Annotated in this window: 51 protein-coding genes, 4 tRNA genes and 3 pseudogenes (1 of these 58 running past the window's edge); 44 read left to right on the plus strand and 14 right to left on the minus strand. The window is 70.2% G+C overall.

Annotation, left to right across the window (positions count from 1 at the left end; all coding sequences use genetic code 11):
* The 12 genes and pseudogenes from AB0D45_RS13300 to AB0D45_RS13355 all read left to right on the plus strand — a co-directional run.
* Window positions 1-523: pseudogene (locus AB0D45_RS13300) on the plus strand (NADH-quinone oxidoreductase subunit C); the annotation flags it as partial.
* Complete coding sequence (locus AB0D45_RS13305; protein WP_362458047.1) at window positions 520-1,488, plus strand: complex I subunit 1 family protein; 969 nt, start codon at window positions 520-522, stop codon at window positions 1,486-1,488. The pseudogene AB0D45_RS13300 and the gene AB0D45_RS13305, both read left to right, overlap by 4 nt.
* The gene (locus AB0D45_RS13310) at window positions 1,488-2,102 is read left to right on the plus strand and encodes an NADH-quinone oxidoreductase subunit I (RefSeq protein WP_362458050.1); all 615 of its coding nucleotides are present in this window, start codon (window positions 1,488-1,490) and stop codon (window positions 2,100-2,102) included. Before AB0D45_RS13305 ends, AB0D45_RS13310 begins: the two co-directional genes overlap by 1 nt.
* A complete protein-coding gene (locus AB0D45_RS13315; RefSeq protein ID WP_362458053.1) occupies window positions 2,102-2,734 on the plus strand; it encodes an NADH-quinone oxidoreductase subunit J in 633 nt (210 codons plus the stop codon). The genes AB0D45_RS13310 and AB0D45_RS13315 overlap by 1 nt, the downstream gene beginning before the upstream one ends.
* Window positions 2,734-3,093 (plus strand): NADH-quinone oxidoreductase subunit NuoK, encoded by a 360-nt coding sequence (nuoK, locus tag AB0D45_RS13320; protein ID WP_362458056.1) that lies wholly within the window; start codon window positions 2,734-2,736, stop codon window positions 3,091-3,093. Before AB0D45_RS13315 ends, nuoK begins: the two co-directional genes overlap by 1 nt.
* Entirely contained in the window at window positions 3,090-5,093 is a 2,004-nt protein-coding gene (locus tag AB0D45_RS13325) for an NADH-quinone oxidoreductase subunit L (RefSeq protein WP_362458059.1), read from the plus strand. The genes nuoK and AB0D45_RS13325 overlap by 4 nt, the downstream gene beginning before the upstream one ends.
* 38 nt (window positions 5,094-5,131) lie before the next feature.
* Entirely contained in the window at window positions 5,132-6,685 is a 1,554-nt protein-coding gene (locus tag AB0D45_RS13330; protein ID WP_362458191.1) for an NADH-quinone oxidoreductase subunit M, read from the plus strand.
* A complete protein-coding gene (locus AB0D45_RS13335) occupies window positions 6,682-8,214 on the plus strand; it encodes an NADH-quinone oxidoreductase subunit N (protein WP_362458062.1) in 1,533 nt (510 codons plus the stop codon). Before AB0D45_RS13330 ends, AB0D45_RS13335 begins: the two co-directional genes overlap by 4 nt.
* A 201-nt stretch (window positions 8,215-8,415) precedes the next feature.
* A complete protein-coding gene (htpX, locus tag AB0D45_RS13340; protein WP_362458065.1) occupies window positions 8,416-9,279 on the plus strand; it encodes a zinc metalloprotease HtpX in 864 nt (287 codons plus the stop codon).
* Entirely contained in the window at window positions 9,276-9,668 is a 393-nt protein-coding gene (locus AB0D45_RS13345; protein ID WP_361606154.1) for a YccF domain-containing protein, read from the plus strand. Before htpX ends, AB0D45_RS13345 begins: the two co-directional genes overlap by 4 nt.
* An 8-nt stretch (window positions 9,669-9,676) precedes the next feature.
* Window positions 9,677-10,750 (plus strand): hypothetical protein, encoded by a 1,074-nt coding sequence (locus tag AB0D45_RS13350; RefSeq protein ID WP_362458068.1) that lies wholly within the window; start codon window positions 9,677-9,679, stop codon window positions 10,748-10,750.
* A 50-nt stretch (window positions 10,751-10,800) separates the two neighbouring features.
* Window positions 10,801-11,316, plus strand: coding sequence for an SMI1/KNR4 family protein (locus tag AB0D45_RS13355; RefSeq protein ID WP_362458071.1), 516 nt, complete (start codon window positions 10,801-10,803; stop codon window positions 11,314-11,316).
* Here AB0D45_RS13355 and AB0D45_RS13360 read toward each other — a convergent pair.
* From AB0D45_RS13360 to AB0D45_RS13370, 3 genes and pseudogenes are all read right to left on the minus strand, one after another.
* Window positions 11,300-12,535, minus strand: a complete 1,236-nt coding sequence (locus AB0D45_RS13360; protein WP_362458074.1) for an APC family permease — start codon at window positions 12,533-12,535, stop codon at window positions 11,300-11,302. The two genes, AB0D45_RS13355 and AB0D45_RS13360, sit on opposite strands and share 17 nt — an antisense overlap.
* A gap of 82 nt (window positions 12,536-12,617) precedes the next feature.
* Window positions 12,618-12,740, minus strand: a pseudogene (locus AB0D45_RS13365) (SulP family inorganic anion transporter); the annotation flags it as partial.
* A 123-nt stretch (window positions 12,741-12,863) separates the two neighbouring features.
* Window positions 12,864-13,352, minus strand: a complete 489-nt coding sequence (locus AB0D45_RS13370; RefSeq protein WP_030298135.1) for a YajQ family cyclic di-GMP-binding protein — start codon at window positions 13,350-13,352, stop codon at window positions 12,864-12,866.
* 203 nt (window positions 13,353-13,555) lie between these two features.
* On the opposite strand from AB0D45_RS13370, the gene AB0D45_RS13375 reads away from it, so the two are divergent.
* Window positions 13,556-13,637, plus strand: a tRNA-Tyr gene (locus AB0D45_RS13375).
* 95 nt (window positions 13,638-13,732) lie between these two features.
* Here the strand turns inward: AB0D45_RS13375 and AB0D45_RS13380 are convergent.
* Window positions 13,733-14,242, minus strand: a complete 510-nt coding sequence (locus tag AB0D45_RS13380; RefSeq protein ID WP_362458077.1) for a hypothetical protein — start codon at window positions 14,240-14,242, stop codon at window positions 13,733-13,735.
* A 105-nt stretch (window positions 14,243-14,347) separates the two neighbouring features.
* Between AB0D45_RS13380 and AB0D45_RS13385 the strand changes: the two genes are divergently transcribed.
* Window positions 14,348-14,788 (plus strand): DUF3574 domain-containing protein, encoded by a 441-nt coding sequence (locus tag AB0D45_RS13385; protein WP_362458080.1) that lies wholly within the window; start codon window positions 14,348-14,350, stop codon window positions 14,786-14,788.
* A gap of 39 nt (window positions 14,789-14,827) precedes the next feature.
* Here AB0D45_RS13385 and AB0D45_RS13390 read toward each other — a convergent pair whose 3' ends face one another.
* On the minus strand, window positions 14,828-15,484 hold the full coding sequence (locus AB0D45_RS13390) for an SDR family oxidoreductase (protein ID WP_362458083.1): 657 nt from the start codon (window positions 15,482-15,484) through the stop codon (window positions 14,828-14,830).
* A 55-nt stretch (window positions 15,485-15,539) separates the two neighbouring features.
* Complete coding sequence (locus AB0D45_RS13395; protein WP_362458086.1) at window positions 15,540-16,817, minus strand: amidohydrolase family protein; 1,278 nt, start codon at window positions 16,815-16,817, stop codon at window positions 15,540-15,542.
* Window positions 16,818-17,123: 306 nt separating this feature from the next.
* Between AB0D45_RS13395 and AB0D45_RS13400 the strand changes: the two genes are divergently transcribed.
* The 10 genes from AB0D45_RS13400 to AB0D45_RS13445 all read left to right on the plus strand — a co-directional run bounded on the left by AB0D45_RS13400 (window position 17,124) and on the right by AB0D45_RS13445 (window position 23,770).
* Window positions 17,124-17,196 (plus strand) — tRNA-Thr (locus tag AB0D45_RS13400).
* A 48-nt stretch (window positions 17,197-17,244) separates the two neighbouring features.
* Window positions 17,245-17,317 (plus strand) — tRNA-Met (locus AB0D45_RS13405).
* A gap of 88 nt (window positions 17,318-17,405) precedes the next feature.
* Complete coding sequence (gene rpmG, locus AB0D45_RS13410) at window positions 17,406-17,570, plus strand: 50S ribosomal protein L33 (protein WP_003956487.1); 165 nt, start codon at window positions 17,406-17,408, stop codon at window positions 17,568-17,570.
* 204 nt (window positions 17,571-17,774) lie between these two features.
* Window positions 17,775-18,227: a MaoC family dehydratase N-terminal domain-containing protein gene (locus AB0D45_RS13415; protein ID WP_362458089.1), complete on the plus strand. Its 453-nt coding sequence runs from the start codon at window positions 17,775-17,777 to the stop codon at window positions 18,225-18,227.
* A 1-nt stretch (window position 18,228) separates the two neighbouring features.
* Window positions 18,229-18,657 carry a MaoC family dehydratase gene (locus tag AB0D45_RS13420; protein ID WP_361606043.1) on the plus strand — a complete coding sequence of 143 codons (429 nt, stop codon included), beginning with the start codon at window positions 18,229-18,231 and terminating at the stop codon, window positions 18,655-18,657.
* A gap of 973 nt (window positions 18,658-19,630) precedes the next feature.
* The gene (locus AB0D45_RS13425; protein ID WP_362458092.1) at window positions 19,631-20,215 is read left to right on the plus strand and encodes a TetR/AcrR family transcriptional regulator; all 585 of its coding nucleotides are present in this window, start codon (window positions 19,631-19,633) and stop codon (window positions 20,213-20,215) included.
* Window positions 20,216-20,342: 127 nt separating this feature from the next.
* Window positions 20,343-21,785, plus strand: coding sequence for a DHA2 family efflux MFS transporter permease subunit (locus tag AB0D45_RS13430; RefSeq protein WP_362458095.1), 1,443 nt, complete (start codon window positions 20,343-20,345; stop codon window positions 21,783-21,785).
* A gap of 31 nt (window positions 21,786-21,816) precedes the next feature.
* A complete protein-coding gene (locus tag AB0D45_RS13435) occupies window positions 21,817-22,215 on the plus strand; it encodes a DUF3291 domain-containing protein (RefSeq protein ID WP_362458098.1) in 399 nt (132 codons plus the stop codon).
* Window positions 22,216-23,316 (plus strand): UDP-N-acetylmuramate dehydrogenase, encoded by a 1,101-nt coding sequence (locus AB0D45_RS13440; protein WP_362458100.1) that lies wholly within the window; start codon window positions 22,216-22,218, stop codon window positions 23,314-23,316. It abuts the gene before it with no gap.
* Window position 23,317: 1 nt separating this feature from the next.
* Entirely contained in the window at window positions 23,318-23,770 is a 453-nt protein-coding gene (locus AB0D45_RS13445) for a hypothetical protein (protein WP_362458103.1), read from the plus strand.
* Here the strand turns inward: AB0D45_RS13445 and AB0D45_RS13450 are convergent.
* Together AB0D45_RS13450 and AB0D45_RS13455 are read right to left on the minus strand one after the other, a co-directional pair.
* Window positions 23,724-24,743, minus strand: a complete 1,020-nt coding sequence (locus AB0D45_RS13450; protein ID WP_362458105.1) for an adenosine deaminase — start codon at window positions 24,741-24,743, stop codon at window positions 23,724-23,726. The genes AB0D45_RS13445 and AB0D45_RS13450 overlap by 47 nt on opposite strands.
* Before the next feature lie 227 nt (window positions 24,744-24,970).
* Window positions 24,971-26,197 (minus strand): pyridoxal phosphate-dependent aminotransferase, encoded by a 1,227-nt coding sequence (locus tag AB0D45_RS13455; protein WP_361606064.1) that lies wholly within the window; start codon window positions 26,195-26,197, stop codon window positions 24,971-24,973.
* Between the two features lie 192 nt (window positions 26,198-26,389).
* Between AB0D45_RS13455 and AB0D45_RS13460 the strand changes: the two genes are divergently transcribed.
* From AB0D45_RS13460 to AB0D45_RS13500, 9 genes are all read left to right on the plus strand, one after another.
* Window positions 26,390-26,462 (plus strand) — tRNA-Trp (locus AB0D45_RS13460).
* Between the two features lie 105 nt (window positions 26,463-26,567).
* Window positions 26,568-26,849 (plus strand): preprotein translocase subunit SecE, encoded by a 282-nt coding sequence (gene secE, locus AB0D45_RS13465; RefSeq protein ID WP_361606085.1) that lies wholly within the window; start codon window positions 26,568-26,570, stop codon window positions 26,847-26,849.
* Window positions 26,850-26,932: 83 nt separating this feature from the next.
* Complete coding sequence (nusG, locus tag AB0D45_RS13470) at window positions 26,933-27,874, plus strand: transcription termination/antitermination protein NusG (protein ID WP_361606067.1); 942 nt, start codon at window positions 26,933-26,935, stop codon at window positions 27,872-27,874.
* Between the two features lie 167 nt (window positions 27,875-28,041).
* Window positions 28,042-28,476 carry a 50S ribosomal protein L11 gene (gene rplK, locus AB0D45_RS13475; protein ID WP_361606070.1) on the plus strand — a complete coding sequence of 145 codons (435 nt, stop codon included), beginning with the start codon at window positions 28,042-28,044 and terminating at the stop codon, window positions 28,474-28,476.
* A gap of 87 nt (window positions 28,477-28,563) precedes the next feature.
* Window positions 28,564-29,292 (plus strand): 50S ribosomal protein L1, encoded by a 729-nt coding sequence (gene rplA, locus AB0D45_RS13480; RefSeq protein ID WP_361606073.1) that lies wholly within the window; start codon window positions 28,564-28,566, stop codon window positions 29,290-29,292.
* Window positions 29,293-29,791: 499 nt separating this feature from the next.
* Window positions 29,792-30,322 (plus strand): 50S ribosomal protein L10, encoded by a 531-nt coding sequence (gene rplJ, locus AB0D45_RS13485; RefSeq protein WP_361606076.1) that lies wholly within the window; start codon window positions 29,792-29,794, stop codon window positions 30,320-30,322.
* Between the two features lie 111 nt (window positions 30,323-30,433).
* Complete coding sequence (rplL, locus tag AB0D45_RS13490; protein WP_361606079.1) at window positions 30,434-30,820, plus strand: 50S ribosomal protein L7/L12; 387 nt, start codon at window positions 30,434-30,436, stop codon at window positions 30,818-30,820.
* Window positions 30,821-31,380: 560 nt separating this feature from the next.
* Window positions 31,381-34,863 (plus strand): DNA-directed RNA polymerase subunit beta, encoded by a 3,483-nt coding sequence (rpoB, locus tag AB0D45_RS13495; protein ID WP_361606082.1) that lies wholly within the window; start codon window positions 31,381-31,383, stop codon window positions 34,861-34,863.
* Window positions 34,864-34,961: 98 nt separating this feature from the next.
* The gene (locus tag AB0D45_RS13500) at window positions 34,962-38,861 is read left to right on the plus strand and encodes a DNA-directed RNA polymerase subunit beta' (protein WP_362458112.1); all 3,900 of its coding nucleotides are present in this window, start codon (window positions 34,962-34,964) and stop codon (window positions 38,859-38,861) included.
* A 60-nt stretch (window positions 38,862-38,921) separates the two neighbouring features.
* On the opposite strand, the gene AB0D45_RS13505 is transcribed toward AB0D45_RS13500, so the two are convergent.
* From AB0D45_RS13505 to AB0D45_RS13530, 6 genes are all read right to left on the minus strand, one after another.
* Window positions 38,922-39,959, minus strand: coding sequence for a M48 family metalloprotease (locus AB0D45_RS13505; protein ID WP_362458115.1), 1,038 nt, complete (start codon window positions 39,957-39,959; stop codon window positions 38,922-38,924).
* Window positions 39,956-40,903 carry a hypothetical protein gene (locus tag AB0D45_RS13510; RefSeq protein ID WP_361606951.1) on the minus strand — a complete coding sequence of 316 codons (948 nt, stop codon included), beginning with the start codon at window positions 40,901-40,903 and terminating at the stop codon, window positions 39,956-39,958. The genes AB0D45_RS13505 and AB0D45_RS13510 overlap by 4 nt, the downstream gene beginning before the upstream one ends.
* 16 nt (window positions 40,904-40,919) lie before the next feature.
* Window positions 40,920-43,052 carry a hypothetical protein gene (locus tag AB0D45_RS13515; protein WP_362458118.1) on the minus strand — a complete coding sequence of 711 codons (2,133 nt, stop codon included), beginning with the start codon at window positions 43,050-43,052 and terminating at the stop codon, window positions 40,920-40,922.
* A complete protein-coding gene (locus AB0D45_RS13520) occupies window positions 43,049-43,843 on the minus strand; it encodes a hypothetical protein (RefSeq protein WP_362458121.1) in 795 nt (264 codons plus the stop codon). The genes AB0D45_RS13515 and AB0D45_RS13520 overlap by 4 nt, the downstream gene beginning before the upstream one ends.
* Before the next feature lie 127 nt (window positions 43,844-43,970).
* The gene (locus AB0D45_RS13525) at window positions 43,971-44,684 is read right to left on the minus strand and encodes a Crp/Fnr family transcriptional regulator (protein WP_361606942.1); all 714 of its coding nucleotides are present in this window, start codon (window positions 44,682-44,684) and stop codon (window positions 43,971-43,973) included.
* Window positions 44,685-44,745: 61 nt separating this feature from the next.
* The gene (locus tag AB0D45_RS13530; protein ID WP_362458124.1) at window positions 44,746-47,229 is read right to left on the minus strand and encodes a YfhO family protein; all 2,484 of its coding nucleotides are present in this window, start codon (window positions 47,227-47,229) and stop codon (window positions 44,746-44,748) included.
* Between the two features lie 402 nt (window positions 47,230-47,631).
* On the opposite strand from AB0D45_RS13530, the gene rpsL reads away from it, so the two are divergent.
* The 11 genes and pseudogenes from rpsL to rpsS form a co-directional block, all read left to right on the plus strand.
* Window positions 47,632-48,003 (plus strand): 30S ribosomal protein S12, encoded by a 372-nt coding sequence (rpsL, locus tag AB0D45_RS13535; RefSeq protein WP_007265893.1) that lies wholly within the window; start codon window positions 47,632-47,634, stop codon window positions 48,001-48,003.
* A 2-nt stretch (window positions 48,004-48,005) separates the two neighbouring features.
* Complete coding sequence (gene rpsG / locus AB0D45_RS13540) at window positions 48,006-48,476, plus strand: 30S ribosomal protein S7 (protein WP_007265894.1); 471 nt, start codon at window positions 48,006-48,008, stop codon at window positions 48,474-48,476.
* A 39-nt stretch (window positions 48,477-48,515) separates the two neighbouring features.
* Complete coding sequence (gene fusA / locus AB0D45_RS13545) at window positions 48,516-50,648, plus strand: elongation factor G (protein ID WP_361606934.1); 2,133 nt, start codon at window positions 48,516-48,518, stop codon at window positions 50,646-50,648.
* Between the two features lie 150 nt (window positions 50,649-50,798).
* Window positions 50,799-51,992 carry an elongation factor Tu gene (tuf, locus tag AB0D45_RS13550; protein ID WP_361606931.1) on the plus strand — a complete coding sequence of 398 codons (1,194 nt, stop codon included), beginning with the start codon at window positions 50,799-50,801 and terminating at the stop codon, window positions 51,990-51,992.
* A gap of 176 nt (window positions 51,993-52,168) precedes the next feature.
* Complete coding sequence (locus AB0D45_RS13555; RefSeq protein ID WP_362458129.1) at window positions 52,169-53,356, plus strand: hypothetical protein; 1,188 nt, start codon at window positions 52,169-52,171, stop codon at window positions 53,354-53,356.
* Window positions 53,357-53,821: 465 nt separating this feature from the next.
* Window positions 53,822-54,130 carry a 30S ribosomal protein S10 gene (gene rpsJ, locus AB0D45_RS13560; protein WP_003948644.1) on the plus strand — a complete coding sequence of 103 codons (309 nt, stop codon included), beginning with the start codon at window positions 53,822-53,824 and terminating at the stop codon, window positions 54,128-54,130.
* Window positions 54,131-54,144: 14 nt separating this feature from the next.
* Window positions 54,145-54,789: a 50S ribosomal protein L3 gene (rplC, locus tag AB0D45_RS13565; RefSeq protein WP_007265899.1), complete on the plus strand. Its 645-nt coding sequence runs from the start codon at window positions 54,145-54,147 to the stop codon at window positions 54,787-54,789.
* A gap of 4 nt (window positions 54,790-54,793) precedes the next feature.
* The gene (gene rplD / locus AB0D45_RS13570) at window positions 54,794-55,444 is read left to right on the plus strand and encodes a 50S ribosomal protein L4 (protein ID WP_030959024.1); all 651 of its coding nucleotides are present in this window, start codon (window positions 54,794-54,796) and stop codon (window positions 55,442-55,444) included.
* A 20-nt stretch (window positions 55,445-55,464) separates the two neighbouring features.
* Window positions 55,465-55,767: pseudogene (rplW, locus tag AB0D45_RS13575) on the plus strand (50S ribosomal protein L23); the annotation flags it as partial.
* A gap of 39 nt (window positions 55,768-55,806) precedes the next feature.
* The gene (gene rplB / locus AB0D45_RS13580; RefSeq protein ID WP_030388860.1) at window positions 55,807-56,643 is read left to right on the plus strand and encodes a 50S ribosomal protein L2; all 837 of its coding nucleotides are present in this window, start codon (window positions 55,807-55,809) and stop codon (window positions 56,641-56,643) included.
* Between the two features lie 12 nt (window positions 56,644-56,655).
* On the plus strand, window positions 56,656-56,729 hold the 5' end (the start) of the coding sequence (gene rpsS / locus AB0D45_RS13585; RefSeq protein ID WP_008739713.1) for a 30S ribosomal protein S19. The gene runs 208 nt beyond the window's last position; 74 of the gene's 282 nt are visible here — the first part of the coding sequence; its start codon is at window positions 56,656-56,658; its stop codon lies off the right edge, out of view.

Raw genomic sequence — 56,729 nt, forward strand, 5'->3', positions numbered from 1 at the left:
GGCCCGCACCCCGCGGGGCGCGGCGGCCGGCGCCGGCCCGGCGCGCACTCCCCGCGAGGGCGCCCCGGTACGCCGCACCCGCTCGGTGACGGAGGGCTCCGCCAGCCAGGCCACCCCGGCCCCGGACACCGCCGGCGAGGGCGCCTCGGACACCCCGCGCCCGCCGCGCCGCACCCGCTCGGTGGCGGACGGCTCGGCCAGCCAGGCCACCCCGGCCCCGGACACCGCCGGCGAGGGCGCCCCGCAGGCCCCGCGCCCGCCGCGCCGCACCCGCTCGGTGGCGGACGGCTCGGCCAGCCAGGCCACCCCGGCCCCGGCCGACGCCCCTGACGCCCCGCGCCCGGTCACCCCGCCGGCGGCGAAACGCAGCGCGGACGCGCCCTGGCACGACCCGAAGCCCGCCTTCGAGGAGCCCCCGGCCGCCACCGCACCGCAGCCGGACCCCGGCCGCGAGCCCGAGCCGGAGCCCGACACCGACCCCAAGCCCGACCCCAGGCCCGACACCACCGGAGGCGACGCGTGAACGACGTCCTCGACGTCGCCCTGCGACTGATCGTCGTCTTCGCCGTCTTCCTCGTGCTGCCGCTCGTCATCGGGCAGACCGAGCACAAGGTGATGGCGCACATGCAGGGCCGCCTCGGCCCCATGTACGCGGGCGGCTTCCACGGCTGGGCCCAGCTCGTCGCCGACGGCGTGAAGTTCGCGCAGAAGGAGGACATCGTCCCGGCCAACGCCGACCGGCGGATCTTCCAGCTGGCCCCCGCCGTCGCGCTGCTGCCGTACCTCCTCGTCCTGCTCGCCATCCCCATCGGCCCGGGCAACGGCGCGGTCGGCCAGGTCATCGACGCGGGCCTCTTCTTCGCGCTCGCCGTGATGGGCGTCGGCGTGCTCGGCAGCCTCATGGGCGGCTGGGCCTCCGCCAACAAGTTCTCCCTGCTCGGCGGCCTGCGCACCGCGGCCCAGCTGCTCGCGTACGAGCTGCCCATGTTGCTGGCCGCCGCCTCGGTCGCCATGGCCGCAGGGACCGTGTCCCTGCAAGGCATCGTCGGCGCGTTCGAGTGGTGGTGGCTGCCCTGGCAGATCATCGGCGCGGTCGTCTTCTTCACCGCCGGCCTCGCCGAACTCCAGCGGCCCCCGTTCGACATGCCCGTCGCCGACTCCGAGATCATCTTCGGCGCCTACACCGAGTACACCGGCCTGCGCTTCGCGCTGTTCCTGCTCGCCGAGTACGCCGGCATCGTCGTCCTCTGCGCCCTCACCACCGTCCTCTTCCTCGGCGGCTGGCACGGCCCCTTCGGCGGTGACGACCTCGCCTGGTTCTGGACCCTGCTCAAGACCGCCCTCCTCGCCTTCGTCGTCATCTGGCTCCGGGTGAGCTACCCGCGCCTGCGCGAGGACCAGCTCCAGAAGCTCGCCTGGACCGTACTCATCCCCCTCGCGCTCGCCCAGATCGCGCTCACCGGCATCGTGAAGGTGGCGATCCAGTAATGCCCCCGATTCCCGGATCCGGCCTCGCCAAGGGCCTGGCCGTCACCCTGCGCACGATGACCAAGCGCGCGCACACCGCCCAGTACCCCGAGGTGCAGCCCGAGCTCCCGCCCCGCAGCCGCGGGGTCATCGGCCTGTTCGAGGAGAACTGCACGGTCTGCATGCTGTGCGCCCGCGAGTGCCCCGACTGGTGCATCTACATCGACTCCCACAAGGAGACGGTGCCGGCCGCCACGCCCGGCGGCCGCGAGCGCAGCCGCAACGTCCTCGACCGCTTCGCCATCGACTTCTCCCTCTGCATGTACTGCGGCATCTGCATCGAGGTGTGCCCCTTCGACGCCCTCTTCTGGTCGCCGGAGTTCGAGTACGCGGAGACCGACATCCACGAGCTCACCCACGAGCGCGACAAACTGCGCGAGTGGATGTGGACCGTGCCGGCCCCGCCCGCCCTCGACCCCGCGGCGGAGGAGCCCAAGGAGGTCGCGGCCGCCCGCAAGGCCGTGGAGAAGGCCGAAGCCGCCGCCGCAGCCGCCGCGGCGGCCGCCGCGGCGCAGGCCGGATCGGCCCCGCCCGCCGACGGCACCCCCGACACCCCGGCGGGAGGCACCGCCTGATGTACGCCGCCCACCTCGCAGCGGTCGCGGCCGCCGGCGCCCCCGCGCCCGCGCCCGGCCCCGGCTTCCTCTCGCCGACCGGCGTCGAGATCGCCTTCCTCCTCGTCGGCCTCGCCACCCTCGGCGCGGCCGTCATCACCGTCACCACCAAGCAGCTCGTGCACGCCGCCCTGTGGCTGGTCGTCGCGCTCGGCGGGATCGCCGTCGAGTACCTGCTGCTGACCGCCGAGTTCATCGCCTGGGTCCAGGTCCTGATCTACCTCGGCTCCGTGGTCGTCCTCCTCCTCTTCGGGCTGATGCTCACCAAGGCCCCCATCGGCCGTTCCCCGGACGCCGACTCCGGCAACCGCCCGGTGGCGCTCGCCGTCGCCGCGGCCGCCGGAGCCTCGCTCGTCTGGGTCGTCACCGACGCCTTCCGCACCACCTGGATCGACCTCGACGGACCCGCCCAGGGCTCCACCAAGGTCTCCGGGGAGATCCTCTTCCAGCACTGGGTGCTGCCCTTCGAGGCGCTCTCCGTGCTCCTCCTCGCCGCCCTGATCGGCGCCATCGTGCTCTCCCGCCGCAACACCCCCGCCGAGGAAGCCGCCGACGCCGCCGCCCGCGCGGGCCGCCAGGAGGAACAGCGCTGATGCACCTCGCCTACCCCGCGGTCCTCGCGGCCCTCCTCTTCGCCACCGGCCTCTACGGAGTGCTCGCCCGCCGCAACGCCATCCTGGTCCTGATGTCCGTCGAGCTCATGCTCAACGCCGTCAACCTCAACCTGGTGGCCTTCGACGTCTGGCTCCGCGACACCCTGCACGCAGGCCAGGCCCTCACCCTCTTCACGATCGCCATCGCCGCCGCCGAGATCGGCATCGGCCTCGCCATCGTGCTGATGGTGTACCGCAACCGGGGCACGTCGGACGTCGACAGGCTCCGTGACACCGCCGAGGGCCGCGACAGCGGCCGGCCCGACGACACCACTGCCCGGCCGGAGGTCGCCGCGTGAGCACCACGACCCTCGCGGTCCTCGTCCCCCTCCTCCCGTTCCTCGGCGCGGTCGCAGGTCTCCTCCTGGGCCGCTCGGCTCCCGGCTTCGTCAGGCCGCTCGCCGTGCTGCCCGCCCTGGCCGCGGCCGTCCTGGCCGTGCTCGTCGCCGTCCGCCAGGGAGGCGGACCGGCCATCGACACCGCGACCGAGCTGACCCCGACCGGCTCGGTGCCGATCGAGCTGTCACTCCACCTGGACGGCTTCGCCGTCCTGGTCGCCGCCCTCGTCGGGGTCGTCGCCACCTGCGTACAGCTCTACTCGACGGCGTACCTCCGCGAGGACCCGCGCTACCCCTCCTACGCCGCCCTGGTCTCCCTGTTCACCTCCGCCATGCTGCTCGTCGTCTACTCCGGCGACCTCATGGTGCTGCTGGTCGGCTGGGAGGTCATGGGCATCTGCTCGTACTTCCTCGTCGGCCACTACTGGGAGACCGAGGCGGCCCGCTCCGCCTCCCTCAAGGCCTTCCTCGTCACCAAGCTCGGCGACGTCCCCTTCCTCATCGGCCTGTTCGCGCTCGCCGCCGACGCCGGCTCCTTCCGGATCACCAAGATCCTCGGCACCGTCGCCGCGGGCGGACTCGACCACCCGACGCTCATCGCCCTGCTCCTGCTCGCCGGTGTCGCCGGCAAGTCCGCGCAGTTCCCGCTGCACACCTGGCTCCCGGACGCCATGGCCGGCCCCACCCCGGTCTCCGCGCTGATCCACGCCGCCACGATGGTCGCCGCCGGTGTCTACTTCATCGCCCGCCTCCTGCCCGTCTTCACGGCCTCGCGGGCCGCACTGGTGGTCATGGCCGTCATGGCCGCCGTCACGATGGTCGGCTCCGCCCTCGCCGCCCTCGCCCAGGACGACATCAAGCGCGTCCTGGCCTACTCCACGGTCGGCCAGCTCGGCTACATGACCGGGGCCCTGGCCGTCGGCGACCGCGGCGCCGCCGTCTTCCACCTCCTGTCCCACGGCGCCTTCAAGGCGCTCCTCTTCCTCGGCGCGGGCGTCATCATCCACGCCGCCGGAACGAACTCCCTGGCCGCCATGTCCCGTATGGACGGCCTGGCCAAGCGCATCCCCGACGCCTTCTGGACGATGACGGTCGCGCTGCTCGCGCTCGCCGCCATCCCGCCCTTCGCCGGCTTCTTCTCCAAGGAAGCCGTCCTCGTCGCCGCCGAGCACACCGCCGGCGGACACTCCGACCTCGTGCCCGGCGCGGCCGGCTGGATCGTCCTGACCGCCGGCCTGCTGACCGCCCTGCTCACCGCCGCCTACGCCACCCGGCTGTGGCTGATGGCCTTCCGCGGCCGGGGCGCCGCCGCCCCCGACCACGGCAGGGAACCCGTCGCCATGACCGGCGTGCTGTGGCTGCTGGCCGTCCCCTCCGTCGCCTTCGGCCTCGCCGCCGGCCCCCTCGCCGACTGGTTCGACGACAGGGAACTCACCCCGTCCGTGACCACCTCCGTCCTCGGCACGGGCGCCGCCCTGATCGGCGTGGTCCTCACGTACGCCCTCTGGCAGCGCGCCACCGCCCGCGCCGCCGCCGGGATCCGCAACGGATCCGCCGTGCCCGCCTCCGTCGCGGCCGCCGAATCCGCCGCCGAGACCCCCGAGGTGGCCGAGGTGACCCACGACCACCCCGCCGTCCCGGCCGCCCCCGCGGCCGACCCCGGCCGGGCCCTGCTCGGCCCGCTGCACCGCCACGCCGCCGACGGCTTCCACCTCGACGCCGTCTACGACCGGCTCTTCGTCCGCCCCACCCGGGCGGCCGCGGGCCTGGTGCGCTTCCTGGACCGCGAGGTCGTCGACACGTACGTCCGCGGCGCGGGCACCGGCCCCCGGCTGCTCGGCAGCCTCGTCCGCCGGGCCCAGACCGGCAACGTGCAGAGCTACCTGAGCGCCCTGCTCGCCGGCGCCGTGGTCCTGGCGATCGCCACCGCCGTCCTCGCCAACGTCAACGCCGGATCGTGAGCCGAGAGTCAGCCGTGATCGATATCAGCCCGTCCGTGATGCAGTTCCTTCTGGCGTTCACCGTGGCCGCACCGCTCCTCGGCGCCGTCGCGGCCCTCCTGCCGGCCCCGCCCGGACTCAAGGGCAAGAGCCCCGAACAGGCCGTGCTCCGCCACGGCGTCACCATCACCGCAGTCGTCCTCGCCGCAGCCGTCGCCCTCACCCTGGGCTTCGACCACGACGCCCCGTCCCGCTTCCAGGCGACGACGGACATCAGCTGGATCCAGGCGCTGAACATCCGGATCCACCTCGGCATCGACGGCATCTCGCTCCCCCTCCTCCTGATGACCGCGCTGCTGTTCTTCCTCTGCGCGGTGTACAGCTACTTCAAGCTCCCCGAAGGCCCCTCCGCCAAGGGCTTCGTCGCACTGCTCCTCGTACTCGAGTCCGGCACCCTCGCGACCTTCGCCGTACTCGACCTGATGCTCTTCTTCCTCGCCTTCGAGATGGTCCTCGTCCCGATGTACTTCCTCATCGCCCGCTGGGGCGGTGCTCAGCGGCAGGCGGCCGCCTGGAAGTTCATCCTCTACACGCTCCTCGGCTCCGTGGTCATGCTCCTCGGGCTGCTGCTGATCGGGCTGAACAGCGGCACTTTCGACATGGTGGCACTCGCCACTGACAACGGGCGCGGACTGAGCCACACCACCCAGCTCCTGGCCGTCCTCGCCATCGGCATCGGCCTCGCCGTGAAGACCCCGATGTGGCCGCTGCACACCTGGCTGCCCGACGCCCACACCGCCGCCCCCACCGTCGGCTCCGTCCTGCTCGCCGGCGTCATGCTGAAGATGGGCACCTACGGGTTCGTCCGCATCCTGCTGCCCGTCACCCCCGACGGCATGCACACCTTCGCCCCCTACCTCGGTGCCTTCGCCGCCGTCGGCATCGTCTACGGATCCCTCGCCTGCCTCGCACTGACCCGCAAGAACGGCAAGGGCGACCTCAAGCGCCTCATCGCGTACTCCTCCGTCGGGCACATGGGCTTCGTCCTCCTCGGCATCGCCACCATGACCCCCACCGGAGTCAACGGCGCGCTCTTCGCCAACATCGCCCACGGCCTCATCACCGGCCTCCTCTTCTTCCTCGTCGGCGCCCTCAAGGACCGCTACGGCAGCAGCGACCTCGACACCCTCGCCGGAGCCACCGGCGCCGCCCTCTACGGCCGCGCCCCCCACCTCGGCGCACTCCTCGCCTTCGCCGCCGTCGCCTCCCTCGGCCTGCCGGGCCTGGCCGGCTTCTGGGGCGAGATGCTGGCCCTGTTCGGGGCCTTCGACCCGGCCGAGGGCCTCTCCCGCCCGGCGTTCCTCACCTACATGGCCGTCGGCGCGTTCGGCACCCTGCTCACCGCCGCCTACCTGCTGATCGTCGTACGCCGCGTCTGCATGGGAGACCCGAAGGCCGGCCCCGAGACGACCCTCGCGGACGTCCAGCGCTACGAGTTCGCCGCCTGGACCCCGCTCGTCGCCCTCACCGTCCTCGCCGGCCTATGGCCGGCCCTCCTCCTCGGCCTCACCGACCCGGCCGTACAGAAGCTCCTCGCAGGAGGCAACGCATGACGGCCACGACGGTCCTCGCCGCCGACACCCCCAGCCTCGTCCAGTCCGTCGACTGGCTCGCGATCGCGCCCGTGATCATCACCGCCGCCGTCGCCCTGGCCGTCCTGGTCGCCGACCTCTTCGTCCCCGAGGGCCGCAAACCGCTCCTCGGCTGGATCTCGGTCGCCGGCCTGGCCGCCGCGACCGCCACCCTGCTGCCGCTGCGCGGCGGCGACCGCACCACCTTCTGCCTCACCACCGACCCGGCCGCGTGCAGCTACACCGCCGACCGCTTCACGCTCGTCGTGCAGTTCCTCGTGCTGGCCGGAGCCCTGGTCACCGCGCTGATGTCGGTCACCGTCGTCCGCGAGGCCCGCACCCCGGCCGGCGAGTACTGGTTCCTGCTGCTGTCCTCCGCCGCCGGCGCCGCCCTGCTGCCCGCCTCCCGCGACCTCGCCACCCTGATCGTCGCCCTCGAAGTGGCCTCGCTGCCCGCCTTCGCCCTCGTCGGCATGCGCCGCGGCGACCGGCTCTCCTCCGAGGCCGCCCTCAAGTTCTTCCTGTCCTCGGTCACCGCCACCGCCGTCTCCCTGATGGGCGTCAGCCTCGTCTACGCCGCCACCGGCTCCCTGCACCTCACCCAGGTCGCCGGCCGGCTCGAAGACGTACCCGGGCAGCTCGACACCCTCGCCATGGCAGGCGTCGCGCTCACCCTCGTCGGCTTCGCCTTCAAGACCGCCGCCGTCCCCTTCCACTTCTGGGTCCCCGACACCTACGTCGGCGCCCCGCTGCCCGTCGCCGGATACCTCTCCGTGATCGGCAAGGCCGTCGGCTTCACCGGCCTCGTCCTCGTCACCGTGATCGCCTTCCCGGCGTACTCCGACATCTGGGGGCCGGCCCTGGCCGTGCTCGCGGCGCTCACCATGACCCTCGGCAACGCCGCCGCCCTGCGCCAGTCCGCCGACCGCTCCCACAGCGCCGTACGGCTGCTCGCCTGGTCCTCCGTCGGCCAGGCCGGCTACCTGCTGGTCCCGATCGCCGCGGCCGCGTACTCCGACCGCCACCAGATCGGCTCCACCGTCGCCTACGCGCTGATGTACGCGGCCGTGAACCTCGGAGCCTTCGCCGTGGCCGCGCTGGTCGCCCGTACGAAGCCGTTGCACCGCATCAGCGACTACCGGGGCCTGTACGCGCAGCGTCCCGCCGCCGCCCTGTCGATGGCCTTCTTCCTGCTCTGCCTGGCGGGGCTGCCGCCGGGCATCATCGGGCTCTTCGCCAAGGTCGCCGTCTTCCGGTCGGCCGTCGACGCCGGCCTGGGCTGGCTCGCCGTGGTCATGGCGGTCAACGTCGTCATCGCCCTGTACTACTACCTGCGGTGGACCGCCCTGCTGTTCCGCACCCCGGAAGCCGCCGAGGGCGTACCCGCCCGTACGAAGGCCCCCTGGCCCGTCGCGGCCGCGATCGCACTCACCGCCATCACGGCCCTGGTCCTCTCCGGCGCCCCGCAGCTCGTCCTGCGCTTCGCCTCCGGCAGCCTCTTCCCGCTGTAGCCCTCCCGGCCGCCCGCCGCTCACCCGTACGGAGCAACGCCCGCTGCCGCCCCCGGCCCGCGCCCCGGGGGCGGCGGCGCCGCCGTGCCCTGGGAACCAGACGCCGCCACCTCGCGTTGACCAGAAAGGGAGGGTCCACTGGACCGAAGTCCCTCGGTTCCACGACGGGGCTCCCCTGCCGCACCACTTGGAGGGCGTACCGTGCACCGCCGGCACAACGGGCTGAAGACCGCCGTACTCCTCGGCGGGCTGTCCGCACTCATCATCCTCATCGGAAGCTTCTTCGGACGGAACGGCCTGATCATCGCCGTCCTCGTCGCCCTGGGGACGAACGCGTACGCGTACTGGAACAGCGACAAGCTGGCTCTACGCGCGATGCGCGCACGCCCCGTCAGCGAGTTCGAGGCCCCCGAGCTCTACCGCATGGTGCGCGAGCTCTCCACCTCCGCGCGCCAGCCCATGCCACGGCTCTACATCTCCCCGACCGAGGCCCCCAACGCCTTCGCCACCGGCCGCAACCCGCGCAACGCCGCCGTCTGCTGCACGGAGGGCATCCTCCGCATACTCGACGAACGCGAACTGCGCGGAGTCATCGGGCACGAGCTGAGCCACGTCTACAACCGCGACATCCTCATCTCGTCGGTCGCCGGAGCACTCGCCTCCGTGATCATGTTCCTGGTGAACTTCGCCTGGCTGATCCCGGTCGGCCGCTCGAACGACGACGAGGGACCAGGCCTCTTCGGCATGCTGCTCGTCATGCTCCTCGGCCCGCTGGCCGCCTCCGTGATCCAGCTCGCCATCAGCCGCTCGCGCGAGTACGAGGCCGACGCCTCCGGAGCGCAGCTCACCGGCGACCCGCTCGCCCTGGCCAGCGCCCTGCGCAAGCTCGACGCCGGCACCAAGCAGCTCCCGCTGCCCCCCGAACCCCGCCTGGAGACGGCGAGCCACATGATGATCGCCAACCCCTTCCGGCCCGGTCAGGGGCTCTCCAGGATGTTCTCGACGCACCCTCCGATGGCCGAGCGCATCGCCCGGCTCGAACAGATGGCAGGCCACAGCCAGTGAAGACAATCCTCAACGTCATTTGGCTCATACTCAGCGGGATCTGGCTGTTCCTCGGATACTGCGTGGCCGGCCTGATCCTCTGCGTCACCATCATCGGCATCCCCTTCGGCATCGCCGCCTTCCGCATCGCCGTCTACGCCCTCTGGCCCTTCGGCTACACCGCGGTCGAACGCCGCGACGCGGGCGCACCGTCCTGCGTCGGCAACGTCCTGTGGCTCCTCCTGGCCGGCTGGTGGCTGGCCCTCGGCCACATCGTCACGGGCCTCGCGCTCTGCGTCACGATCATCGGCATCCCGTTCGGCATCGCCAACTTCAAGATGGTCCCCCTCTCCCTGCTCCCGCTGGGCCGCGAAATCGTCCCGACCGACGCCCCCTTCGCCTCCCGGTGACGGCCGGCGTGCGCTTCGCCCTGTGGGGCGAGGACGAGGACCACGAGGAAGAGCAACTGTGGGCTTCGTGCGAGGAGGCGGAGGGCCTCTTCGCCGAACCGCCGGAGCCCGTACGGCGGCGTTACGAGCTGCGCGGATTCACCGCGGAGGCCGCACTCCCGGCCGCGCTCGGATTCCTCGTACTGCAACCGCTCCACGAGCACGGCCGGCCCGCCCGGGAGTGGTACCTGGAGGACGCCCGCGTCCTCGCCACCCGCGCCCGTGACGGGTCGCGGCAGGACGTGACCGTCGAGGCCGTCCGCCCGGACGACCAGCCGCCCCACCCGGCCGGAGCCCCCTCGGCAGCGGGCTTCAGCCTGTCCGACCACCAGGACCGGGTCCTGGGCCACTTCCGGGACCTCGCCGAGGTGCTGCCCGTCGAGGAGCCGCCGCCGCACTCCGTACGCCTGCTCGGGTGCGCGGTGCGCGGGCCGCTGCGGGAGGTGCTGGAAGGCCGGGAGGAGCGGCCGCTCGGCTACCGGCACCTGGACGCCCTGGACGCCGCCGGCGCGGTCCTCGCCCCGGTCGGATACCCGCACATCGTCGACTGGCAGCCCTCCCCGCGCGGCCCCGGCCTGTACGACCTGACCGTGCACATGGAGCCCCAGCCGCCCGTCGTCGCGGACATCTGGCCGCTGTGGCGGGACGGCACTCCGGCCGTCCCCAACCTGTGGGCGCGGTTCGACGACAGCGGCCGGGCCCTCTGGCTGGATCCGGCCCTGGCGCACCGCAGGGGCCCGGACCGGCCGGCCGGCGGCACCTACCACCTCGACGGGAGGCACGTCACCGACACCGAGGGCTTCTTCTGCGCACTCGGCGAGGCCGTCAACGGGCCGGGCGGGTACTTCGGGCGCTGCCTGAACGGTGTCTCGGACGCTCTGTGCGGCGGATTCGGAGCCACATGGCCGTTCACCCTCGTCTGGCACCACCACGAGGTGGCCCGCCGCTGTCTGGGCCTGCAGCCGCTGGTGAGAAGCCCGGCCACCTTCCCCGAACTCCTCGACTTCCTCCGGGAGAAGAGCATCGACGTCGTCCTCGCCTGAGTTGTCCACAGGCGAGGACGACTGTCGGCGGGGTACGCCACCATGAACACATGAACGAAACCGAGCAGTTGCTGGAGCAAGTCACCGAGCACGTACGAGACCCCGCGCGCCGACGCGGAAGGCGCCTGCCCGTGCCTTTGGCGCCGGCGGAGGCCGACCGCGCCGAGCAGATACTCGGCTTCGCCCTGCCGCCCCTCCTCGCCGCGCTCTACACCCGCGTCGGCGACGGCGGATTCGGTCCCGAAGGCGGACTGCTGCCGCTGCGTCAGGCCATTGCCGCGTACGAGTCGGGCCGAGCGTCCGACTGGGGCTGGCCCGAGGGTGTTCTGCCGATAGCGGACTTCGGCTGCGCCATGTACGCCTGCGTGGACTGCCGCTCCGAAACCGCCCAGGTCCTGCTCTTCGAACCGAATGTGGGGGAGCCCGCGCTCGCCTGGTACCTCCACTCGCCGAGCCTGGCGGGCTGGCTGCGCGACTGGCTCGACGGTGCGGGCTGGTTCCGCGACGACTGGGGGGACGACGACATGGACCCGATCCCGTGGCCCGAGTTCAGCTCCCGGACCTGAACCGGCCCCGAACCCCGTAGACCGCCGCGCCCAGCACCAGCACCGCCGCCCCCGCGACCGCCGCCGCGAAGGGCAGCGTGCAGGCCAGCACCACACAGCCGGACAGCCCCACCGCTGCCACGGCCCGGCCCTTGACACCTGAACCGAGAGTCCACGCTGAGGCGTTCGCGATCGCGTAGTAGACCAGCACTCCGAAGGAGGAGAAGCCGATCGCACCCCGCAGATCGGCGGTGGCCGCGATCACCGCCACGACCGCACCCACGGCCAGCTCCGCACGGTGCGGCACCTGATGCCGGGGATGTACGGCAGCCAGCGCGCGCGGCAGGTGGCCGTCCCGGGCCATCGCCAGGGCCGTGCGCGACACCCCGAGCACGAGGGCCAGCAGAGAGCCCAGCGCGGCCAGCGCCGCGCCCACCCGGACGACGGGGGACAGTCCGGGCCACCCGGCAGCGCGCACCGCGTCGGCCAGCGGGGCGGCCGACGCCGCCAGACCCGCGCTGCCGAGCACCGACAGGGCCGCCACCGCCACGGCGGCGTACACGAGCAGGGCGATCCCCAGCGCGAGCGGCACCGCGCGCGGGATCGTGCGCTGCGGATCACGCACCTCCTCGCCCAGGGTGGTGATCCGGGCGTAGCCCGCGAAGGCGAAGAACAGCAGGCCAGCCCCCTGCAACAGCCCGGCGGCGCCCCAGCCCCCGCCGGCCAGGGCCCCGGGATCCGCCGCGTCGGAGGTCAGGCACACCACGACGACCCCGGCCAGCACCGCCAATACCGCCGCCACGATCAGCCGGGCGATCCGGGCGGACTTCTGCACCCCGCCGTAGCCGGCGGCGGTCAGCGCCACCACCGCCGCGACGGCCACCGCGTGCTGCCGCCCGGGCCACACGTACGCGCCGACGGTCAGGGCCATCGCCGCGCAGGAAGCCGTCTTGCCGACCACGAACCCCCAGCCGGCCAGGTACCCCCAGAAGGGGCCGAGCCGCTCGCGCCCGTAGACGTAGGTCCCGCCGGAGGCCGGGTACCGGGCGGCCAGCCGGGCCGAGGAATGGGCGTTGCAGTACGCCACCAGGGCCGCCACAGCGAGGGCGGCGAGGAGCCCGCCGCCTGCGGCGCGTGCCGCCGGGGCGAGGGCGGCGAAGATGCCGGCGCCGACCATCGCGCCGAGTCCGACCACGACGGCGTCGGACACTCCCAGGCTGCGCTTCAGCTCGTTGTCCACGGGCGGAGGGTAACGGGGCAAGGTGACGCCCGGGGCGTTCCCTAGCCGACGCCCTCCCGGCCCGGCAGCGGCATGCGCTTGCGGCGATCAGCACGAGACCGATACCGGCCAGCGTCCCGTGAACCACGGCGACCGAGATCGCCCGGAACCACCGCCCGAGCCGCAGCACCCCCATGCCCAGCTGGAGCACCCCCGCGGCCAGCACCCTCCCTGCCGTGGCGCCCCATGACGAAGGGCACAACGCGGGCGGCCGCCGGTCAGGCCCGGCGATCGCCCCCGTTGTGCCCCACGGGTCCGCTCAGCGACGTATGCGCAGCTCAGCGGTGGTTCAGCGGTAGTTCACGAACTGGATCGCGAAGTCCAGGTCCTTGCCCTTGAGGAGCGCCTGGACGGCCTGGAGGTCGTCACGGCTCTTGGAGCTGACGCGCAGCTCCTCACCCTGGACCTGGGCCTTGACGCCCTTGGGGCCCTCGTCCCGGATGATCTTCGCGACCTTCTTGGCGTTCTCCTGGGAGATGCCCTCCTCGATCGACGCGAAGATCTTGTACTCCTTGCCGGACAGCTGCGGCTCGCCGGCGTCCAGCGCCTTCAGCGAGATCCCGCGCTTGACCAGCTTCGTCTCGAACACGTCGAGGACGGCCTTGACGCGCTCCTCGGAGTTCGCCTCCATCAGGATCTTCTCGCCGGACCAGGCGATGGTGGCGCCGGTGCCCTTGAAGTCGTAGCGCTGCGAGAGCTCCTTGGCGGCCTGGTTGAGGGCGTTGTCGACCTCCTGCCGCTCGACCTTCGAGACGATGTCGAAACTGGAGTCGGCCATGTGCTGTGGCTCCTTGAAGTCGGCTGTGGTGTGCCCCGGAGGGCGCGTCCGGACATCCCCGGCCCGCTCCGCAAAGCCTAGCCACCGCGCCCACGTGCGGCGCTGATCAATCCGGTGGCGAACCACCCCCGAGCATCGGGTATCGTTTACGTCGTTGCCAGGGAACAACGCCGCAAGGCGGGGGATCCGAGGCGACATCCCATGGCGGTGTGCCCGAGTGGCCAATGGGAGCGGACTGTAAATCCGTCGGCTTAGCCTACCCAGGTTCGAATCCTGGCGCCGCCACGCGAGTGGAACCCCCGTTCATCTGCGGAAGCGCAGTGGACGGGGGTTTCTTCGCATGTCCCGTCCACGGCCGCCCCGCGGCACGGGGCGCGGGCTCAGGGCCGGGGCTCGGTGACCGTCAGGTGGTAGGTCGTGTCGATCCAGAAGCCGTTCGCCGCCGCCGCCTCGATCTCCAGGACGAACTGACCCGGCGGGAGGGGTTCGAGGGCGCACCACAGCCCCCAGGCGACCTGCGGTATGCCCAGGACCGGGAAGGGCTTCGAGGAGAACTCCCGCAGCTTCAGGGGCGAGCTGTTCAGGGCCGCCGATGCCCGGGTGACCTCCAGCCGCCACGGCTTGGTCACGAACGGCACCGCCGTCCGCCTGGTGTTCAGCACCGGGAAGAACAGCGGCCGGCCCGACGGGATGCTGCACCGGCGCACCACCCGCCCGCCGTGCGTACCCGCCAGGAACCACACGCTCCGGGGCTGCCGCCACCCGGCGTACGCGCCCGTCGTGTCCCCCACCGGGCTCTCCCCGTCCGGCGCGGACAGGGCCCACCGCCACCACCGGGCCGCGAGCCGGCCGCCCTCCGCCGCGCTGACGCGCCACTCGCCGTCGCCCATGCCCCACCCCGGAACCCGTACGACCGCCCCCTGCGGCCGATTTCCGGGTGACCCTATCGGCCCCCCGCCACGCACCGAAGCGGGCGACCGGTCGTTTCACGGGGCGTGACATGGACTTCGGACAGACGCGGCAAGGCCGGGGGCGGCGTACTCATCGCCCTGCTCGGCGCCGGGATCCCCGCCCTGGTGGGGGCGGCGCTGCACAGCGACACCGGGCAGCCCTACCGGGAAACCCGGCTGTACTTCGGCACGCAGCGCCCCGACGGACGGCAACCCGTCGCCCAGGGCGAGTTCGGGCGGTTCCTCGACGACGAGGTCACCCCCGCCTTCCCCGAGGGACTGACCCTCCGGGACGGGTCGGGCCAGTGGCGCGGCGAGAACGGCTCCATCGTCCGCGAAAGCTCCTACGAGGTCGTGCTGCTCTACCCCGAGAAGGAGGCCGACGAGCGCGGCGCCCGCGTCGAGCGGATCCGGCAGCAGTACCGCAAGCAGTTCCCGCAGGGCTCGGTCGAACGCTCCGACGCCGCGGTGCAAGCGGGCTTCTGACGGACGGTCGGCGACCCCGCGGCGGCCGGGACCGCCGCGTCAGTTGCCCGCCACGTCCTTCACGGCCACCGACACCGGCGCCGACCCCGAGACGAGCTCCAGCGTCAGGCCGGCCGTCGCCGGGGTCTCGACCAGCTCCGCCAGCACCGCCGCCACGTCATCGCGCGGGACCATGCCCCCGCCCGTGCGGGCCTCCAGCCGGACCAGCCCCGTGCCGGCGTCGTCCGTCAGCCGGCCCGGGCGCAGCACCGTCCACTCCAGCCCCAGCCGGGTTTGCAGGTGCGCGTCCGCGTCGCCCTTCGCGCGCAGGTACACGTCGAAGACCTCGTCGCCCTCGTGCCGGGAGTCGGCGCCCATCGTGGAGACCATCAGGAAGCGGCGCACACGGGCCCGTTCGGCGGCGTCGGCGAACAGCACCGCCGCGTCCCGGTCCACGGTGTCCTTGCGGGCCGCGCCGCTGCCCGGACCGGCCCCGGCGGCGAACACCGCCACGTCCGCGCCCTGCAGGATCCCCGCCACGTGCTCGACCGAGGCCGACTCCAGGTCGCACAGCACCGGTTCGGCACCCGCCTCCCGCAGGTCGCCGCCCTGCTCCGGGTCCCGGATGATGCCCGCGACCTCGTACCCGCGCGCGGCGAGCAGGCGCTCCAGCCGCAGCGCGATCCGACCGTGTCCACCCGCGATGACGATGCGCATGCCCCGACCGTACGACGACCCGGGCGCCCCCGCCCGCGAACAGCCGGGGCGACGATCAGGGCCCCGGCTCCGTACGGCCCTGCCGGGGCAGGTCCAGGGCCACCGCGACCGCGGAGTCGCAGTACTCCCGCACGGCACTCGTACGGGCTACCACGCGCCCCCGGTGGACCACGATGCGGCTGTACGCCAGCGACAGCACCCCGGCGATCCGTTCCCCGCGCACGGCGAGCAGCTCCGCCGGGAAGCCGGCCTCCACCCGCACCTCCGGCAGCCCCATGGTCTCCCGGGCGGCGGCGCTCACCGCCTCGTAGGCCTCGCCCGCACGGAGCCCGCCCTGGGAGGCCAGCAGGTACGCGGCTTCGAGCGGGTCGCCCCGGCCGACCGGGTTCCCGGCGTCCCGCAGGGCCCCGCTGCCGGCCGCGACCCGGACCCCGGCCGCCCGCAGGAGGCGTACCGGGGCGGTGCGCAGGCCTCGCCGCTCCAGCGCCGCGCAGTCGCCCTGGGGCAGGCACGTCACCCGTACGCCCGCCGCCGCGAGCCGGTCGGCGGCGCGGGTGGCCGAGTCCAGCGGGAGCCGGGACAGGCCGCCGCACGGGCCGATGGTCACCCCGGGGCGCAGCCCCCCGGCCATGGCCGCCAGCCGGGCCAGCCGGCCCGGGTCGTCACCGTCGGTGTGCAGGTCCACCGGGCAGCCGTGTTCCGCGGCCAGCTCCAGGACCGCCTCGAGGAAGCCCGTCGGGTCGGGGTCCAGGTCGGGGCAGCCGCCGATCACCGAGGCGCCCATCTTCACGGCGTCGCGCAGCCTGGCGAGCCCGTCGGCGCCGGCCACCCCGGTCAGCAGCCGGGGCACGGCCACCGTGGTCAGGTCGGTGAGCCCGCGCAGGGAGCGGCGGGCCTGGAGCACGGCCTCCATGGGGCCCAGCCCGTGCACGTCGCCGATCCGCACGTGGGAGCGCACGGCGGTGGCGCCGTGGCCGAGCTGGAGCAGCGCCGCCTCGGTGGCCCGGCGCTGCACCTCGTCGGGGGCGTAGGAGACCGGCCCCTCGGCGTCCGCGGTCAGCGCGGTGTCCCCGTGGCCGTGGGGCTCGGCGGGGGCCGGCAGGAGCAGGTAGCCCCGCAGGTCGACCCGGGACAGGGCGGGGGTGGGGAGGCTGCCGGCGGTGCCGACGGCCTGGATGCGGCCGCCGCCGAGCCGGACGTCGACGGTACGGCCGTCGGTGAGCCGCGCCCCGGTCAGCAGGAGCCCCGTGGCCTCGGGGACGGGCCCGCCGAGGGGGCCGCCGACGGGGTGGCGCGGGGAGGGGGAGGGCTGCTGCGGCTGGCTGTCGGACATCGCGCTCCTGCGGTGGCTCGGGCGGTTCCTGTGCCGTGGCCGCAGCCCTCGGCCCAAGATCACGCAGCGTGCTCAGAGCCTAGGGCGCGGGGGTCCCGGGTTCGCGGAAGAGCGCAATAGTCGTACCGGTGTGGTGCCCGTGCGGCTGAGCGGGCTCGGCGGGGCCGCAAGGAGGGCGAGGGGCGTGATCCCCGCCACAAAGGGCGGGGCGGGCGGTCCGGGAAAGACCCGACGGTGTCTTCGGAGCCCAGTCCCCCCAAAGGATTTGGGCGATCGGCAGGCAACCGTGTAATGTCTTCATCGCTCGCCCCAATAGCTCAGTCGGTAGAGCGTCTCCATGGTAAGGAGAAGGTCTGCGGTTCGATTCCGCATTGGGGCTCTGGTGAGAGAGGTTCCCCACCCTCGGGTGGGGAACGGATCTCATCAAAGCGGCGTAGCTCAGTCGGTAGAGCAAGCGGCTCATAATCGCTGTGTCACCGGTTCAAGTCCGGTCGCCGCTACACCCAGTAGCCGATTGCGGGGTCGGTCTCCCGATCGGCTACTCTTTTATGCGTTCATCCGTCCCATAGTCCGTCAAGGAGCACTCACGTGGCTGCCACCGACGTCCGCCCGAAGATCACGCTGGCCTGCGTGGAGTGCAAGGAGCGGAACTACATCACCAAGAAGAACCGGCGTAACAACCCGGACCGTCTTGAGATGAAGAAGCACTGCCCGCGCTGCAACTCGCACACCGCGCACCGCGAGACCCGCTAGTCACTGGCGAAGTCTCGAATATAGGCACCGTCATGAGGTCGTCCCCTTCAATGGGGGCGGCCTCGTGTCGTTTCCGCAGCGGATCTTGATCCGGTCCGCTGCGTACCGGCCCGGGCGCGACCGCTGTGTTCGTTCCGTGCCCCTTCGCACGTGTCCTCGGAACGTGCCCCTTCATCGTGTCCCTGCAACAGGAGGCAGTGAGCCATGGCCCTCGATCAGACCTTCGTGGGGCGGACCTACCCGCCCACCGAGCCGTACGAGGTCGGCCGGGAGAAGATCCGCGAATTCGCGGTCGCGGTGGGTGACGAGAATCCCGTCTACACCGATCCCGAAGCCGCCAAGGCGTTCGGTCACCAGGATGTGATCGCCCCGCCGACTTTCGTGTTCGCCATCACTTTCGCGGCGGCCGGGCAGGTCATCGAGGACCCGCAGCTGGGACTGGACTACAGTCGCGTCGTGCACGGCGACCAGAAGTTCGCGTACGTCCGCCCCGTGCGGGCGGGTGACCGGCTCACCGTGACCTCCACCATCGAGGCCGTGAAGTCGCTCGCCGGCAACGACATCGTCGACATCCGCGGCGAAGTCCACGACGAGTCCGGTGAGCACGTGGTGACCGCGTGGACCAAGCTCGTGTCCCGCGCCCCCGAGGAGGCCTGAGATGACCGCGCAGATCCAGTACGCCGACGTCGAGGTCGGCACCGAGCTCCCGGCGGCGTCCTTCCCCGTGACGCGCGCCACCCTCGTCCGCTACGCCGGCGCCTCGGGTGACTTCAACCCGATCCACTGGAACGAGAAGTTCGCCCAGGAGGTCGGACTGCCGGACGTGATCGCGCACGGCATGTTCACCATGGCCGAGGCGATCCGCGTGGTGACCGACTGGGTGGGCGACCCGGGTGCGGTCGTCGAGTACGGAGTCCGCTTCACCAAGCCGGTCGTCGTCCCGAACGACGACCAGGGCGCGCTGATCGAGGTCACCGCGAAGGTCGCCGCCAAGCTGGAGGACAACCGCGTGCGGGTCGACCTGACGGCGATGAGCGCGGGCCAGAAGGTCCTGGGCATGTCCCGCGCGGTGGTCAAGCTGGCCTGAGCGGCGGGGCGGGGGGCCTCAGGCCGCGGGGTGGGGGCGGGGTTCCGCTGGGCGGTGTCAGAGCCGGTTTGGGGGTTTCCCGTCAGTCCCATCGTCATTCCGTGTCGGGCCGGTCCCTCAAGGGCGCTCCCTTCGGTCGCGTCGCTTCGCGATTTCGCTGCGCTCAACCCTTGACCGACCGTCCCGCCCCGGAAAGCCGAAAGACTGCCGGGAAGCCCCCAAAAGAACGGTCACGGGGGAGAGCTCCCAGGAGCGGCCCCGTCAGGGATGAGGCGAGGGGCCGGGGGCATGGCCCGCCGGGCGCCTGTGGCCCGTCTGGGGCTGGTGAGAAGCCGCCACGAAACCCTTCCCGTCCTGTTTGCCCCCTTTCAGCGGTTGGCGTGAGGGGTGAAGGACTTCTGTCGGAGTCTGCCGACAAAAATGGTGTCCCTAGGGTCCGACAGGCCTCCGAGCCCGCCCCGAAGGGCCCATTTCCCTCCCCGGGGTGCACCGCGTAACGATCCGCTGCGCCCGTCGGCCCCGGACGGGCTTCTGATCACCGTTTGATGCAGGTATCAGCCCCAGACGGCCGGCAGTCGCCGAACCAAGAGGAGCACGTAGCGATCTGTCGCGCCTGGGCGCTTCCTCGCGCTGCTCTGGTCGCTGTTCGGTGGGGGTTGTGGCCCCTGACCCCTCGCCTCGTCCCTGACGGGGCCGCTCCTGATCGATGTCCCTGGTGACCGTTCTTTTGGGGGGTTCCCGGCAGTCTTTCGGCTTTCCGGGGCGGGCTGGTCGGTCAAGGGTCGCCGAAGGCGATCGCGTAGCGACGCGACGAAGGAGCGCCCTTGAGGGACCGGCACGAACCGGAATGACGATGGGACTGACGGGAAACCCCCAAGCCATCCCTGAGACCGCCCCGCCGAAACCCCGCTCGCCCGACCCCGCCCCGCCCCACCCCTTGACTCGGTTAGTGATTGAGTACTAACTTACAACCATGGCAAGGATGAGTGCGGACGAGCGGCGTGAGAGCGTCATTCGCGCGGCGATCCACGAGTTCGCGCGCGGCGGCTACTACGGGACCTCCACCGAGGCGATCGCCAAGCGGGTCGGGGTTTCGCAGCCGTACCTCTTCCGGCTGTTCCCGAACAAGCAGGCCATCTTCCTCGCGGCCGCCGCCCGCTGCCTGAAGCGCACCCGGGAGGTGTTCGCCGAGGCCGTCGAGGGGCTGAGCGGGGAGGACGCCGAGCGTGCCATGGCCGAGGCCTACACCCGGCACATCGCCGACGACCCGCAGATCGTGCAGATGCAGCTCCAGATGTACGTCACCGTCGCCGCCGCCGAGGCGGCCGGGGACCGGGAGCTCGGTGAGCTCGTACGGGCCGGCTGGCTGGAGCTGTGGGACACCGTGAAGGTTCCCCTGGGTGGGGACGTCAGGGAGACGACCACCTTCATGGCCTACGGGATGCTCATCAACACCCTGACCGCGATGGGGTTCCCGTCCGGGCACCGCATCTGGGAGGGGTTCCACACGCCCGCCCGCAGCGCGCCCACCCAGGCCCAGTCCAGCCCGGGGCAGTAGGCCCCCAGGGCCCCCGGCCCCCCGGGCCTGAGGCCCCGCCCCGCGGCCGCCCCGGCCCCAGGGCCCCCGGCCCTTCCCTGCCCACGAAAGTTAGTCAGCAATAACTAACAACCCTCAGGGGGAAACCGTGACCCAGCCAGCCGAGACCACGCTCCGCCCGCCCGCGATATGGGCCCTCGTGCTCACCGGGGCCGCCAGCTTCATGGCCGCCCTCGACAACCTCGTCGTCACCACCGCCCTCCCCGCCATCCGGAACGACCTCGGCGGCAAGCTGGAGGACCTGGAGTGGACGGTGAACGCCTACACGCTCACCTTCGCCGTCCTGCTCATGTTCGGCTCCGCCCTCGGTGACCGATTCGGCCGGCGGCGGCTCTTCGTCACCGGGCTCCTGGTCTTCACCGGCGCCTCCGCCGCGGCCGCCCTCGCGTCCGGGATCGGACAGCTCATCGCCGCCCGCGCCGTGCAGGGCGTCGGCGCGGCGATCATGATGCCGCTCAGCCTCACCCTGCTCACCGCCGCCGTCCCCGCCGCCCGGCGGGGGATGGCCCTGGGGATCTACGGGGCCGTCGGCGGGCTCGCCGTCGCCAGCGGTCCCCTCGTCGGAGGCAGCCTCACCGAGCACATCTCCTGGCAGTGGATCTTCTGGCTCAACGTGCCCATCGGCCTGGCCCTGGTCCCGCTCGCCCGCCTGCGCCTCGCCGAGTCCACCGCCCCGGACTCCCGTCTCGACGTCCCCGGCACCCTGCTGATCAGCGGCGGCCTCTTCGGCGTCGTCTACGGCCTGGTCAACGCCAACGCCCACGGCTGGACCAGCGCCCCCGTCCTGACCGGCCTCATCGCGGGCAGTGCGCTCATCGGCGGCTTCGTCCACCACGGCTTCCACAACGCGAACCCCATGCTCCCCATGCGGCTGTTCCGCAGCCGCGGCTTCTTCGGGATCAACATCGCCAGCCTGCTGATGTACCTCGGCATGTTCGGGTCGATCTTCCTGCTCAGCCAGTTCCTCCAGGGTGTCGCCGGCTACTCGCCCACCCAGGCCGGACTGCGGATGCTCCCCTGGACCGGGATGGCGGTCCTCGTCGCCCCGATCGCGGGGGTGCTGTCCGACCGGATCGGCGGCCGGCCCGTCGTCGTCGCCGGGCTGGCCCTCCAGGCGCTCGGGCTCGGCTGGTTCGCGGTGATCCTGAGCCCGGACGTCTCGTACGCCGCCCAGCTCCCGGCGCTCGTCCTGAGCGGCATCGGGATGTCCCTGTACTTCGCCCCCGCCAACAACGTGCTGATGTCCACCGTCACCCCCGCCGACCAGGGCAAGGCCTCCGGCGCCAACAACGCCCTGCGCGAGGTCGGCGGCGCCCTCGGCGTGGCGGTGCTCGCCTCCGTCTTCTCCGCCCGGGGCGGCTACGAGACCCCGCAGACCTTCACCGACGGCACCGTCCCCGCCCTGTGGATCGGCGCCGCCGCGGTGGCCCTGGCCGCCGCCCTCGCCCTGCTGCTCCCGCGCAGGGCGAAGACCACCCCGGCCGTCACCCCCGAAACCGTGACCGTCCCCGCCCCGGTCCGGGCCGGCTGAGCCCCACCCGACCAGCGAAGGAGAACCCGTCATGCCCGACATCCCCTGGTCCACGCCCACCCAGGCCGCCCCCGGCGCCGAGGTCTACGTCATGGCCTCCCGCTTCGAGACCGCGACCCTCGCCGGCGCCGTGAAGTTCTTCCTCAAGGCGCCCGGCATCATCCGCCAGATCCGCAAGGCACCCGGCGCCCACGGCGTGGCCCTGCGGGCCCGCGTCCTGGACCGCACCTTCCTCACCCTCTCCGCCTGGGAGGACCGGGACGCCCTCTACCGCTTCGCCCGCAGCGAGCCGCACCGCTCCGGCTCCCGAGCCGCCAGCGCGTACATGAAGGAGTCCGCCTTCACCTTCTGGACCGTCCCCGCCTCGGAACTCCCCCTCGGCTGGCCCGAGGCCGAACGCCGTCTGGCCGAGCGGAACCAGGCCCACTGAGTGCCCCGCCGGGACGCGAGGGGGACGGACCGTACTCTTGTGCACGTGCAGGAACTCCACGATGCCCCCCTCGCCCCGCTGACCACCTTCCGCCTCGGCGGCCCCGCGGCCCGGCTGGTCACCGCGACCACCGACGCCGAAGTCGTCGAAACCGTCCGCGCCGCGGACGCGAGCGGCACCCCGCTGCTGGTCATCGGCGGCGGCAGCAACCTGGTCATCGGCGACCAGGGCTTCGACGGCACAGCCCTGCGCATCGCCACCACCGGATTCCGGCTCGACGGCACCACCCTGGAGCTGGCGGCCGGCGAGAACTGGAGCGACGCCGTCACCCGCACCGTCGAGGCCGGGCTCGCCGGCGTCGAGTGCCTCGCGGGGATCCCCGGCTCGGCCGGCGCGACCCCGATCCAGAACGTCGGGGCGTACGGCCAGGAGGTGTGCGACACCATCACCGAGGTCGTCGCCTACGACCGCACCACCGGCGAGACGGTCACCCTGACCGCCGCCGAATGCGCCTTCCGCTACCGCAACAGCACCTTCAAGGACCAGCCCGACCGCTACGTCGTCCTGCGCGTGCGCTTCGCCCTGGAGGACGCGGGCGGCCTCTCGGCCCCGATCAAGTACCCCGAGACGGCCCGCGCCCTCGGCGTCGAGGCCGGCGACCGCGTCCCGGCCGCCCTCGCCCGCGAGACCGTCCTGCGCCTGCGCGCCGGCAAGGGCATGGTCCTCGACCCCGCCGACCACGACACCTGGTCGGCCGGCTCCTTCTTCCACAACCCGATCCTCACGGACGAGGCCTACGCGGCCTTCCTGGCCCGCGTCCAGGACCGCCTCGGCGCCGACACCACCCCGCCCGCCTACCCGGCCGGTGAAGGCCGTACGAAGACCAGCGCGGCCTGGCTGATCGACAAGGCCGGCTTCACCAAGGGCTACGGCAGCGGCCCCGCACGCATCTCCACCAAGCACACCCTCGCCCTCACCAACCGGGGCGCGGCCACGACCGAGGACCTGCTGACCCTCGCCCGGGAGGTCGTCGCGGGCGTCCACGCGGCGTTCGGCGTCACCCTCGTCAACGAGCCGGTGACGGTCGGCGTCACCATCTGACATGCACTGCCCCCTGCACGGGGCCGGTACGGACCCCACACGACTGGTGGGGCGCGAGATCCGCCGGGTCGTCGCGTCCTGGCACATCTGCGAGGGCGAGCGCTCCGAGGCACCGCTCGACGTCTGGCTGATCGACAGCGCCGGCGAGACCACGCGCATCACCACCGGGTCGGACCAGTGCCTCATCGTGGAGCGCGCCGAGCCGCACGGGCCCTACGACCTGGGGGAGTGGGGCCGGATCGAAGTCGGCGAGGACCTCGGCGAGCACCCCTTCCTGCGCCACCTCGGCCAGACCGTCGAGTCGGTCGCCGAGTTCGCGCTGCCCGAGCAGGGCCGCACCCACCTGGAGATCGGCTTCCCCGACGGCCACCGGGTCCGGGCCGACTGCCACGAGGGGGACCTGCGGCTCACCCGGCCAGCCAGTGGTCGATGCCGTCCAGCAGCTTGTTCTTGACCTCCTCCGGCGCGGCCGAGCCGCGCACCGACTGACGGGCCAGCTCGGCCAGCTCCGCGTCCGTGAAGGCGTGGTGGCGGCGGGCGATCTCGTACTGGGCCGCGAGCCGGGACCCGAAGAGCAGCGGGTCGTCGGCGCCCAGGGCCATGGGCACCCCGGCCTCGAAGAGGGTGCGCAGCGGTACGTCCTCGGGCCGCTCGTAGACGCCGAGCGCGACGTTGGAGGCGGGGCAGACCTCGCAGGTGACCTGCCGGTCGGCGAGCCGCTTCAGCAGCCGGGGGTCCTCGGCGGCCCGTACGCCGTGCCCGATGCGGGAGGCGTGCAGGTCGTCGAGGCAGTCGCGGACGGAGGCGGGGCCCGTCAGCTCGCCGCCGTGCGGGGCCGCGAGGAGGCCGCCGTCGCGGGCGATGGCGAAGGCCCGGTCGAAGTCGCGGGCCATGCCGCGGCGCTCGTCGTTGGAGAGCCCGAAGCCGACGATGCCGCGGTCGGCGTAGCGGACGGCGAGGCGGGCGAGGGTGCGGGCGTCCAGGGGGTGCTTCATGCGGTTGGCCGCGATGAGGACCCGCATGCCGAGGCCGGTCTCGCGGGAGGCGCTGTCGACGGCGTCGAGGATGACCTCGACGGCCGGGATCATGCCGCCGAGGAGGGGCGCGTAGGAGGTGGGGTCGACCTGGATCTCCAGCCAGCCGCTGCCGTCCCGTACGTCTTCCTCGGCGGCCTCGCGCACCAGCCGCCGGATGTCCTCGGGCTCGCGCAGGCAGCTCCGGGCGGCGTCGTAGAGGCGCTGGAAGCGGAACCAGCCGCGCTCGTCGGTGGCGCGCAGCTTGGGCGGTTCCCCGGCGGTCAGGGCGTCGGGGAGGCGGACGCCGTACTTGTCAGCGAGCTCCAGCAGGGTCGACGGGCGCATCGAGCCGGTGAAGTGCAGGTGGAGGTGGGCTTTCGGCAGAAGCGTGAGATCGCGTACGTGCTCCATCTGGTGATCCTGCCGTACCGCGGCGCTGGGCGGGAGGGGGTTTTACCTTTCGGGGGCTTGTCCGAACGCGTGCCCGGGTCCGGTGGCCCCCCGCGGGTCGGCTTCCGGGGCTCCGCCCCGCGCCCCGCGCCTCAAACGCCGGCGAGGCTGAAATGCGGGCCGGATGTGCCTGAGCGGCGCTTCCCCCGGTGGGGGAGGCGCCGCTCAGGGGTGGGCCGGCGTCCGCGTTAGGCCTTGGCCTCCGCGAGGAGCTTCTGGACGCGGGACACGCCCTCGACCAGGTCCTCGTCGCCCAGGGCGTACGACAGGCGCAGGTAGCCGGGGGTGCCGAAGGCCTCGCCCGGGACGACCGCGACCTCGGCCTCGTCGAGGATCAGCGCGGCGAGCTCGACCGAGGTCTGCGGGCGCTTGCCGCGGATCTCCTTGCCCAGCAGCTCCTTGACCGACGGGTACGCGTAGAACGCGCCCTCGGGGGTCGGGCAGAAGACGCCGTCGATCTCGTTGAGCATCTTCACCATGGTCTGGCGGCGGCGGTCGAAGGCCTTGCGCATCTCGGCGACGGCGTCCAGGTTGCCGGAGACGGCGGCCAGCGCGGCGACCTGGGCGACGTTGGAGACGTTGGAGGTGGCGTGCGACTGGAGGTTGGTCGCGGCCTTGATGACGTCCTGCGGGGCGATGACCCAGCCCACGCGCCAGCCGGTCATGGCGTACGTCTTGGCGACGCCGTTGACGATGATGCACTTGTCGCGCAGGGCCGGGACCAGCACGGGGAGCGAGGTGAACTTCGCGTCGCCGTAGACGAGGTGCTCGTAGATCTCGTCGGTCAGCACCCACAGGCCGTGCTCGGCCGCCCACTCGCCGATGGCGCGGGCGTCGTCCTCGCTGTAGACGGCGCCGGTCGGGTTGGACGGGGAGACGAACAGGACGACCTTGGTGCGCTCGGTGCGCGCGGCCTCGAGCTGCTCGACGGAGACCCGGTAACCGGTGGTCTCGTCGGCGACGACCTCCACCGGGACACCGCCGGCGAGGCGGATCGACTCGGGGTAGGTGGTCCAGTAGGGGGCCGGGACGATGACCTCGTCGCCCGGGTCGAGGATCGCGGCGAAGGCCTCGTAGATGGCCTGCTTGCCGCCGTTGGTCACCAGGACCTGGGAGGCGTCGACCTCGTAGCCGGAGTCGCGCAGCGTCTTGGCGGCGATGGCCTTCTTCAGCTCGGGCAGGCCGCCGGCCGGGGTGTAGCGGTGGAACTTCGGGTCGCGGCAGGCCTCGACCGCCGCCTCGACGATGTAGTCCGGCGTCGGGAAGTCGGGCTCGCCCGCGCCGAAGCCGATGACCGGTCGGCCGGCGGCCTTGAGGGCCTTGGCCTTGGCGTCGACGGCGAGGGTGGCGGACTCGGAAATGGCGCCGATGCGGGCAGACACCCGGCGCTCGGAGGAAGGCGTTGCAGAGGTCATGGGGCCAATCGTCCCAGACGGCCGAGAAGCGCCGCACACCGTTTCAGTTACCGGACGGAGCAGATCCGGATGTCTTCTGTTCGACGTCAGGGCCCGGACCACGTACACTCACCTGTCGTTGGTCCTCAACAGCCGCCCCGGAGCGTGAGCACTCCGTGCACTCGCTCGGATGCGGTAGGTTGGGGAACGCAAAGGGTCGTAGCTCAATTGGTAGAGCACTGGTCTCCAAAACCAGCGGTTGGGGGTTCGAGTCCCTCCGGCCCTGCTTCACACTCCTTCTCGGACGTGTGCGCAGGTACGTACTTCGATGCAACGCCGTGCGGCGCAACCGGGCGCGGCTACGGCCACGACCCGGATTCAGGTGAGAGACGTGACGGACGCCCTGGGCTCCATCGACATGCCTGACGCCGAGAGCGACACTCGAGAGAAGAAGGCCCGCAAGGGCGGCAAGCGCGGGAAGAAGGGCCCCCTGGGGCGCCTCGCGCTTTTCTACCGCCAGATCGTCGCGGAACTCCGCAAGGTCGTCTGGCCCACCCGGAACCAGCTCACGACGTACACCACCGTGGTGATCGTCTTCGTCGTCATCATGATCGGTCTGGTGACCGTGATTGACTATGGGTTCCAGGAAGCCATCAAGTTCGTCTTCGGCTGATCCCCGCGGAGGGCGGCGCCTGATGGGTGCCGCCCGTTTTCGCATGTTCCACCACCTTTTGTATCCAGGAAGAAGCAGCCACCGTGTCTGACCCGAACCTGAACGTGAGCCACGACTCCGTCGAGTCCGTCGAGGACGAGCTCGACATCGTCGAGGCGGCGGACGCTGTGGACCCCGACGAGGCCGAGCTCGCCGACGCCGAAGCCGGCGCCGCCGCGGAGGAAGCCGCCCTGCACGTCGAGGACGAGGTCGACGCCGAGGCTGATGGCGCCGAGGCCGAAGAGGCCGCCGACGCCGACATCGCCGACGAGATCGCCGACGAGGACGCCGAGGACGAGGCCGACATCGAGGCCGTCGAGGCCGAGGCCGAGGCCGACGAGGAAGCCCCGGCCGAGCCGGCGGAGCCCGTCGACCCCATCCAGGCCCTCCGCGAGGAGCTGCGCCTGCTCCCCGGTGAGTGGTACGTGATCCACACCTACGCGGGCTACGAGAAGCGCGTGAAGGCCAACCTGGAGCAGCGCGCCGTCTCGCTGAACGTCGAGGAGTTCATCTACCAGGCCGAGGTGCCCGAGGAAGAGATCGTCCAGATCAAGAACGGCGAGCGCAAGAACGTCCGGCAGAACAAGCTGCCCGGTTACGTTCTCGTCCGCATGGATCTGACGAACGAGTCCTGGGGCGTCGTCCGCAACACCCCGGGTGTCACCGGCTTCGTCGGCAACGCGTACGACCCGTACCCGCTGACCCTCGACGAGATCGTCAAGATGCTCGCCCCCGAGGCGCAGGAGAAGGCCGCCAAGCAGGCTGCCGAAGAGGCCGGCCTGCCCGCGCCCGCCGTCAAGCGCACCATCGAGGTCCTGGACTTCGAGGTCGGCGACTCGGTCACCGTCACCGACGGCCCGTTCGCCACGCTCCAGGCGACGATCAACGAGATCAACCCGGACTCGAAGAAGGTCAAGGGCCTCGTCGAGATCTTCGGCCGCGAGACCCCGGTCGAGCTCAGCTTCGACCAGATCCAGAAGAACTGATCTTCCGGACCAAACGCTTCCGAATCAGGTCAGACCAGCCCGTCAAGGGCGGTCTGACCTGCTCGGTTTTTAGCCCCGCACTGATACCCGTTATCGTGGTGCGGTATGCCTCCATCCGGATGACCGGAAGGACGGCTGAAAACTCTCACTAGGACCCGGAGAGAGCAATGCCTCCCAAGAAGAAGAAGGTCACGGGGCTTATCAAGCTCCAGATCAAGGCCGGTGCGGCCAACCCGGCTCCGCCGGTCGGCCCCGCGCTCGGTCAGCACGGCGTCAACATCATGGAGTTCTGCAAGGCCTACAACGCCGCGACCGAGTCGCAGCGTGGCATGGTCGTGCCGGTGGAGATCACGGTCTACGAGGACCGCTCCTTCACCTTCATCACCAAGACCCCGCCGGCCGCGCGCCTCATCCTGAAGAGCGCGGGCGTCGAGAAGGGCTCCGGCGAGCCGCACAAGACCAAGGTCGCGAAGCTCACGCGTGACCAGGTCCGCGAGATCGCCACGATCAAGATGCCCGACCTCAACGCGAACGACATCGACGCCGCCGAGAAGATCATCGCCGGCACCGCCCGTTCGATGGGTATCACGGTCGAGGGCTGATCCAGCCCCCTCGCAGTCCCCAGTGGTAGGACCAAGCGCTGGTCCGCACCACGACTCCACGCCTGAAGTACTTACACAGGAGCAGAAGTGAAGCGCAGCAAGACTCTCCGCGCTGCGGACGCCAAGATCGACCGGGAGAAGCTCTACGCTCCCCTCGAGGCCGTCCGTCTCGCCAAGGACACCAGCACCACCAAGTTCGACTCCACCGTCGAGGTTGCCTTCCGCCTGGGTGTCGACCCGCGCAAGGCCGACCAGATGGTCCGCGGCACCGTGAACCTCCCGCACGGCACCGGCAAGACCGCCCGGGTCCTGGTCTTCGCGACCGGTGACCGTGCTGCGGCCGCGGAAGCCGCCGGCGCCGACATCGTCGGCGACGACGAGCTGATCAACGAGATCGCCAAGGGCAACCGCCTCAACGAGTTCGACGCCGTCGTGGCCACCCCGGACCTCATGGGCAAGGTCGGCCGCCTCGGCCGCGTGCTCGGTCCGCGTGGTCTCATGCCGAACCCGAAGACCGGCACCGTCACCATGGACGTCGCCAAGGCTGTCACCGACATCAAGGGTGGCAAGATCGAGTTCCGCGTCGACAAGCACTCGAACCTGCACTTCATCATCGGCAAGGTCTCCTTCTCCGATGAGCAGCTGGTCGAGAACTACGCGGCGGCCCTGGACGAGATCATCCGTCTGAAGCCGTCCGCCGCCAAGGGCCGCTACATCAAGAAGGCCGCCCTGAGCACCACGATGGGCCCCGGCATCCAGCTGGACTCCAACCGCACCCGGAACCTCCTCGTCGAGGAAGACCCGGCCGCGGTCTGAGCCTCACGGCTCGCCTGAGTGGCTGAACGGGCCCTCCACTCCCCTCGCGGGGAGCGGAGGGCCCGTTCTTCGTGTTCCGCGCCCGTCGGATGGGGCGCATGCCCGGGCGGGCCACGACGGCCCGCGAGGACGGGAGAGGGCGGGAGAGGACGGGAAGACGGCCGACGGGCCGTGCGGCGGCCGCGTCCTCCTCGCAGGCCTCCCCGCCCGCCCTGGGGGCCGGCGGGGGCGCGGGGGCGGCTCCGCCGTACGGGCGGATTTGCACCCGCACCCATGGTTCGCGTACGCTTCCACAGAAGCCAAAGACCGCTGGTCGTTGCCGTGCCTGGAAGGGTGCGGTGGCCGAAGGATCCGCTACTGCGGACGACCCGCGCAGGTGACTGAGGAATCGTTCCCGGACTTCGTCCGGTTGAGCTACGCCCTGGCGCCTGCGCCGGGGCGTTTTGTATGTCAGCCCCTTCTGAGCGGTCCTCATCACCCGGAAGGAGGCCGACGCTCTATGGCAAGGCCCGACAAGGCTGCCGACGTAGCCGAGCTTGAGGACAAGTTCCGCAGCTCGAACGCCGTTGTGCTGACCGAGTACCGGGGTCTCACCGTCGCGCAGCTCAAGACGCTGCGTCGCTCGCTCGGTGAGAACGCCCAGTACGCCGTGGTGAAGAACACGCTGACCAAGATTGCGGCTAACAACGCCGGGATCACCTCGCTCGACGACCAGTTCACTGGTCCGACGGGTGCCGCCTTCATCACCGGTGACCCGGTGGAGTCGGCCAAGGGTCTTCGTGACTTCGCCAAGGAGAACCCGAACCTCATCATCAAGGGCGGTGTCCTTGATGGCAAGGCGCTGACCGCCGATGAGATCAAGCAGCTCGCGGACCTCGAGTCCCGCGAGGTTCTGCTCAGCAAGCTGGCCGGCGCGTTCAAGGGCAAGCAGTCTCAGGCTGCCTCGCTCTTCCAGGCGCTGCCGTCGAAGTTCGTCCGCACCGCGGAAGCGCTTCGCGTCAAGCTCGCCGAGCAGGGCGGTGCCGAGTAATTCGGCTCGCGCACTGATCCGCGCCGCCTAGTGCGCGGGTCGTAGCGGGCCGTTACGCCCGCCTCTCTATACATCCGGCACCTGCCGAATTAAGTGGAAGGATCGCCCATCATGGCGAAGCTCTCTCAGGACGACCTCCTCGCCCAGTTCGAGGAGATGACCCTCATCGAGCTCTCCGAGTTCGTGAAGGCCTTCGAGGAGAAGTTCGACGTCACCGCCGCCGCGGCCGTCGCCGTCGCCGCCCCGGGTGCCCCGGGCGCCGGTGCCGCTGCCGAGGTCGAGGAGAAGGACGAGTTCGACGTCATCCTCACCGGCGCCGGCGACAAGAAGATCCAGGTCATCAAGGTCGTGCGCGAGCTGACCTCCCTGGGTCTGAAGGAGGCCAAGGACCTCGTCGACGGCACCCCGAAGCCGGTTCTCGAGAAGGCCAACAAGGAAGCCGCTGACAAGGCCGCTGAGGCCCTCAAGGCTGCCGGCGCCTCCGTCGAGGTCAAGTAACACCTCTGAGGCCGCCTAGACGGCCTCAGCCAAGGGCGATCACCCGTAAGGGTGGTCGCCCTTCGGCGTATCCGCAGTGCCTGACTTGCCCTGGTCTCGTTGGGGAGTAGGGTGATCTTCGTTGCCTCGAAGCAGGGTCCGGAGATGATCCGCTCGGAGCACGGGGCCTTGACGAACGGCCAGCGGCGCGCAATTCTCAGTCCGTCGTGAGGTCGGCCAGCTCGATCCTGGATCCGAGGCATGGATCGACTACGAAGAGGGCAGTACTGATACGCGCTCTGTGTTCGAGAGCCGCAGCGTGTCGGTTGAACAACGTAGGGAAGGGCCTGTTGCCGGTTGCCGGAGACGCGGTCTGGACATCAGTGAGCCGAGTGGCTACACTGACCCTTTGCGCTGCCTGTTAGCTGTCCCCTGCCCGTCGCCAGGGGCATGCCCACGCTCGAGCACATCTGACTGACCGCCCTGACCTGGCCTTTTGGCCAGATCGGAAGCACCTTGTCTTTGTGTCGGCTGGGACCGGTACGCGCGTAGTGAGTCCGAGCCCTCGGAAGGACCCCCTCTTGGCCGCCTCGCGCAACGCCTCGACCAATACGAACAACGGTGCCAGCACCGCCCCGCTGCGCATCTCCTTTGCAAAGATCAAGGAGCCGCTCGAGGTTCCGAACCTCCTGGCGCTGCAGACCGAGAGCTTTGACTGGCTGCTCGGCAACGCCGCCTGGAAGTCCCGCGTCGAGTCGGCGCTTGAGAGTGGACAGGACGTCCCCACCAAGTCCGGTCTGGAAGAGATCTTCGAGGAGATCTCGCCGATCGAGGACTTCTCCGGGTCGATGTCGCTGACCTTCCGCGACCACCGTTTCGAGCCGGCGAAGAACTCCGTCGACGAGTGCAAGGAGCGCGACTTCACGTACGCGGCTCCGCTGTTCGTCACGGCCGAGTTCACGAACAACGAGACCGGAGAGATCAAGTCTCAGACGGTCTTCATGGGCGACTTCCCGCTCATGACCAACAAGGGCACCTTCGTCATCAACGGCACCGAGCGTGTCGTCGTGTCGCAGCTTGTCCGCTCCCCCGGTGTCTACTTCGACTCCTCCATCGACAAGACGTCCGACAAGGACATCTTCTCCGCCAAGATCATCCCGTCCCGGGGTGCCTGGCTGGAGATGGAGGTCGACAAGCGCGACATGGTCGGTGTCCGCATCGACCGCAAGCGCAAGCAGTCCGTCACCGTCCTCCTGAAGGCTCTCGGCTGGACCACCGAGCAGATCCTCGAGGAGTTCGGCGAGTACGAGTCCATGCGCGCCACCCTGGAGAAGGACCACACCCAGGGCCAGGACGACGCGCTGCTCGACATCTACCGCAAGCTGCGCCCGGGCGAGCCGCCGACCCGCGAGGCCGCTCAGACGCTGCTCGAGAACCTCTACTTCAACCCGAAGCGCTACGACCTCGCGAAGGTCGGCCGCTACAAGGTGAACAAGAAGCTCGGCGCCGACGAGCCGCTCGACGCCGGTGTGCTCACCACCGACGACATCATCGCGACGATCAAGTACCTCGTGAAGCTCCACGCGGGCGAGACCGAGACCATCGGTGAGTCGGGCCGTTCGATCGTCGTCGAGACCGACGACATCGACCACTTCGGCAACCGTCGTCTGCGCAACGTCGGCGAGCTCATCCAGAACCAGGTCCGTACGGGTCTCGCCCGTATGGAGCGCGTCGTGCGCGAGCGCATGACCACCCAGGACGTCGAGGCGATCACGCCGCAGACCCTGATCAACATCCGGCCGGTCGTCGCCTCCATCAAGGAGTTCTTCGGCACCAGCCAGCTGTCGCAGTTCATGGACCAGAACAACCCGCTGTCGGGTCTGACGCACAAGCGTCGCCTCTCGGCCCTGGGTCCCGGCGGTCTCTCCCGTGAGCGGGCCGGCTTCGAGGTCCGTGACGTGCACCCGTCGCACTACGGCCGCATGTGTCCGATCGAGACCCCCGAAGGCCCGAACATCGGTCTGATCGGCTCGCTCGCCTCCTACGGCCGCGTCAACGCGTTCGGTTTCATCGAGACCCCGTACCGCAAGGTCGTCGACGGCCAGGTCACCGACGAGGTCGACTACGTCACCGCCGACGAGGAAGACCGCTTCGTCATCGCCCAGGCGAACGCCCGCCTGGACGACGACCTGCGCTTCACCGAGAACCGCGTCCTGGTCCGCAAGCGTGGCGGCGAGGTCGACTACGTCGAGCCGTCCGACGTGGACTACATGGACGTCTCGCCGCGCCAGATGGTGTCCGTCGCGACCGCGATGATCCCCTTCCTCGAGCACGACGACGCCAACCGCGCCCTCATGGGCGCGAACATGATGCGCCAGGCCGTTCCGCTCATCAAGGCGGAGGCCCCGCTCGTCGGCACCGGCATGGAGTACCGCTGTGCGGTCGACGCCGGCGACTCGATCAAGGCGGAGAAGGACGGTGTCGTCCAGGAGGTCTCGGCCGACTACATCACCGTCGCCAACGACGACGGCACGTACACCACGTACCGCGTCGCCAAGTTCTCCCGCTCGAACCAGGGCACCTCGGTCAACCAGAAGGTCATCGTCAACGAGGGCGACCGGATCGTCGAGGCCCAGGTCCTCGCCGACGGCCCGGCCACCGAAGAGGGCGAGATGGCCCTCGGCAAGAACCTGCTCGTCGCGTTCATGCCGTGGGAAGGCCACAACTACGAGGACGCGATCATCCTGTCGCAGCGCCTCGTGCAGGACGACGTCCTCTCCTCGATCCACATCGAGGAGCACGAGGTCGACGCCCGTGACACCAAGCTGGGCCCCGAGGAGATCACCCGGGACATCCCGAACGTCTCCGAGGAGGTCCTCGCCGACCTCGACGAGCGCGGCATCATCCGCATCGGTGCGGACGTCGTCGCCGGCGACATCCTGGTCGGCAAGGTCACGCCCAAGGGTGAGACCGAGCTGACCCCCGAGGAGCGCCTGCTCCGCGCGATCTTCGGTGAGAAGGCCCGCGAGGTGCGCGACACCTCGCTCAAGGTGCCTCACGGTGAGATCGGCAAGGTCATCGGCGTCCGCGTCTTCGACCGCGAGGAGGGCGACGAGCTTCCTCCGGGCGTGAACCAGCTGGTCCGCGTCTACGTCGCCCAGAAGCGCAAGATCACCGACGGTGACAAGCTCGCCGGCCGCCACGGCAACAAGGGCGTCATCTCGAAGATCCTTCCGATCGAGGACATGCCGTTCCTCGAGGACGGAACTCCGGTCGACATCATCCTGAACCCGCTGGGTGTCCCGTCCCGAATGAACCCGGGACAGGTCCTGGAGATCCACCTCGGCTGGCTCGCCAGCCGCGGCTGGGACGTCTCCGGCCTGGCGGACGAGTGGGCGCAGCGCCTCCAGGCGATCGGCGCCGACCAGGTCGCCCCCGGCACCAACGTCGCCACCCCCGTCTTCGACGGTGCGCGTGAGGACGAGCTGGCCGGCCTGCTCCAGCACACCATCCCGAACCGCGACGGCGAGCGCATGGTGCTCCCGACCGGTAAGGCGCGCCTGTTCGACGGCCGCTCCGGCGAGCCGTTCCCGGACCCGATCTCGGTCGGGTACATGTACATCCTCAAGCTGCACCACCTGGTCGACGACAAGCTCCACGCCCGTTCGACCGGTCCGTACTCGATGATCACGCAGCAGCCGCTGGGTGGTAAGGCGCAGTTCGGTGGTCAGCGCTTCGGTGAGATGGAGGTGTGGGCGCTTGAGGCTTACGGTGCCGCGTACGCACTCCAGGAACTCCTGACGATCAAGTCCGACGACGTGACCGGCCGCGTGAAGGTCTACGAGGCCATCGTCAAGGGCGAGAACATCCCCGAGCCGGGCATTCCCGAGTCCTTCAAGGTGCTCATCAAGGAAATGCAGTCGCTCTGCCTCAACGTGGAGGTGCTGTCCTCGGACGGCATGTCCATCGAGATGCGCGACACCGACGAGGACGTCTTCCGCGCGGCGGAGGAGCTCGGTATCGACCTGTCCCGGCGCGAGCCGAGCAGCGTCGAAGAGGTCTGACGGGCCTGGCCGGGGGGATCCGCGTGATCCCCCCGGCCGCCCCCGGGACCGTTCAGACCATGATTGAGACTCGACCCCGAAAGAGGGATTGACGCACAGTGCTCGACGTCAACTTCTTCGACGAGCTGCGGATCGGCCTTGCCACCGCGGACGACATCCGAACCTGGTCCCACGGCGAGGTCAAGAAGCCGGAGACCATCAACTACCGCACCCTCAAGCCCGAGAAGGACGGACTCTTCTGCGAGAAGATCTTCGGTCCGACCCGGGACTGGGAGTGCTACTGCGGCAAGTACAAGCGTGTCCGCTTCAAGGGCATCATCTGTGAGCGCTGTGGCGTCGAGGTCACGCGCGCCAAGGTGCGCCGTGAGCGGATGGGCCACATCGAGCTCGCCGCTCCCGTCACCCACATCTGGTACTTCAAGGGCGTTCCGTCGCGTCTTGGCTACCTGCTCGACCTCGCGCCGAAGGACCTCGAGAAGGTCATCTACTTCGCCGCGTACATGATCACGTTCGTCGACGACGAGCGCCGTCAGCGCGACCTGCCGTCGCTGGAGGCCCACGTCTCCGTCGAGCGCCAGCAGATCGAGAACCGCCGTGACGCGGACCTCGAAGGCCGCGCCAAGAAGCTCGAGAGCGACCTGGGCGAGCTCGAGGCCGAGGGCGCCAAGGCCGACGTGCGCCGCAAGGTGCGCGAAGGCGCCGAGCGCGAGATGAAGCAGCTCCGTGACCGCGCCCAGCGCGAGATCGACCGCCTCGACGAGGTGTGGAACCGCTTCAAGAACCTCAAGGTCCAGGACCTCGAGGGCGACGAGCTGCTCTACCGCGAGCTGCGCGACCGCTTCGGTACGTACTTCGACGGTTCGATGGGTGCCGCGGCGCTGCAGAAGCGCCTGGAGTCCTTCGACCTCGAGGAGGAGGCCGAGCGCCTCCGCGAGATCATCCGTACCGGCAAGGGCCAGAAGAAGACCCGTGCGCTCAAGCGCCTCAAGGTCGTCTCCGCGTTCCTGCAGACCAGCAACAGCCCCAAGGGCATGGTGCTGGACTGCGTGCCGGTCATCCCGCCGGACCTGCGTCCGATGGTGCAGCTGGACGGTGGCCGCTTCGCGACCTCCGACCTGAACGACCTGTACCGCCGCGTGATCAACCGCAACAACCGCCTGAAGCGCCTTCTCGACCTCGGTGCCCCCGAGATCATCGTGAACAACGAGAAGCGCATGCTCCAGGAGGCCGTGGACGCGCTCTTCGACAACGGTCGTCGCGGCCGCCCGGTGACGGGCCCCGGCAACCGCCCGCTGAAGTCCCTCAGCGACATGCTGAAGGGCAAGCAGGGTCGATTCCGTCAGAACCTCCTCGGCAAGCGCGTGGACTACTCCGCGCGTTCCGTGATCGTCGTCGGCCCGCAGCTCAAGCTGCACCAGTGCGGTCTGCCGAAGGCCATGGCGCTGGAGCTCTTCAAGCCGTTCGTGATGAAGCGCCTGGTCGACCTGAACCACGCGCAGAACATCAAGTCGGCGAAGCGCATGGTCGAGCGCGGCCGCACGGTCGTCTACGACGTGCTCGAAGAGGTCATCGCCGAGCACCCGGTGCTGCTGAACCGTGCGCCCACGCTGCACCGCCTCGGCATCCAGGCCTTCGAGCCCCAGCTGGTCGAAGGCAAGGCCATCCAGATCCACCCGCTCGTCTGCACCGCGTTCAACGCGGACTTCGACGGTGACCAGATGGCCGTGCACCTGCCGCTCTCCGCGGAGGCGCAGGCCGAGGCCCGCATCCTGATGCTGTCCTCGAACAACATCCTCAAGCCGGCCGACGGCCGTCCGGTCACGATGCCGACGCAGGACATGGTCCTGGGTCTGTTCTTCCTGACCACCGACGGTGAGCTCCGTGACACCAAGGGCGAGGGCCGCGCGTTCGGCTCCACGGCCGAGGCGATCATGGCGTTCGACGCCGGCGAGCTCGCGCTGCAGTCGTCCGTCGACATCCGCTTCCCGGTGGGCACCATCCCGCCGCGCGGCTGGGTGCCGCCGGTCGCCGAGGAGGGCGAGCAGGAGTTCCAGCCGGGCGACAGCTTCCGTCTGAAGACGACCCTGGGTCGCGCGCTCTTCAACGAGCTGCTGCCCGAGGACTACCCGTTCGTCGACTACTCGGTGGGCAAGAAGCAGCTCTCCGAGATCGTCAACGACCTGGCGGAGCGCTACCCCAAGGTGATCGTGGCGGCGACGCTCGACAACCTGAAGGCGGCCGGCTTCCACTGGGCGACCCGTTCGGGCGTCACCGTGGCCATCTCCGACGTCGTCGTGCCCGAGGCCAAGAAGGCCATCGTCGCGGGCTACGAGGCGCAGGACGAGAAGGTCCAGAAGCAGTACGAGCGCGGTCTGATCACCAAGGACGAGCGCACGCAGGAGCTCATCGCGATCTGGACCAAGGCGACCAACGAGGTTGCCGAGGCGATGAACGCGAACTTCCCCAAGACGAACCCCATCTTCATGATGGTTGACTCGGGTGCCCGAGGAAACATGATGCAGATGCGACAGATCGCCGGTATGCGTGGTCTGGTGTCGAACGCGAAGAACGAGACCATCCCGCGTCCGATCAAGGCGTCCTTCCGTGAGGGCCTCACCGTTCTGGAGTACTTCATCTCCACGCACGGTGCCCGTAAGGGTCTGGCGGACACCGCCCTGCGTACCGCCGACTCGGGTTACCTCACCCGTCGTCTGGTGGACGTCTCGCAGGACGTCATCATCCGCGAGGAGGACTGCGGCACCGAGCGCGGCCTCAAGCTCAAGATCGGTGTCAAGGACGAGGCGGGTGTCCTCCGCAAGGCGGACGACGTCGAGACCTCCGTGTACGCCCGCATGCTGGCCGAGGACGTCGTCATCGACGGCAAGGTCATCGCGCCGGCGAACGTGGACCTCGGCGACGTGCTCATCGACGCCCTCATCGCGAACGGCGTCGAGGAGGTCAAGACCCGCTCGGTCCTGACCTGCGAGTCCGCGGTCGGCACCTGTGCCTTCTGCTACGGCCGCTCGCTGGCCACCGGCAAGCTCGTCGACATCGGCGAGGCGGTCGGCATCATCGCCGCCCAGTCCATCGGTGAGCCCGGTACCCAGCTGACGATGCGTACCTTCCACACCGGTGGTGTGGCCGGTGACGACATCACGCAGGGTCTGCCGCGTGTCGTCGAGCTCTTCGAGGCCCGTACCCCGAAGGGTGTCGCCCCGATCTCCGAGGCCGCCGGCCGCGTGCGGATCGAGGAGACCGAGAAGACGAAGAAGATCGTCATCACGCCCGACGACGGCAGCGAGGAGACGGCCTTCCCGATCTCCAAGCGCGCCAAGGTCATCGTGCACGAGGGCGACCACGTCGAGGTGGGCCAGAAGCTCACCATGGGTGCCACCAACCCGCACGACGTGCTGCGCATCCTCGGCCAGCGTGCCGTCCAGGTCCACCTGGTCGGCGAAGTCCAGAAGGTCTACAACTCGCAGGGCGTGTCGATCCACGACAAGCACATCGAGATCATCATCCGGCAGATGCTGCGCCGCGTGACGATCATCGAGTCCGGCGACGCGGAGCTCCTGCCGGGCGAGCTCGTCGAGCGCTCGAAGTTCGAGACCGAGAACCGTCGTGTGGTCACCGAGGGCGGTCACCCCGCCTCCGGCCGTCCGCAGCTGATGGGTATCACCAAGGCCTCGCTGGCGACGGAGTCCTGGCTGTCGGCCGCCTCCTTCCAGGAGACGACCCGAGTCCTGACGGATGCGGCGATCAACGCCAAGTCCGACAGCCTCATCGGCCTCAAGGAGAACGTCATCATCGGTAAGCTCATCCCGGCCGGTACGGGCCTGTCCCGCTACCGCAACATCCGGGTCGAGCCCACCGAGGAAGCCAAGGCAGCGATGTACTCGGCCGTCGGCTACGACGACATCGACTACTCGCCCTTCGGCACCGGCTCCGGCCAGGCTGTCCCGCTGGAGGACTACGACTACGGCCCGTACAACGGCTGAGTCGTCGAAGAGCAGTAACCGCAGGGCGGTCACCCGAGAGGGTGACCGCCCTGCGGCGTTCTAGGGGCGGGGCGTGAGGTAGCGCTGCAGGTGGTGGAGGCGGGTCCGGTGGTCGGGGTGGGTGGAGAGCAGCCGGGACAGCATGCCGTCGTCGGACGGTGACGCTTCCTCGGCCAGTCCGTCGTGCAGCGTCCGGGAGAGCATCGGACCGAAGCCCAGTGAGGCTGCGTGCATGTCGGCGCGGAGTTCGGCGCGGCGTCCGACGGCGGCGGACAAGTAGGGCAGCGCGAGCAGAAGCAGCGGCAGGCCGTAGGTCAGGGTCAGGGTGGCGAAGGTGATCCACCCAAGCAGGACGATCAGGATGCCTGCGGCCACGTACGAGAACCCGCTCGTGATGCGGATCAGCCCTACGGTGGCTGCGGCCAGGCACTGCCAGGCCAACCGGCCCGGGAGCGAATACCACCAGCTGAGGAGGCTTGTCCATGCGTGCCCGGCGGTGTGATGGCCCAGTTCGTGGGCGAGTACCGCGGCCAGTTGCGCCTCGGGCAGCCGTTCCAGGGCCCGACGGGTGACGGCGACGATATGGCCGGCGGCGGCGAGGGCGTTCAGGTCGTCGCTGTCCTCGATCCACAGCTCGTAGCGGTCGCCGTCCACGCCGGCACGGGCGGTCACCTCACGCCACACGGGGGTCAGCAGGGCCAGCTCGCAAGGGATCGGGTGCTTGAGCCGGAGCAGGTGACGGGCCAGGAACCGCTCGCTGGGGCGGTGGAACGTGAGGGCACCGGAAGCCAGCCACAGGGCGGTCGGCAGCCAGGCCGGCAGCCCGAGCCAGGCTTCCAGCAATGTGGCCATTCCCAGTACGACGAGCAGGCTCGTCAGGAATCCCGGCACGTGCAGAGCGAGCCGGCCGAGGGCGGTGGCGTCGGCGGTGCGCTGCCGGGCGCGGTAATGGACGCGTGTCCCTCCGGGGTGGCGGTAGTCGAGATCGTCGTGCTCCGGGCTGGGCTGCGAGGGGACGTGCGCGGGCGTGGGCGGTGGGGCCTCTGGGTACCGGGGGTAATCCGGCGGGAGACCGGGCGACTCGGCGGGCTTGGTCACCGCGCCCGCTCCGGGCCGGCGGGCGGATGGGGGCGGCGTCCGTAATCGGGCGGCAGCTCCGGGAGCTCCGGCGTGGGCAGTGGGGCATGGGAGTGGGGCGCGAGAGCCTTGTTGATCTGCTCGATCATGAGTTGTCGGGTGCGGTCCAGCTCGTGGGCCTCACCACCGTCGGGGCCCAGGAGCGTCTTGACCTGGTCGAGCTGCGAGCGGAGGAGCGCGAGCTGGTGCTTCTCCATGCTGTCCAGCGCGAGCTGGGTGTCCTCGGGGTGTCGGGCCAGGTGCAGGGCCCAGGCCTGGATGCCGCCCTGGGTGAAGTGTTGCTGGTAGAAGGCGATCTTCTGGGCCTCGTACCGCTGGAGCTCCAGCTCGTGCCGGGCGGCCTGGAGGCGCCGCTCGTGTTCGATGTTGTCGGCGTCGCGGCGCAAGCGGACCGTCCAGTCGACGCGCAGCCCGACGCCTTCGCCGAGCGGCTTGCCGGCGTTCACCGTGGCGAGCAGCCGTTCTTCGGCAGCCGCACTGCCCGTGATGTGGAAGCCTCTGGTCACCGGCCGGCAGGACTGTTCCAGTTCGCCGATCAGCAGCCGGGGGACGTCACGGCAGCCGCTTCGCACGTACAGGGCGGGGTCGGCGACCTGCCAGGTGAGGTCGACCGCTGCTGTGAACTCGTGGGCGTCGTTGTCACTGGGCAGTGAGATCTGCGCCTGGACGGGATGCGCCCCCATGTCCACCTCGTACACGGCGGTGTAGAGACGTGTGGTCCTGGGACGTGGCCGGTTCGGGGGCAGATACGTCACGTACGTGCCCTTCGGGGTCGCGTAGACCAAGGCGTGGTCGATGCGTGTCGCCGCCAGGCCGCCGAACTCGAAGCGGCCGATCTGGCGGACCGTGACGACGGGGTCGGTCAGCTTGGTGTTGCGTTCGGCGCGCTGGTTGAAGTCGTACATCGTGCGGGCCTTCCCTTCAGGCGGGCATGGGGCGGGGGAGCACGGCGCGCAGCCGGGTGGCGACCTGTGGATACGGGCCACCGTCGGGGCCCTGCGGGTTGCGCAGCAGGTAGTCCAGGCGGGAAATCTCGCGGGGGGTCGCGGCCAGCCGGGTCAGCAGCGAGGCCAGCGCCCATTCCGTCTTCTCGTCCTGGTCGGCGGCCTGGATCCAGCCACGCAGCACCCGCTCGGCTTCCTCGGTGAAGGCGCGGTCGTCGAGGGCGTCACGCACGAGCTGCACGATTCCGAGCGCCGCCGGGCTGTCGTCCTGGTCGGCGCGCGCATACCAGTCGAGGACCAGCGGGCGGCCGTGTCCGGCTTCCTCGTCACGCCGACCGCACGCGGTGAGGAAGCCCTGCACGGCGAGCTCGCGGGCGGAACGGTGGTCGGGAAGGCTCCGCAACAGTTCGGCGAGGACGGTGTCCGCTTCGGGTGAGAGCAGGAGGAGGGCGACCGATTTCGGGAGTTCGTCGCGCACCTGCTGGTCGGGGTTCTTCCTCGCGTGCTGCCGTTGGGCCTGGGCGCGCAGGGATGCCAGGGCAGCCTCGGGGCGCTCGGTTCCGATCAGCCCCTGGGCCCGCACCGCGACCCAACAGGGGCGGGGGTCGTCCGCATCCGCGCTCCAGGCGTCGATGATGCGGGGGATGTTCGGCGCGTCGATCTGGTGGGCGAGGGTGAGGGCGCTGACAGCTGTCGTCCGCCTCCGGGCCCTGTCCGAGCGGGCCCAGGGTTCGATGATCAGGGCCATCGTGGACGGCAGGTCCGTGCGCGCGAGTACGGCGGCGGTGGCGGCGGCGCGGGTGCGCACCAGTGGCCGCCCGTCGTCCGCCAGCTCGTTCAGCCACTTCACCAGGGCCGGTCGGGCGGCGGGATGTCCAGTCCACACCTCCGGAAGCAGGACGAGGGCCGTCCGGTCGTCGAGAAAGGCCGCTTTGAGCTGGGTGACCTCGCCCCACTCAGTGTCCTCGGCCTCCGCATACGTATCCGCCCGGGCGAGCTGGAGCCGCTTGCCGATGTGGGTGCTGAAGACGGGGATGGCTTCGTGGCGCTTGGGGTCGCCGACCCGCTGGAGCTGGGAGTACAGCAGGTCGCTGAGCTCTGCCGTCAGGGCGTACGGGCCGCCGTCGAAGGCGGCCAAGGCGATGAGGAAGGCCTTCTCCCGCAGGTGGATGATCTCCTCGGGCTCCGCGAACCACTCGCGCACCTGGTGCTTCAGCGCGCGCAGGGAGTAGTCGGCCAGCTCGCTCTCGTCGCGCTGGCCCACTGCGTACTGGCGTAACTCCGTCGCGTATCCGACGACCTCGCGGAGTTGGTGGTCGCGGGAGAGGAACTCGTCGACGCCTGGGAGGGCGAGCAACCGGGAGGTGGCCTCGGCTCCGACGTCCACGGTGAGCCGGGCGGCCAGGACCGCCTTCTGGCCCGGAGGCTTCCACTCCTCGGGGCGGATGGCGTCTTCCAGGTATGCCCCCACACCGGTGGTGATCACCAGATGGGTCTTCTGTTCGTGCATGAGGTCGCGCAGAGCGTTGAACTGGGCTTCGCGCAATGGGTCGTCGCGGCTGGTGGTCAGGTCGCACAGCACGTAGCCGGCCGCCTTCCCGGGTGTGCCGAACAGGCCCGTCAGGCTCCCCGGGGCCGTGGTGCTGTCCAGGGCGTGCACCGGGGTGGCGCCCACGGAGCGGAGGAGCATGAGCGCGGCAGCCCGGCGCCCGGTGAAGGGTGTCCCCGTGAGGACGAGGACCTGCTCCTTCAAGAGGCGGTCGCGCAGCTGCGCGAAGCGGGTGCCCTCGTCGACGAAGACACCGGACAGCCGGTCGAGGTAGGCAGGCGATATCTCCCCCGAGGCGGGGGTGCCGCTGCCGAGCCCGCCGAAGCTGTAGTGGATTTCGGTGGTGACGTTGCCGATGATCCGGTCGGCGACGACGCCGTGGTTGGTGCCGTCGAACGCCATCGACTTCGGTGCGTGGGCGTGCAGCTCGCGACGGGTGGCCCAGGGTTGCTGGGCCTCCTCCTCGATCTTCTTCTCCTGTTCGGCCGCGCCCCCGCCTTCCGCTGGTGCCGGCTCGGGCTCCTCGGCGGGGTTGGCCGGCTGGTCAGGCTGATCGCTCACCGGCGGTCACCGAAGATGATGTCGCCGTGGACCACGTCGGCCCGGACGGCGTTGCCCTCGATGTGACCGGCGACGAATCCGTCGTTGACGCCCTGGAAGCGGATTCCGGGGGCGTCCGGCCGGCCCTCTCCGGCAGTCACCGCCCCGGCTCCCGCTCCTCGGGGTCCCCGAGGGGGGTCCGTCGACGCGGGGGCCGTCACCGGCTGGGGGGCTGTCCCCGAAGGCAGGGCGCCGTACAGCCACGCCTGTAGCGGGCCGTTCTTGCTGGGCATGGTGATCTCGCGGAATTCCTCCGAAGGGATGCCGGTGTGGTTGTGCCGCACGATCCCGGCGTGGACCGACTGGGAAACACAGAGCGCGTAGTCGTCCGTCCGCTCGCGCAGCGCCGCACGCAGTGGTTCGCCGTCCAGGAGCCGGCAGGCCTCGTTGAGGTCGGTGCCCACCCATCCGTCGTGTTCGTCGATCATCACGATCCCGGTCGCGAGCACGACCCGCAGCCGAATCTGGGCCGAGGCGGCGGCCATCCGATTCACGGCCCGGAGTTGGGCGGGGAACTCCGTCAGCAGGGCGCGCAGCAGGATGTTGAGCGGGACATGCGGGTCGATCAGCTCCATGACCGCGTCGCCCCGGTCGGCGCGCAGCCGTAACGTCTGATCGATTCCGGCGGCCAGCAGGGTCCGGTCGACGACGTCGTACAGCATCCGGCGCAGATAGGCCTGCTGGACGTCGTCGCGGTCGCTGAACCGCTCCGTGTCGACGAGGAGGAAGGTGCGGGGGATCGGGTCGCTCATGCTCGCCTCTCGTGGTGGGCTTCCTGCGGTGACAGCAGGGATGACAAAAGATTGGCGCAGACGGGCGCGCCGCCGAGAGGGCGGATGGCACACCCGGAGTGTGACGGCCTGCACTGAAGGGGACGGTTCAGCTCTCGCCCTGCGCATGGGCGATCCGGCGCAGTACGTCCGGCCGTGTGATCACCGTCGTGCGGCGGCCCGTGATGACGACCCCGCGGTCGCGCAGGTCCTTGAGCTGGCGCTGGACCATCTCGCGGGAGGCCCCGATGGCTCCGCCGATCTCCTGCTTGCTGAGGGGGACGGTGATCTCGATCCCCTCCTCGGTGCGCCGCCCGTGGGTACGGGCCAGGTCCTGGAGCAGGACGGCCAGCCGCTCGCGCACGCTCAGCGAGGCGAACTCCAGCCGCCTCCGGTCGCCGGCGCGTGCGCGGTCCGTGGTGAGGGCCAGGAGCTGGAAGGCGGCGGCGGGGACGCGGGCGAGGAAGGCGCGGAAGCGTTCGGGGGCGACGGCCACGGCGCGCACCGGTTCGAGCGCGGTCACGGTGGCGGAGCGGGCGCGCCCGGTGAGGGCGGCGGATTCGCCGATGATGTCGCCCGGGCCGCGCAGGGCGAGCAGCGCCTCCTTGCCGTTGGCGGCGGAGCTGGTGACCTTCGTCCAGCCGTGGAGGATCAGCAGGACATGGGCGGCGGGTTCGTTCTGGTGGATGAGGTGTGCGCGGGGCGCGAAGGTCAGCTCGTGGCCCAGTGCCCGTAACGCAGCGCCGTCCTCGTCCTCCAAACGGGCGAGGAAGGGGACCCGATCGTCCAGCCCTCCGTCGCCCGCCACGTGCTCCGATGCCATGTGCACCCCCCGGTTGTCAGGGCGGTCAATGTACTGGTCACCGGGGATGCGTGACGGCGGATTAGCGGATCCCGCGGCGGCGTCTGAGGTGGGTCGTTGTGGTGACCGAGGTGAGCGTGAGGAGGGCCAGGGTGGCGGCTGCCAGGCCCGGGGTGAGGCCCTTGGGGGTGAAGGTGCAGGAGAGGTGGCCGGTGCTCGGGGTGACCGGGAGGGAGAGCAGGCCGTTGTGGTCGCGGATCGGGGCCGAGCACTGCCAGCCGGGGATGTTCGTGACGGCAAGGACGGCGGTGCCGGTGGTGTTCGGCGGGAGGGTGGCTTCCAGGGTGTGGCCGCCCGCCCGGACGGTGGTGGCGCCGGTGGCGGTCAGGTGGCGGACCGCCGCGTCGAGGCGGGTGCGGTCCAGGCAGCCGATGGGGGTCGGGCCGGCCGTGGCGTTCTCCGTGCGGGTCTCCACCGTGGTGGTGACCGTGCCGGAGGCGGGGACGGGGCCGAGGGGGAGGACGCCCGTCATGCGGTCCTCGAGGGGGAGGGCGGAGGCGCCGGTGCGTAGCGTGCCGTGGAGGGCGGGGGAGTACCAGTACGCCTCGGAGCCGGGGGTGCACTGGGCCGTGTAGGTCTGGGTGGCGGGGGTGCCCGTCCGGGTGGTCCGCGGGACCTCGTAGACCGTGGCGCCCAGGACGTTCTCCTGGCGGGCGTAGACCGAGCCGGCCGGGTTGGGGGAGGTGTACGGGGCCGTGCGGAGCGTGACCAGGGGAGGGGTGGGGAAGCGGGTCGACGTCCAGGTGTTCGGCTCCGTCCCGGGGCGGACCCGGGCGCCGATGGAGAAGATCGCGTCCAGGACCGGGTTGTCGGCGCCGAAGAAGGTCCGGCCGTCGTTCTTGAAGCCGTAGCCGAGGGGCTCCAGGGCCCGGTAGGTGGCCTCGGGGAGGTAGCTGCTGTAGTACTGCGGTCCCTCCGCCCGGAGGGCGAGGGCGTCGTTGTACGAGGTCTGCGGCGCGCCCGAGTCCGTCCGGTAGGCGGGCCAGCCGTCCGCCTTCTGGACGGCCTCGAAGTGGTTCGTGATCGAGCGGTTCGAGGTCGCGGCGGGGTGGGCCCAGCGCTCGCGGGAGCGGCGGGCGTCCGCGTTGGCCGCGGCGACCGCCGATTCGGCGAAGACGACGCCGATCATCAGCAGCGCGGCCACCGGGACCAGCGCGCGGCGCTTCTCGCCCAGGGCCAGGAGGGTCAGGGCCAGCAGGGACACCGCGCCGCCGGCGAGGACGGCGGGCCAGGTCCAGCCGCCGAAGTCGTCGGCGTGGCGCAGGACGAAGGTGGCCAGGACCAGGAGGCCGGCCGACAGGGCCAGGTGCAGCGGGCGCGGGCGGTTGGCCAGCGCCAGCCAGGCCACCACGACCACCATCCCGCTGAAGACGAAGGCCTCGCGGTACGGGTTGCCGTTCGGCACCGCCAGGCCGTGCCACACGTACTGGGTCGGCGGGAACTGGAAGGACACGAGGACGAGGAGGGTGGCGGCCGCCCATGTCAGGCGGGTGCGCGCCGCGATCCGGCCGTTCAGCAGGAAGCTCCCGGCCAGGATCAGGCCGAGGGAGGCGACGTACAGGCGCGGCCGGCCGCCCCACAGGTGGGTGGCCGGGAGCATCCCGGCGAGGAAGACCTCGATCCGTACGGGGTCGAAGGCACCGGCCTTGGTGGGCTGCGCGGCCCCGCTCGACAGGAACGACGGGAGGAGGAGGGGGAGCGTGAGGAGGATGCCCGTGGCGGCCGCGGTGGCCGCCCGCCCCACGGCGCGCAGCCGCTGCGCGCCCGTCATGTCCAGGGTCACCAGGCGGATCGCCAGCAGGACGCAGGCCGCCATCGTGGCCATCATCGCCGTGTAGAAGTTCCCGAACCAGGCGAGGGCGACCAGCAGCGCCACGCCCGGCCAGCGGCGGCCCTCCAGGCACCACTCGACGGCGATGCCGAGCAGCGGGAGGGCCACCAGGCCCCACAGCCACATGGGGATGTACGAGGCGTCGCTCAGCGCCCACCCGCACAGGCCGTACGTCGCCCCGAGCACCCCGCGCTGCCACCACGGCCCGGGGTGCAGCTTGCCGAGGTAGACGGTCATCAGGGCGGCCGCGGTGCCCATCGTGACCGGGGTGATCACGAAGACGGCCAGGTCCACGTGTTCGCGCGGCACCAGCACCGCGAGCCAGGAGAAGGGGTTGCCGAGGTAGGTGTAGTAGTCGGACAGGAACTGCTGTCCGAAGCCTCCCCGCCAGGTGAACAGCACGTCGCCGGCGGCCTGGCCGTGCACCAGGTCCCAGAGGGCGCGGTGGAAGGGCACGTACTGGTTGGCCTGGTCGTTGACGGCCCGGCCCGTGTCGCCGAAGGGGAAGGTGCCCCGGGCCACCCAGGCCGCGCAGAAGGCGCCCGAGGTGACGAGGAAGGCCAGCAGCGGCCCGTACAGCCGGGAGAGCCCGGTTCGCCGCCGTGACCTGGGGGCCCGGCCGCCGTCAGGGGGCGGGGTTTCCGCCGTCGCCGGCTCCGTGCTGACCGTCCCCAATGTCCTGCTCCTGGCGCTCGTACGATGTGGACTGATTCGCTGGGATTCGGTGCGCAGTGTAGTTCGCCCGCACTACCACGCCGGTGCGCGCTGCGCGCGCCCGCCCCGTCCGACAGGGGCCGCGCCCGTGCGGCGCCTGAGCTGTGCGCTCGTCCCGGGGGCCGCGGTGCGGCTTATGTTTTGACCGGAGTGGATGCGGTGGGTACGCTCAGACCTTGTGCCTGGGGTGTGCCTGGGCTCCCGTGCGTGTCCATCAACCGCACGAGAGAGTCGACGGCCACTGCGATCCACGCGTCTTTCCGCTTCTGCGGGGAGCTCCGCCGGATCCGACACACCCGACCGCGTGGGTCGGCAAAGTTCCAGGTTAGCTTCACTACACGGCACACAGAAACCGGAGAAGTAGTGCCTACGATCCAGCAGCTGGTCCGTAAGGGCCGGCAGGACAAGGTCGAGAAGACAAAGACTCCCGCGCTCGAGGCTTCGCCCCAGCGTCGCGGCGTCTGCACGCGTGTGTTCACGACCACCCCGAAGAAGCCGAACTCGGCGCTCCGTAAGGTCGCGCGTGTGCGTCTGACCTCCGGCATCGAGGTCACCGCTTACATTCCGGGTGAGGGACACAACCTGCAGGAGCACTCCATCGTGCTCGTGCGTGGTGGCCGTGTGAAGGACCTGCCGGGTGTTCGTTACAAGATCATCCGCGGTGCGCTTGACACCCAGGCTGTCAAGAACCGCAAGCAGGCCCGCAGCCGCTACGGCGCCAAGAAGGAGAAGTAAGAATGCCTCGTAAGGGCCCCGCCCCGAAGCGCCCGGTCATCATCGACCCGGTCTACGCATCTCCTCTGGTGACCTCGCTCATCAACAAGATCCTGCTGAACGGCAAGCGCTCCACCGCCGAGCGCATCGTCTACGGCGCCATGGAAGGCCTCCGCGAGAAGACCGGCAACGACCCGGTCATCACGCTGAAGCGCGCGCTGGAGAACGTCAAGCCGTCCCTCGAGGTCAAGTCCCGCCGTGTCGGTGGCGCGACCTACCAGGTCCCCGTCGAGGTCAAGCCGGGTCGCCAGTCGACCCTGGCCCTCCGCTGGCTCGTGGGTTACTCCCGCGCCCGCCGTGAGAAGACCATGACCGAGCGCCTCATGAACGAGCTGCTCGACGCCTCCAACGGTCTTGGCGCTGCCGTCAAGAAGCGCGAGGACACGCACAAGATGGCCGAGTCCAACAAGGCCTTCGCGCACTACCGCTGGTAGTCCCACCCCACATCGAGACCGAGAGAAGACCGAAGCCTTATGGCTACCACTTCGCTTGACCTGGCCAAGGTGCGCAACATCGGCATCATGGCCCACATCGACGCGGGCAAGACGACCACCACCGAGCGCATCCTGTTCTACACCGGTGTGTCGTACAAGATCGGTGAGGTCCACGACGGCGCTGCCACGATGGACTGGATGGAGCAGGAGCAGGAGCGCGGCATCACGATCACGTCCGCCGCGACGACCTGTCACTGGCCGCTCGAGGACGTCGACCACACCATCAACATCATCGACACCCCGGGTCACGTTGACTTCACGGTCGAGGTGGAGCGTTCGCTCCGCGTCCTCGACGGTGCCGTCACCGTGTTCGACGGTGTCGCCGGTGTGGAGCCGCAGTCCGAGACCGTTTGGCGTCAGGCGGACCGCTACGGCGTGCCGCGCATCTGCTTCGTCAACAAGCTCGACCGTACCGGCGCCGAGTTCATGCGCTGCGTCGACATGATCAAGGACCGCCTCGGTGCGGTTCCGATCGTCATGCAGCTGCCGATCGGTGCCGAGGCGGACTTCAAGGGCGTCGTCGACCTCGTCCGCATGAAGGCGCTCGTGTGGTCCGCCGAGGCCACCAAGGGCGAGATGTACGACGTCGTCGACATCCCGGCCACGCACACCGAGCTGGCCGAGGAGTGGCGCGCCACCCTCGTCGAGCAGGTCGCCGAGAACGACGAAGAGATGATGGAGCTCTTCCTCGAGGGCACCGAGCCCACCGAGGAGCAGCTGCACGCGGCCGTGCGCCGCATCATCCTCGGCTCCGGCAAGGGCAAGGGCGAGCCCACGATCACCGCGGTGTTCTGCGGTACGGCGTTCAAGAACAAGGGCGTCCAGCCCCTGCTCGACGCCGTCGTGCGCTACCTCCCGTCCCCCCTGGACATCGAGGCCATCGAGGGCCACGACGTCAAGGACGCCGAGGTCGTCGTGCGGCGCAAGCCGTCGGACGAGGAGCCCCTCGCGGCGCTCGCGTTCAAGATCATGAGCGACCCGCACCTCGGCAAGCTCACCTTCGTCCGGGTTTACTCGGGCCGCCTGGAGGCCGGCACTGCGGTGCTGAACTCCGTCAAGGGCAAGAAGGAGCGCATCGGCAAGATCTACCGCATGCACGCGAACAAGCGTGAGGAGATCGACTCGGTGGGCGCCGGCGACATCGTCGCCGTCATGGGCCTGAAGCAGACCACCACCGGTGAGACGCTGTGTGACGACAAGAACCAGGTGATCCTGGAGTCCATGGACTTCCCGGCCCCGGTCATCCAGGTCGCCATCGAGCCCAAGTCCAAGGGTGACCAGGAGAAGCTGGGTGTCGCCATCCAGCGTCTCGCGGAGGAGGACCCCTCCTTCCACGTTCACTCGGACGAGGAGACGGGCCAGACCATCCTCGGCGGTATGGGCGAGCTGCACCTCGAGGTGCTGGTCGACCGTATGAAGCGCGAGTTCAAGGTCGAGGCCAACGTCGGCAAGCCGCAGGTCGCGTACCGTGAGACGATCCGCAAGGCCGTCGAGCGTCACGACTACACCCACAAGAAGCAGACCGGTGGTACCGGTCAGTTCGCGAAGGTGCAGATCGCGATCGAGCCGATCACGGACGCCGATGGTCCGGCGTACGAGTTCGTCAACAAGGTCACCGGTGGCCGCGTGCCGAAGGAGTACATCCCTTCGGTCGACGCCGGTGCGCAGGAGGCCATGCAGTTCGGCATCCTGGCCGGCTACGAGATGACGGGCGTCCGCGTCACGCTTCTCGACGGTGGCTACCACGAGGTCGACTCCTCCGAGCTCGCCTTCAAGATCGCCGGTTCGCAGGCCTTCAAGGAGGCCGCGCGCAAGGCTTCTCCCGTGCTCCTCGAGCCGATGATGGCCGTCGAGGTCACCACGCCGGAGGAGTCCATGGGCGACGTCATCGGTGACATCAACTCCCGCCGTGGCCAGATCCAGGCCATGGAGGACCGTCACGGAGCCAAGATCGTCAAGGGCCTCGTGCCGCTTTCGGAGATGTTCGGCTACGTCGGAGACCTCCGCAGCAAGACCTCGGGTCGCGCCAGCTACTCGATGCAGTTCGACTCCTACGCCGAGGTTCCGCGGAACGTCGCCGAGGAGATCATCGCGAAGGCCAAGGGCGAGTAACTCTTCCGAGTACACGCTTTAGGCTTGTCACCGGAGCCTCTGGGGCAACAGGAGCAACCCTCCCGTTGCCCCGGGGAACCCGGCTTCCCAGCAAAGATCACCTGGCGCCGATCTGTAAGGCGTACAGAACCACTCTCCAGGAGGACCCCCGTGGCGAAGGCGAAGTTCGAGCGGACTAAGCCGCACGTCAACATCGGCACCATCGGTCACATTGACCACGGTAAGACGACCCTCACGGCCGCCATTACCAAGGTGCTGCACGACGCGTACCCGGACCTGAACGAGGCCTCGGCCTTCGACCAGATCGACAAGGCTCCTGAGGAGCGCCAGCGCGGTATCACCATCTCCATCGCGCACGTCGAGTACCAGACCGAGGCGCGTCACTACGCCCACGTTGACTGCCCCGGTCACGCGGACTACATCAAGAACATGATCACGGGTGCCGCGCAGATGGACGGCGCGATCCTCGTGGTCGCCGCCACCGACGGCCCGATGCCGCAGACCAAGGAGCACGTGCTCCTGGCCCGCCAGGTCGGCGTCCCCTACATCGTCGTCGCCCTGAACAAGGCCGACATGGTGGACGACGAGGAGATCCTGGAGCTCGTCGAGCTCGAGGTCCGTGAGCTGCTCTCCGAGTACGACTTCCCGGGCGACGACCTGCCGGTCGTCCAGGTCTCCGCGCTGAAGGCGCTCGAGGGCGACAAGGAGTGGGGCGAGAAGCTCCTCGGCCTCATGAAGGCCGTCGACGAGTCGATCCCCACCCCGCCGCGTGACACCGACAAGCCGTTCCTCATGCCCGTCGAGGACGTCTTCACGATCACCGGTCGTGGCACCGTCGTCACCGGTCGTATCGAGCGTGGTGTCCTGAAGGTCAACGAGACCGTCGACATCATCGGCATCAAGACCGAGAAGACCACCACCACGGTCACCGGCATCGAGATGTTCCGCAAGCTGCTCGACGAGGGCCAGGCCGGCGAGAACGTCGGTCTGCTCCTCCGTGGCATCAAGCGCGAGGACGTCGAGCGCGGCCAGGTCATCATCAAGCCCGGTTCGGTCACGCCGCACACCGAGTTCGAGGCCGCCGCGTACATCCTGTCGAAGGACGAGGGTGGCCGTCACACCCCGTTCTTCAACAACTACCGCCCGCAGTTCTACTTCCGTACCACGGACGTGACCGGCGTCGTCACCCTCCCCGAGGGCACCGAGATGGTCATGCCGGGCGACAACACCGACATGACGGTCGCGCTGATCCAGCCGGTCGCCATGGAGGAGGGCCTGAAGTTCGCCATCCGTGAGGGTGGTCGTACCGTGGGCGCCGGCCAGGTCACCAAGATCACGAAGTAATTCGTGTTCTGACCTGGTAGCTCGCGAGAGCGAGCACCTTGTCCGACCGAGGGACCCCTCTCCCACCGCTCCGGCGGTGGGGGAGGGGTCCTTTGTCGTACCCCCCCGGTAATCATGGACGCGGGGCCGTGAGAGGCTCCGGCACGGATCACGTACGAACGTTCGGGGTGGGGATCATGGGGCGGCAGGACGCCGACGGGGCCGGGATATCGGACGAGGAGTGGGCGCGCTTCAGCGAGCAGCTCGCGCGGGAGGGCGCGGACGCGCCGAAGGAGCCGTCCGCGCGGGCGCGGATGGTCACCGAGCGGCTGCGGCGCGAGGACGCGGAGCGCGAACGGGCCGCCGGCCGGCGCCGCTTCGGGACGGGCCGGCCCGCGCCGAGTGACCCGCCGGGCTGGCGTACGGGGCCTGCCTGGCAGGAGCTGGAGGGCCGGCGCCGGCGCCGCCGGGGGCTCAAGGCCACCGCGGCGATCGTGGGCGTCGCGGCCCTGGCGCTGGTCGTCGTACGGCCGGAGCTGCTGATCGACCGGCTGACCGGCAAGACCGAGGCCCGTCGGGCGGCCGCCGGGGCCCCGCCGCTGCCGGCCGAGTCCGCCCGCCCGACGGCGGCCCCGGAGGCCGGCTACCCGGACCGTCCGACCCTGAAGGAGCCGTTCCGGGGCTCTCCGGCCCTCCAGTGGGCCGATGGCGCCGCCGCCATCGAGGTCCCGGAGGCCAGTGCCGTGGGCGGGATGTCGAAGGAACAGGTCGCGGACGCGCTGGCGAAGACCAAGGCGCTGCTGGTCGCGTCCAACCTGGACCCCGCCGCCCTGCGGGGAGAGCGACCCCAGGCGGCGCTGGACCTGCTGGACCCGCTCCAGAGCGACGGGAGGGGCCTCATGGAGCAGGCGCTCGCCCGCCCCTCGGCGGACGCGGACCCGCTGTGGCTGGTCAGCCGGTTCGACCCGGCGGAGGTCCGGGTCCACGGCGACGTGGTCAAGACGCGCGGCCGGATGAGCTTCGACAGCAGCCGGGACGGCGAGGTGAAGGTGCACGCCGACTACACCTTCGTGTACCCCGTGGTCCGGGCGAAGCCCGGCGCGGACGAGGTGGCCCGCACGGTGGTGCGGCGCACGATGGTCCTGGCGCTGTCCGACCCGCGCAAGGTGGTCGCGACCGCGGGCAAGCTCCAGGTCGTGGAGTGGCGGGAGACCGCCGGCAACGACGACTGCACGCGGGAGGGGACCGGCTTCCTCCACCCCCAGTTCGACAGCGAGCTCAGGGCGCCCGGGCCGGGCCCGTCCGGGCCGGTCGTGGATCCGTACGACCGGAGCAGGTCCATGGCCGAGCTGCCGCAGGAGTGCACGACGGCATCCCGCTCCTGACCTGGGAGGAACCCCCCGGGCAAACGCGCGGCGCGGTTTGACGTGTCCGCGCGGCGGGGTAAGCTCTTCGCCCCGATTGGCCAGGTACGTGTCTCGTATGGCAGACTACTCAAGTTGCTCGGTTGAGTGCCGATGCTGTGCGCCTCCCGCCGGGAGGACCGGAAGCGAGTCCCACAGTACTCGTCGTCCTTAATCTGCCTTTCGGGGCAGCAATGAGGGCGGACGTACGGGAATCTTCTGGGAAGTGTCAGCACGGTGCCCACCAGGCACTCGGCGGGTGTTTCTCCCCCGATGCGCGGTCAAGGACCGCACCCCCTTGGACGAGGGAATTCCCTATGGGAATTTTCTGTAGAGGGAGTGCGACACGCCCGACCGCGTGGGTCGGAGAGAAGCCGCAGAACCCCGGTTCTGCAGCCTTCCGGGAGCCAGAGCGTTTCCACACAGAGACAGGACTACGGAGTAGCCATGGCGGGACAGAAGATCCGCATCCGGCTCAAGGCCTACGACCACGAGGTCATCGACTCCTCGGCGAAGAAGATCGTCGAGACGGTGACGCGCACTGGTGCGTCGGTCGCGGGCCCGGTGCCGCTGCCCACTGAGAAGAACGTGTACTGCGTCATCAAGTCGCCGCACAAGTACAAGGACTCGCGCGAGCACTTCGAGATGCGCACGCACAAGCGCCTGATCGACATCCTCGACCCGACGCCCAAGACCGTTGACTCGCTGATGCGCCTGGACCTTCCGGCCGGCGTTGACATCGAGATCAAGCTCTGAGAGGCGTCGAGAAGATGGCAAAGCAGATCAAGGGCGTCCTGGGCGAGAAGCTCGGCATGACCCAGGTCTGGGACGAGAACAACCGTGTCGTCCCGGTGACCGTCGTCAAGGCCGGACCCTGCGTCGTTACCCAGGTCCGTACGAACGACATCGACGGCTACGAGTCGGTCCAGATCGCCTTCGGCGAGATCGACCCGCGCAAGGTGAACAAGCCCCTCAAGGGCCACTTCGCCAAGGCCGACGTGACCCCCCGCCGCCACCTGGTGGAGCTCCGCACCTCCGACGCCAGCGAGTACACGCTCGGCCAGGAGATCACTGCTGAGGTGTTCGAGTCCGGCGTCAAGGTCGACGTCACGGGCAACAGCAAGGGCAAGGGCTTCGCCGGTGTCATGAAGCGGCACAACTTCCGGGGCCTCGGCGCCGGTCACGGTGTGCAGCGCAAGCACCGCTCCCCCGGTTCGATCGGTGGCTGTGCCACCCCTGGGCGTGTCTTCAAGGGCATGCGCATGGCCGGTCGCATGGGTAACGAGCGCGTCACCACCCAGAACCTGACCATCCACGCGGTTGACGCGGAGAAGGGTCTGCTCCTCATCAAGGGCGCGGTCCCCGGTCCGAACGGCGGCCTCGTCCTGGTCCGTACCGCGGCCAAGGGGGCTTGAGGTAATGAGCACCATTGACATCCTTTCGCCGGCAGGCGACAAGGCCGGTACCGTCGAGCTCCCCGCGGAGATCTTCGACGCGAAGACCAGCGTTCCGCTGATCCACCAGGTCGTTGTCGCCCAGCTGGCAGCTGCCCGTCAGGGCACGCACAAGACCAAGACCCGTGGCGAAGTCCGTGGTGGTGGCAAGAAGCCTTACCGCCAGAAGGGCACCGGCCGCGCCCGTCAGGGTTCGACCCGCGCTCCGCAGTTCGCCGGCGGTGGCGTCGTCCACGGCCCGCAGCCGCGTGACTACTCGCAGCGGACCCCCAAGAAGATGAAGGCCGCCGCCCTCCGCGGTGCCCTCTCGGACCGTGCGCGTCACTCCCGCATCCACGTCGTCACCGGCGTGGTCGAGGGTGCCGCCTCCACGAAGGCCGCCAAGACGCTGTTCGGCAAGATCTCGGAGCGCAAGAACCTGCTCCTGGTCGTCGAGCGTGCCGACGAGGCCGCGTGGCTGTCCGCCCGCAACCTGCCCCAGGTCCACATCCTGGAGCCGGGCCAGCTGAACACGTACGACGTGATCGTCTCTGACGACGTGGTCTTCACCCAGGCCGCGCTCGAGTCCTTCGTGTCTGGCCCCAAGGCCGACGAGACCGAAGGGAGCGACGCCTGATGTCTGAGGCGACCGTTACCAGCAAGACCTTCACCGACCCGCGCGACCTGCTGATCAAGCCGGTCGTCTCGGAGAAGAGCTACGCGCTGCTGGACGAGAACAAGTACACGTTCATCGTCGCGCCCGGCGCCAACAAGACCCAGATCAAGCAGGCCGTGGAAGCGGTCTTCTCGGTCAAGGTCACCGGGGTCAACACGATCAACCGTCAGGGTAAGCGCAAGCGCACCAAGACCGGTTTCGGCAAGCGCGCCAACACCAAGCGCGCCATCGTGACCCTTGCCGAGGGCAACCGTATCGACATCTTCGGCGGCCAGGCCTCCTAGCGGAGGTCTAGTCGTCCGGAATCGGACGAGGACTGAGAAATGGGTATCCGCAAGTACAAGCCGACGACCCCGGGCCGTCGTGGCTCCAGCGTCGCCGACTTTGTCGAGATCACGCGGTCCACGCCGGAGAAGTCGCTGGTTCGCCCTCTGCACAGCAAGGGCGGCCGTAACAACACCGGCCGGATCACCGTTCGCCACCAGGGTGGCGGACACAAGCGCGCCTACCGCGTGATCGACTTCCGTCGTCACGACAAGGACGGCGTGCCGGCCAAGGTCGCGCACATCGAGTACGACCCCAACCGCACCGCGCGCATCGCGCTGCTGCACTACGCCGACGGCGAGAAGCGCTACATCATCGCGCCGCGCGGTCTGCAGCAGGGTGACCGGATCGAGAACGGCCCGACGGCCGACATCAAGCCGGGCAACAACCTCGCGCTCCGCAACATCCCGGTCGGTACCACGATCCACGCGATCGAGCTCCGTCCCGGTGGCGGCGCCAAGTTCGCCCGCTCCGCCGGTGCCTCCGTGCAGCTGCTCGCGAAGGAGGGCGTCATGGCCCACCTCCGCATGCCGTCGGGCGAGATCCGTCTCGTCGACGCGCGCTGCCGCGCCACGGTCGGCGAGGTCGGCAACGCCGAGCAGTCGAACATCAACTGGGGCAAGGCCGGCCGCATGCGCTGGAAGGGCGTTCGCCCGTCCGTCCGCGGTGTCGCGATGAACCCGGTTGACCACCCGCACGGTGGTGGTGAGGGCAAGACCAGTGGTGGTCGCCACCCGGTCTCCCCGTGGGGTCAGAAGGAGGGTCGTACTCGCTCGCCGAAGAAGGCTTCGAGCAAGTACATCGTCCGCCGCCGCAAGACGAACAAGAAGCGCTAGGAGCGGGTTTAGATGCCGCGCAGTCTCAAGAAGGGGCCCTTCGTCGACGACCACCTCGTAAAGAAGGTGGACGTCCAGAACGAAGC

Origin of the sequence: Streptomyces sp. NPDC048352 (genome assembly GCF_040651895.1) — a bacterium.
Classification (GTDB): Bacteria; Actinomycetota; Actinomycetes; order Streptomycetales; family Streptomycetaceae; genus Streptomyces.

Excerpts from the sequence above, each read along its gene's own strand:
- AB0D45_RS13335 (WP_362458062.1), top strand. The coding sequence starts at position 6,682 with ATGACGGCCACGACGGTCCTCGCCGCCGACACCCCCAGCCTCGTCCAG.
- AB0D45_RS13420 (WP_361606043.1), top strand. The coding sequence starts at position 18,229 with ATGACCGCGCAGATCCAGTACGCCGACGTCGAGGTCGGCACCGAGCTC.
- rplD (WP_030959024.1), top strand. The coding sequence starts at position 54,794 with ATGAGCACCATTGACATCCTTTCGCCGGCAGGCGACAAGGCCGGTACC.
- AB0D45_RS13525 (WP_361606942.1), bottom strand. The coding sequence starts at position 44,684 with ATGGCATCGGAGCACGTGGCGGGCGACGGAGGGCTGGACGATCGGGTC.
- rpsG (WP_007265894.1), top strand. The coding sequence starts at position 48,006 with ATGCCTCGTAAGGGCCCCGCCCCGAAGCGCCCGGTCATCATCGACCCG.
- AB0D45_RS13330 (WP_362458191.1), top strand. The coding sequence starts at position 5,132 with ATGCAGTTCCTTCTGGCGTTCACCGTGGCCGCACCGCTCCTCGGCGCC.
- AB0D45_RS13520 (WP_362458121.1), bottom strand. The coding sequence starts at position 43,843 with ATGAGCGACCCGATCCCCCGCACCTTCCTCCTCGTCGACACGGAGCGG.
- rplJ (WP_361606076.1), top strand. The coding sequence starts at position 29,792 with ATGGCAAGGCCCGACAAGGCTGCCGACGTAGCCGAGCTTGAGGACAAG.
- AB0D45_RS13390 (WP_362458083.1), bottom strand. The coding sequence starts at position 15,484 with ATGCGCATCGTCATCGCGGGTGGACACGGTCGGATCGCGCTGCGGCTG.
- rplB (WP_030388860.1), top strand. The coding sequence starts at position 55,807 with ATGGGTATCCGCAAGTACAAGCCGACGACCCCGGGCCGTCGTGGCTCC.
- AB0D45_RS13315 (WP_362458053.1), top strand. The coding sequence starts at position 2,102 with ATGTACGCCGCCCACCTCGCAGCGGTCGCGGCCGCCGGCGCCCCCGCG.
- rpsJ (WP_003948644.1), top strand. The coding sequence starts at position 53,822 with ATGGCGGGACAGAAGATCCGCATCCGGCTCAAGGCCTACGACCACGAG.
- fusA (WP_361606934.1), top strand. The coding sequence starts at position 48,516 with ATGGCTACCACTTCGCTTGACCTGGCCAAGGTGCGCAACATCGGCATC.
- rplL (WP_361606079.1), top strand. The coding sequence starts at position 30,434 with ATGGCGAAGCTCTCTCAGGACGACCTCCTCGCCCAGTTCGAGGAGATG.
- rplK (WP_361606070.1), top strand. The coding sequence starts at position 28,042 with ATGCCTCCCAAGAAGAAGAAGGTCACGGGGCTTATCAAGCTCCAGATC.
- rplC (WP_007265899.1), top strand. The coding sequence starts at position 54,145 with ATGGCAAAGCAGATCAAGGGCGTCCTGGGCGAGAAGCTCGGCATGACC.
- AB0D45_RS13455 (WP_361606064.1), bottom strand. The coding sequence starts at position 26,197 with ATGACCTCTGCAACGCCTTCCTCCGAGCGCCGGGTGTCTGCCCGCATC.
- AB0D45_RS13395 (WP_362458086.1), bottom strand. The coding sequence starts at position 16,817 with ATGTCCGACAGCCAGCCGCAGCAGCCCTCCCCCTCCCCGCGCCACCCC.
- AB0D45_RS13555 (WP_362458129.1), top strand. The coding sequence starts at position 52,169 with ATGGGGCGGCAGGACGCCGACGGGGCCGGGATATCGGACGAGGAGTGG.
- AB0D45_RS13380 (WP_362458077.1), bottom strand. The coding sequence starts at position 14,242 with ATGGGCGACGGCGAGTGGCGCGTCAGCGCGGCGGAGGGCGGCCGGCTC.
- AB0D45_RS13355 (WP_362458071.1), top strand. The coding sequence starts at position 10,801 with ATGAACGAAACCGAGCAGTTGCTGGAGCAAGTCACCGAGCACGTACGA.
- nuoK (WP_362458056.1), top strand. The coding sequence starts at position 2,734 with ATGCACCTCGCCTACCCCGCGGTCCTCGCGGCCCTCCTCTTCGCCACC.
- AB0D45_RS13415 (WP_362458089.1), top strand. The coding sequence starts at position 17,775 with ATGGCCCTCGATCAGACCTTCGTGGGGCGGACCTACCCGCCCACCGAG.
- AB0D45_RS13510 (WP_361606951.1), bottom strand. The coding sequence starts at position 40,903 with ATGTACGACTTCAACCAGCGCGCCGAACGCAACACCAAGCTGACCGAC.
- AB0D45_RS13435 (WP_362458098.1), top strand. The coding sequence starts at position 21,817 with ATGCCCGACATCCCCTGGTCCACGCCCACCCAGGCCGCCCCCGGCGCC.
- AB0D45_RS13310 (WP_362458050.1), top strand. The coding sequence starts at position 1,488 with ATGCCCCCGATTCCCGGATCCGGCCTCGCCAAGGGCCTGGCCGTCACC.
- AB0D45_RS13370 (WP_030298135.1), bottom strand. The coding sequence starts at position 13,352 with ATGGCCGACTCCAGTTTCGACATCGTCTCGAAGGTCGAGCGGCAGGAG.
- AB0D45_RS13450 (WP_362458105.1), bottom strand. The coding sequence starts at position 24,743 with ATGGAGCACGTACGCGATCTCACGCTTCTGCCGAAAGCCCACCTCCAC.
- AB0D45_RS13445 (WP_362458103.1), top strand. The coding sequence starts at position 23,318 with ATGCACTGCCCCCTGCACGGGGCCGGTACGGACCCCACACGACTGGTG.
- AB0D45_RS13425 (WP_362458092.1), top strand. The coding sequence starts at position 19,631 with ATGGCAAGGATGAGTGCGGACGAGCGGCGTGAGAGCGTCATTCGCGCG.